Here is a 57,671-nt window from a genome sequence, read left to right as displayed (position 1 = left end):
TCGGCCATCTCGGCGAGCAGGCCGCCGAGCAGAGCGGCGGTGGGGACGCAGGCGGGGCGCTCGGCGAGACGGCCCCGCAGCTCCTCGGCCGGGTCGGCGGTGGTGAGCGCGGCCCGCAGGTCGGTGACCAGCAGACGCTGGCGCCACAGCTCGGCGAGCAGCCGCTCCACCTGCTCGGCGCTGCCGCCCGTGCGCTCCAGCAGGCGCCGGCGCAGCACCCCGTACGGGAGGGGTGGGCGGGCGGCGCGCAGCGCCTCGCGGACGGCGGCGGTCAGGCGCACCGAGCCGCCGCTCCCGGCACCCGTGCCGTCGGCCGGGGCGATCCGTCCGTGGCGCTCCACGGCGAGGGCGCCGGCCGTCCAGCGGCTGTCGGCGCGGGCGGCGGGGTCCTGCTCCAGGGCGAGGCACAGCTCGGTCAGCCAGCCCATGTCGGGACGGGTGCGGATGCGGTCGGCGTCATTGCGCACGGACAGCGTGGTGCGCTCGCCCCAGCCCGCGAGGGACACGGCGGCGAACGCCCCGTACGGGGTGGGCCGGGTGCTCATCCGGATCAGGTAGCGGGCCAGTTTCAGCTCGGCCCGCGCGGCGTCGCGCGCGCTCGCCCCGGGGCGCTGCAGGGCGTCGAGCAGGTCGGGGCTGGCGACGGCCAGGGCCCGGAGCACGCGCGGGTCGGCGAGGGCGGCGCGCGGGTCGCCCGGGGCGGCGGCGCCCGGCCCGCGGGCCGGCAGCAGGGGGGTGCGGACGATCAGCCACGGCGCCGGTTCGTAGAGCGGACCGCGGCCGCGGCGCCGCGGCGCGGCCGTGTTGCCGGCGGGGTCCGGGGCGGGGGCCGGGGCGGGCGTCATGACAGCGCCACCGCGCGGTCCCACACCGGCTCCCGGTCCGTCGCCGCCGCCAGCAGGACGAGGGCGACCCCGGCCGCCCCGTCGAGGAACCCGGGCTGGTCGACACGGTTGCCCGAAGGCTCCAGCGTCGCGATGCCCATCGGCCGCGCCGGGTCGACGTGCGCCAGGATCTGCTCGGTGAGACCGGCGGCGGCCTCCGTGAACACGGGCAGCCCGGTGTCGTCGGCGAAGCGCAGCGTCACCTGGAGGAGACCTGCCACGCCGTGGCAGAACGTCGGGGAGTCGATGTGGCGCTCGGACACGGGCCGGCGGTAGACCGCCTCCATCGCCCGCACCGCCGTGCCGCACAGCCCGTCGTCGCCGAGCGCGCTGCCCGCCAGCCACAGCGCCCTGGCGATCCCCGGGCTGCCGTAGCACCACGCACTGCGGGTGGCGAAGCCCGCCCGGCCCTCGCGCAGCCCCGGGCCGCCGTCGACCAGCGGGACGACGGCCGGCCAGTTCGGCCCGGCCGCATCGTCCGCCCGGTGCGCCAGCAGCCACCCGGCCAGCCCGCGCACGGCCGCCTCCAGACCCTCGACCTCGACCCCGCTGCGCGCGGCCAGCGCCAGCAGCGCCAGCGGGCCCGGGATGCCGTGCGCCAGACCGCAGTTGAGGTTGCCGAGCGGATAGGCGCGGGCCTGCTCCTCGTCGTGCAGCAGCGCCGCCGGGGTGTACCAGGCGGGCGGGCTCCCGTCGGGGCGGGCGAGGCCGACCAAGGCGCGCAGCACCTGCGCCAGCGCCGGGTGCGCCGGGCGGTCCGGCCCGGCGGGCAGCAGGTGGGTGGCGATGCCGCTCAGGCCCGAGATGAGGTCGAACGTCGACACCGGCACGCCGCTGCGCCCGCGCAGTGCCGCCGCCCCGGACAGGCTCGCCGCCGCGATCGGGGCGTCGAGCACCTGGCGCAGGCGCCGGTAGCCGCGGCCCTCGCCCAGCACCGCCGCGCAGAACGCGAGGCCGCTCAGCCCGCCGGACAGGCTCGGCCCGGCGCCGCCGCGCCGCTCCAGCGCGGTCACCGCGCTCGCGAGGTGCGTGTGCCCGGCGCGGTCCCAGCCCTCGGCGGGAAAGCAGCGGTGCAGCTGGGCGCAGAGGAGCGCCTGGCCGGTGTCCCCCTGTGCCAGCGACACCGGGTCCCAGTGCACCGAGCCGGGGAACGAGGTCTGCCGGGCGGCGAGTTCGATCGCGGCCCGTACCCGTGGCGGGCTGGTGGCCCGGTCGGCGATCAGCCGGGCGGCTTCGAGCGCGCGCGCCCCCGCCGCCGACCCCAGCCGCGGCGCCCAGCTGCCGTTGCCTGTCGCTGTCGCTGTCGCTGTCGCTGTCGCTGTCGCTGTCGCTGTCGCTGTCGCTGCCGGCGCCGGCGTCGTGCGGGGTGTCGTCATCCGTTGCATACGCCGGTCCCGCACACGCTGTGTCCACGGTGGGTGAAGCAGTCGTCGTCGAACTGCTTGTCGACGTGCAGGCGCCGGAACCCGGCGCTGGCGCGGTCGCTGTCGCCGAGCAGGCCGCTGAGCGTCGGCGTCCTGGGCGGCCGTTCGGACGGGTCGGACGGGTTCCTCGCCACGAAGTCGTCCTGTGGGCGGTCGCCGATACCGCTGGGCCCACCGGATCCGGAGCTCTTGTCGGCCATGTCAACCTCGGGGGTGCTGCTGGAGCGGTTCCTGCTCCGTCTCCACGGTGCACCGGGTTGTCGTCATACGCGTCCTCAGGCTCTGCATTGCGGGTTCGGTCCGCAGGTGAATACGTGCGGGTTGCAGGTGGGGCCGTGGCAGGTGTTGCAGGTGGCGTCGTCACAGGTGCGGCAGGTGTCACCGGGGCAGGTCTGGCACGTGTGGGCGAACTCGGTGCGGCAGGGAGCGCCCGTTTCGATCCGGGGCGTGTCGCCGGGGAACTCGGTGAGCGTGGGGAAGGTGCCGCACGCCGGGCCGGTGCAGCGCAGGGTGTCGACGGTGCCGCACGCCGGGCCCGCGGTGCAGCGGACGGTGTCGACGGTGCCGCACACCGCGTCCGCAGTGCACCGGCACGTGGCGTCGAAGGTCACGCACGCCGGGTTCGCGGTGCAGCGGCACGTGGCGTCGAAGGTCACGCACCCCGCGTCCGCGGTGCACTGGCAGGTGTGCGGCTTGCAGCCGGTGTTGAATTCCGTCGGACAGCCGAATTCGGTGCGACAGCCGTCGAAGGTCGGCCCCGGCAGGGTGGCCGGTCCCAGGGGCGAACCCGGTCGGCGCGGCTGCCCGAGTCGCAGGTCGAGGTCGAACTCGTCCACGGGGGCGGCCTGTGCGACCTGGGTGAAGTGCACGGTGGCGTCGCGACGCAGGGTGACCTTCGTCGCGTCGAGTCCGACGAAGGGCGGCTGGTCGCTGTCGACGGTTTCCACCGACAGGACGTCGGCGGAGGCGAACTCGGCGTAGTAGTCGAGCTGCTTGTTGAAGTACAGGCGCCGGAACCCGGCGCGGTCGCTGTCGCCGAGCAGGCCGCTGAGCGTCAGCGTCCTGGGCGGCCGTTCGGACGGGTCGGACAGGTTCCTCGCCACGAAGTCGTCCTGTGGGCGGTCGCCGATACCGCTGGGCCCACCGGATCCGGAGTTCTTGTCGGCCATGTCAACCTCGGGTGCTACTGGAGCGGTTCCTGTCCGCTTTCGCGTCGGCGACGGTCGCGCAGGGTACGCGTTCCCCGGGGTGTGCGTCCCCGGCCCGCCGGAGGGCGTGCCGGACGGCGGCGTCACCGGCCGGAGGCCGCGACCGCGCCGCACCGTCGACCTGTCAAGGCTCCTGCGGCATGCCGGAACTCGCGAGGACACAGGCCACGGGACGGGGAACCGCGTGCCGGTTGTGTTAACTCTGCGTCACTCTCTGTCCTGTTCTCCTCCCATTGTGGGCCGGACCGCTCGTGCCCGCACGGTCCGGGGCAAAGCCCGCCGGCAGCCGCCCGCCGTCAGGCCCGGCCGCCGCCCGTCCAGTCCCAGGCGGCGACGGCGTCGCGCAGCAGGCGGGCGGCGGTGGGCAGGCGCCCGCCCGCGCCCCAGGAGAGGGTGAGGGTGCGCCGGCAGTCGGGGCTGTCGACGGCGACCCAGGTCAGCGGCAGGCGGGTGGCGGTGCGCCGGGCGATGGCGGGCACCAGGCCGATGCCCAGGCCCGCGCTGATGAGTTCGGCGATGGTGCCCGCCTCGTCGCCCTCGCAGACGATCCGCGGCACCAGGCCGCGCCCGGCGAACAGCCGCTCCAGCAGCCGCCGTTGCCAGTGCCCGGGCCGGGCGGCGATGAACGGCTGGTCGGCGAGGTCGTCGATGCCGACCGCTGCGCGGGTGGCCAGCGGGTGCCCGAGGGCGACGGCCAGTCCGACCTCCTCGTCCAGCAGCAGGACGGATTCCAGACCCGCGGCGGCGATCGGCTGGGAGGCCACGGCGAGGTCGATCTCCCGGGCCCGCAGCCGGCGGCCCATCTCCTCGGCGGACAGCTGGTGCAGCTCGATCTCCACCTCGGGGTGGGCCCGCTTGAACGCGGCCAGCGGCCCGCTGAAGGCCAGGAAGGTCTCCGACGCCAGCCGCACCGTGCCCAGGCCCCGCCCCGCGGCCTCGGCCACCGCCCGCCGTCCGGCCTCCAGTTCGCCGAGCGAGCGCTCGACGTGGCCGCGGAACACCCGCCCGGCCTCGTTGAGGCGCAGCCGCCCGCCCCGGTCGAACAGTGGCGCGCCGAGCTCCGCCTCCAGCCGGGCGATGCTGCGGCTCAACGACGGCTGGGCGACGCGCAGTTCCTCGGCGGCGCGGCTCAGGTGCTCCAGCCGCGCCACCGCCAGGAACTGGGTGAGCGTGTTCAGGTCCACCGGTCGCCCCCAGCTGCCATGTCCCCTGCGGCATAACGCCATAGCAATATTGATCTTAGACACGATAACCGGCGGGTCATAGCGTCATGGGCAGGCCGCGCACCGGGAACAGCGCGGCCCGAGCAGAGCGAGGAAGGACGCGCGCCATGGCCATCGCAGCCGACAGGTCCCGTCCGGGCACACCGGCCCGGTCCGACGCGGGGGAGCGGACCGGGCCCGCCGGCTGGACACTGCGGGCCCTGGTCACCGCCCACACCGTCGCCGTCTCCGGCCAGCCCGTGTTCGCCGGGGTCTACCTCAGCGGCGACTTCGACGGCCTGGGCTGGCACGCCGCCGGCGCCGACGCCGTCACCTCGCTCGGCTACCTCCAGCTGATCGCGGCCGTCGTGGTCCGGGTACGGCTGCGCCGCTCCTGGCCGCTGCTCGCCACGCTGGCCGTGGTCGCGGCCGAGACCGTGCAGTACGTCGCCGGGCTGCGCGGCGCGCTGTGGCTGCACCTGCCGCTGGGGGTGGCCACCGTCACCGGGATCGTCGTCCTCGCCGTCGCCCTCTGGCGCACCCCGCTCCCGCCGCGCACCCCACTGCCGCCGCGCACCCCGAAACGCCGGACCGGACCGGAGCAGGCGCAGCAGACCGGACCGGAGCCGGAGGCCGACCGTGCCTGAGGACTTCGCCCCCAGCCCCTCCGGCCCCGACCCCTCCGGCCCCAGCCCCTCCGGCCCCCGCCCGCCCGGCCTGACCCGACGTCAGATCCTCGGCATCGGAGGCGCCTTCGGCCTGCTCACCACCGCCGGACTGGCCTCCGCCGCCGCCCTCGCCCGCCGTCCCGCCGCCACCGGCGCCGAACTGCGCAGCACCGCCGCGCTGCCGCCCCCGTTCCGGACCCCGCTGCCCCTGCCCGCCGTGCTCAAGCCCGTCGCCACCGACGGCACCGCCGACCGCTACGAGATCACCCAGCGCGAGGCGAGTGCCGAGATCCTGCCCGGCCTGCGCACCCGCCTGTGGACGTACGGCGGCACCTTCCCCGGCCCCACGATCGAGTCCCGCCGCGGCCGCCCCGTCACCGTGACGCACCGCAACGAACTGCCGGTGCCCACCGTCGTCCACCTGCACGGCGGACGCACCCCGGCCGCCTCCGACGGCTACCCCACCGACCTCGTGCTGCCCGCCGCCTGGCCCGACCCCGCCGCCGGACCGGATGCGCACGCCATGGCGGGCATGCCCGCCATGGCCCGGGACACCCAGGGCATGGCCGACCCGCGCGCCGTCACCAGCCGCCTCACCCGCGACTACACCTTCCCCAACGACCAGCGCCCCGCCCTGCTCTGGTACCACGACCACCGCATGGACTTCACCGCCCCCGCGATCTGGCGCGGCCTCGCCGGCCTGCACATCGTGCGCGACGACACCGAGGACTCCCTCGGCCTGCCCGCCGGCCCCCGCGAACTGCCCCTGATGATCACCGACCGCGCCTTCACCGCCGACGGCAGCCTCCACTACCCGTCCCTCGACCCCACCCTGCGCGAACGCCCCGGCGTGCGCGAGCCCTACCTCGCCGGCGTCCTCGGCGACGTCATCCTCGTCAACGGCGCCCCCTGGCCCGTCCACGAGACCGACGCCGCCCGCCACCGGCTGCGCCTGCTCAACGCCTCCAACGCCCGCCACTACGCACTGGAGGCGGTCACCGACGACGGACGCCGCCTCGACCTCGTCCAGATCGGCTCCGACCAGGGCCTGCTCGCCACCCCCGTCACCCACCGCACCCTGCCGATGGCCCCCGCCGAACGCCACGACGTCGTCATCGACTTCGCCCCCGTCCCGACCGGCGGCCTGGTCCGCATCGTCAACCGCCTCGGCACCGGGCGCACCCGCGACGTGATGGCCTTCCGTGTCGCCCGCCCCGCCGCCGACGACAGCCGGATCCCGCCCGTCCTCGCCACCGACCTGCCCGACTGGCGCCGCCAGGACGCCGCCCGCGTCCGCGACTTCTCCTTCCGCGCCGGACGTATGAACGGCGGCCACGGCTGGCTCATCGGCGGCAAACCCTTCGACCCCGCCCGCACCGACGTCACCGTCGGCCTCGGCGACACCGAGGTCTGGCGCCTGGTCGCCGACGTCCACCACCCCGTCCACCTGCACCTGACCGGCTTCCGCGTCCTCACCCGCGGCGGCCGCCCCCCACTGCCCCACGACGCCGGCCTCAAGGACACCGTCTCGCTGCGCCCCGGGGAGTCCGCGGAGATCATCACCCGCTTCGACGGCTACCGCGGCCGCTACCTCTTCCACTGCCACAACGCCGAGCACGAGGACATGGGGATGATGGCCAACCTCGAAGTCGTCTGAAGCCCACGGGATCCGACACTCGGTCAGGCACGAGGGTCGCGGGTCAGACGGATCCCCAGACGGCGCGCACCCGGTCGGCTGCTTCGCCGCCCTGGCGCACGCCCTCCCGGTACGCGCCGACCCAGGTGTCCCAGTCCGCCCGCTCGGAGTCCAGCACCACCCGCGCGCCGGCGTCGGGCGCGAGCGCCACGGCCGACGGCCAGGGCGTGAGGTCGGTGGGCGGGTGGCGGTGCGCCAGCGGCTCGACCACGACCAATGCGCGGGCCCCGGCGGCCAGGTCGGCGTTGGCGCCCGCGCGCAGCGCGCCGTCCATGCCGCGGCGGCCCCCGGGCAGGGTGACGGGCACCTCCGTCCCCGGGAAGGCGCTGGAGGCGGCCACCGCCCGCAGCAGTGGCACGCCGTCGCCGGCGCCGAGCACCAGGGGCTCGCCGTCCACCGCGTCGACGGCGGTCACCAGCAGGCGCCGGTCCGGCCAGGCGGGCGTGCCGATCAGGGCCTCGCGGCGGGCCAGCAGGTCGCGTTCGGCCCCGGCGTCGGCGCTCGCCAGCGCGATGGCCCCGACCCGGCGGCGCGCCTCGGCCGGGTCCAGGCCCTGGCCGAGCACGGCGAACACCTCGCCCGTGACGGCCGGACCGGGCCGGCGGGCGGGAACCGCAGGGGCCGCGGCGGCCGGGGGAGTGGCAGGGGCCGCGGCGGCCGGGGCAGTGGCAGGGGCCGGGGCGGCTGCGGGGCGCCGGGCCGGGTCCACCAGGCGCTCCAGGTCCTGCCCTCCGGCCAGCAGCGCGGCCACGATCGCCCCGGCCGAGGTGCCGACCGTCAGGTCCGCCGCGCCCAGGTCCACCCCGGCCCCGCGCAGCCCGGCCGCCAGCCCGGCCGTCCACGCGGCGCCCGGCCGGCCCCCCGGCCCGAGCACCAGAGCCCGCCCGATGCCGTGCCCGCCTCCGTGACTGTCCGTCACAACGCTCTCGTTCCGCATGGCTTCCCCCTCCGTCACGGCGGCCCCGCCGTTCCCGACCATTCTTGAAACAGTCGTACCATAAACCTGTCCGGCAGTCCCACCCGAAACCGACCAGGCATCATCGGGCCCCGCAGAAAGGACCGGCCACCGTGGCACGACCCGCCGACCCCGCCCGCCGCGAACGCACCCTGGCCCGGGCGACCGACCACGTCCTCGCCCACGGCCTGGCCGGACTCAGCCTGCGCCCCCTGGCCGCCGCCCTCGACACCAGCCCGCGCATGCTGCTCTACGACTTCGGCAGCAAACAGGAACTGGTCGCCGCCGTCCTCGCCGAGGCCCGCCGCCGCGGCGCCGCCCGCCTGACCGGCTGCCCGCCACCGGCGACGGGCACGCCCGCGCAACGGCTGCGCGGCATCTGGGCGTGGCTGAGCGCGCCCGAACGCGCCCCGTTCGTCCGGCTGTTCTTCGAGGTCCACGCCGACGGGCTCGCCCACCCCGACCACTACCCGGACCGCGCCCGCGCGATCACCGACTGGTTCGACACCCTCGGCGCCGCCTTCCGCGACGTCGCCGACGGCGAGGACGACACCGCCACCCCCACCCTGGTCATGGCCGTCCTGCGCGGCCTGCTCTTCGACCTCACCACCACCGGCGACCGCGACCGCGCCGACCGGGCCCTGGAACGCTTCGCCCACCTGCTGGGGACTTGACCCTGCGCTACTCCCTCTACAAGAACGACCCCGACCTGCAGGCCGCGCACGCCGCCCACCCCTGGTACGTCACCTGGGACGACCACGAGGTGGAGAACAACTACGCCGCCGGCATCCCCGAGAAGAACCAGGACCCGGCCCCCTTCGTCGCCCGCCGCGCCGCCGCCTACCGCGCCTACTGGGAGAACCAGCCGCTGCGCATGCCCCGGCCGCGCGGCACCGACCTGACCCTCTACCGGCGCGTCCACTTCGGACAACTCGCCCAGTCCGACATCCTCGACACCCGCCAGTACCGCGACGACCAGGCCAACGGCGACGGCTGGCAGTACCCCACCCCCGAATCCGACGCCCCCGCACGCACCCTGATGGGCGCCGCCCAGGAACGCTGGTTCGCCGAAGGCCTGCGCCGCTCCCGGGCCACCTGGAACGTGGTGCCGCAGCAGGTCGTCTTCTCCTGCCGCAAGAACACCACCGCCGGGCCCTCCAAACTCTCCATGGACGCCTGGGACGGCTACCCGGCCGCCCGCGAACGCTTCCTCAAGGCCGTCGACCGGTCCGGCGTCAAGAACCTGGTGCTGCTCACCGGCGACGTCCACGTGGCCTACGCCCTGGACGTCAAGCGCGACTTCGACGACCCCGACTCCCGCACGGTGGGCGTGGAGTTCGTCGGCACCTCGATCAGCAGCGACGGCGACGGCGAGCAGAAGCCGTCCAACTGGACCACCCTCATGGCCGCCAACCCGCACATGAAGTTCCACGACGGCCGCCGCGGCTGCACCGTCGTCACCCTGGACCGCCACCAGGCCCGCGCCGACCACCGCGTCGTCTCCCACATCACCCGCCCCGGCGGCACCCTGTCCACCGCCGCCTCCTTCACCACCGAAGCCGGCAACCCGGGCCTCCGCCCGGCCTGACCGGGCGCCCGCCGGGCCGGCTGCCGGGCTCCGCCGCCTCGTCGGGGACGGCGGGGCCGGTCGGGCGGTGGGGCCGGGGGGTTCAGATACCCCGGACGAGGCGGCCGACGACGGCCGAGGCCGGCTCCGGGTGCTCCTCCAGCCAGGCGGCCAGGCAGCTTTGGACGGCCTCGCCGACACAGGTGTACACGGCGGCGTTGCCCAGCCAGTCGCGCAGGCTGCCCTCGAACTCGGGCCGGTCCAGCTTCACCGACACGACCGCCGTCAGGCCCGCGCGGACCTGCCCGGGAGTGAGGTCGGGGTCCGCCGGGGCGAGCAGATCCCGCTTCCGCGCGTACGCGGTGAGCGCGGCCGCCACCCCGTGGCGGAAGCCCTCCTCGTGCGTGCCGGCGGTGGTGGGCAGGCTGTTGACGAAGCTCCGGATCCGCTCCTCGCCCGATCCGCGCCAGCGGAAGGCCAGCTCCACCGTCCCCGCCATCCGCGGGTCCTCGCCCTCGACGCCGACGATCTCCGTGGCCGCGTCCGTGGTCGGGTCCGTGGCGGCGGGTGCCGGAGCCTCGGCGTCGAGGACGGTGACGAAGTCCCGTACCCCGTCGGGGAAGCGGAACCGCACCGACCGGCGGTCGCCCGGGCGGCGCTCGTCGGTCAGCGAGATCTCCAAGCCCCGGTTCAGCAGCGCCAGTTCCCGGAACCGGTCCGCCAGCGCGTCGAACGAGTACTCGGCGGTCCCGAAGATGTCGGCGTCGCGCCAGAAGGCGAGGACGGTCCCGCTCGCGGTGCCGGCGGCCGTCGGCCCGGCCTCGGCGAGCGGGGTGACGGCCATGCCGCGCGCGTACTCCCGGGTCCAGCGCACCCCCTCGCGCCGGACCTCGGCCGTCATCCGGCTCGACAGGGCGTTGACGACGGACGGCCCGACACCGCCGAATGCCACGTCATGGCGCCCGCCGGGCCCGACCCCGGTCCCGATCCGGGTCAGGAGGGCTTCGAGACCGTGGCCGTCGCCGTCCCCCGCCCCGTGGACGGGAACACCCGGGCCGTCGTCCTCGACACGGACGCCGCCGTCGGCCGTCAGCGTGACGTCGACCCGGCCGGCGCGCCCGGCCAGGACCTCGTTCACCGCCCGGGCGGCGACCTCGAACACCATGTGTTGCAGGCCGCGTTCACCGGTCGAGCCGATGTACATCCCGGGCCGCCTGCGAACGGCCTCCCACCCCTCCAGCACCTCGATGCGGCACGCGTCGTACGCACTGCTCTCCTGGCTCACCATGTCCCCTCCGAAGGTCGCCGAAAGACCTCCACAGCCTAGGCGAAATTCGGAATAACACCAGGTCAGGGCCGGTATGGCGAAGGCCTGGACGGGCTCCGGAACCGCCCGTCCGAAGGCGCCCGCCCCGGAAGTCGCGACCCGCCCCCGCACCCCGGCCACGACCCCGCCGAGGCCGCGCACGAGCCCGTTCCGGGCGCCCCCGAGGCCCCTTCTTCCGGCCTTTTTCGCGCGCGGCGCCCGCCGGCGTCACCGGCCCGGTGGCGTCCCGGTCTCAGGCGGCGGCCAGACCGCCGAGGGCCGGGCCGGGCGCCGTCCCGGCCCGCAGCGCCGCCCTGGCGCGGGCCGCACCGGAACGGGCGGCCGCGCCGCCCCCGCCGACGCCCACCGGCCGGGGCGCGAGGCCCGCGCACGGGCCGCAGACACCCGGTTCGGGCACCGGATCGTGGCAGGCGGCGCACTCGGCGTACCGGGGCACCACGGGCTGCGCGGCGGCCCGGACGGGCGGCGGCAGCTTGCGCTCCAGGCGGTGGCGGAGCACCGCGACCGCCGAGTGCATCGGAACGGGCAGGCCCGGCAGCAGGGCCCGGGCGAGGTCGGCGGCGCCGCTGCCGCACTCCAGCCACTGCGCGACCAGGGGAGCGAGTTCCCGCGCCTCGGCCTCGCCCAGGCGCAGGCGCGGCTCGGGGCGGATCACCCGGAACAGCGTGGCCACCGCCTCGCACAGCTGCCCGTCGGTTTCCTCCCCGGGAGGTGCGGGCGGCGGTCGTTCGGACTGCCGCGCGGGGAGGGAGGGTGGTTCTTTCCACTGGTTCTTTGAAAGGGCGTCAGCACCGCCGGTGGCCGCTCCACCGGGCACCGGACGGGTGGCACCCGGCGGCGCGAGCTGCGGGGTGTCGTACACGTGGGTCTCGGTGACGATGGTGCCGTCGGGCAGACGGACCTTCTCGACCCGGTAGAAACCGGCGGCGGTCAGCTCCTTCAGGGCCTTGCGGACCGCGCCGCGCCCCTGAGGGCTGGTGTCGGCCATCTGCCGGCCGTCCTCGCGCCGGCCGTCGGGGCGGGAGAGCAGGTCCGCGAGCAGGCCACGGGCGGTGTAGGACAGCCGCCGGTCCTGCAGCATGCCGTTGGGCAGCACGGTGAAGTCGCGCACGTGGGCGCTACGATGGACACGCATGGGGAGTGTCAGCTCCTGGTGCCGGACCCCGGGGTGTTGGTAGCACCGCCGGGGTCGCCTGTTTTCAGTTTGCCCACGGAACGTACCACGGTGATTACACGCACAACGGGCCTTTACGACAACTGCCCTGACACCGTGCCGGATCCGGCGCCGCCCCAGGCCCGCCGCGCGCAGGAAGTCGGACCCGCCGACTTCCTGCGCAGCTTCCGTCCGGCGGCCTCCACGGGCGGTTTTGCCCGGTGGGTGGGGGAGTTCAGTGGGTCGGGCGGATCACGGCGGTCAGTCGGGGTGAGTGCGGTGAGGGCTGCCGGGTGGTGAACGCCCGGTAGCCCCAGGCCTCGTAGAGGCGCTGGACCTTGCCGTCCCCGGCGGGCGGGTCGACCGGCAGCGTGACACGGTCTTCGGCGCGCTCGGCCGGCAGTGCGTCGTGGATGCGGCGGGCGGTGCCGGTGCCGCGCCAGGGGTGCGGACGCCGATCTCCTCGACGGCCAGGGCCGGTCAGCGGCTGTCGGCGATGACCTGCGCGATCCGGCACAACCCCACCACCGGGCGACCCGTCCAGTCACCCGCTCGCTGACCGCCCACGACCACTGACCGGCCTCGGAACCACCTTGGCTGGCGTATGTGTGGCAGGTATCCCTCCGGAGCGCCAGTCGGCCGGCCGCCTGCGGATGCTCGCCGGCACCGGCACCGGCAGCCCGTCCGTCTCGGCCGGGATGAACCACACCACCCCCTGGGACTCCTCGGACACCCGCAACTCCCCGCCGACCGGGCGCCCGAGGAGGCAGACGGAGAACTCCCGGCGGACCTCCCCGTCGACGTGGGCGAAGACCTGGCGGGGGCCGGTGCAGGTGCCGACGATCCCGGAGACCTCGACGTCGATGCCGGCCACCTCGCGCGTCTCGCGGACACCGCACCCGGCGAGCGACTCGCCGATGTCCGTCCTGCCGCCGGGCAGCGGGAAGCTCCCGCGCCCGACGACCCCGGGCAGGACGGCCGCGAACCTGCCGGCGCCGGGCCTGCCCGTCCCGGACTCCGGCTCGGTCGACGCCGTCCCCAGGATCCTCGCCGAGGTCCGCGCCCCGGCGGCCGTCGAGACGGCGGTGAGCGCGGGCCCGTCCGGGGCGATCCGCACCCGCCTCGCCCGGGCGGCCGCACGCCCGGCGCGGCCGTCACCCGGGCGCCCGGCATTCGGTGTACGTCGTCGAGCGGGGTGCGGTGGTGCGTGCCTAGCGTGGCGTCCTGGGGGCGATCCGAACTTCCACGGGCCGGGACGATCCAGTCCGGGCCCGTCCTCCAGGAGGCATTGCACATGAGACTTCGGGCATGTCCGAGCGCGCTGGCGGCCGTCGCGCTGACCGTCGGCCTGACCGCCGGCGCCACCCCGGCCGGCGCCACCCCGGGCGCCGCGACCCCGGCTGGCGCCGCCGAGCCGCGGCCCTTCCTCGACCGGCTGAACACCGTGTCCCTCGTCGGGTCCACCGTCCCCGCCAACGGCGACGTGAACCCGTACGGCACGTTCACGATCCGCGAGAACGCCGGCAGCCTGCGCCGGGGCAACGTCCTGATCAGCAACTTCAACGACTCGGCGAACCTTCAGGGCACCGGCACCACCCTGGTCCAGGTCGCCCCGGACGGCACCCTGAGCACCTTCGCCACGATCGACCCGGGCGCCCTGCCCGGCCCCTGCCCCGGCGGGGTCGGCCTCACCACGGCACTGACGGTCCTGCCCGGCGGCTGGGTCGTGGTCGGCAGCCTCCCCACCTCGGACGGCACGTCCGCCACCGCCCAGGCAGGCTGCCTGCTCGTCCTCGACAAGCACGGGACGGTCCGCGAGACGATCGCGAACGATGCCATCAACGGGCCGTGGGACATGACCGCCGTCAGCTCCGGCAAGCGCAGTGAGCTGTTCGTGACGAACGTGCTCAACGGGACGGTCGCGGGCGGCGGCGCGGAGGTCGACCGGGGCACGGTCCTGCGGATCACCCTGTGCGCCGAGGGCGACGAGCCGCCGGTCCCGGTGGCCTTCACCGAGATCGGCTCCGGCTTCCCCGAGCGGACGGACCCGGCGGCCCTCGTCGTCGGCCCGACCGGGGTCGGCCTGCACGACGGCACGCTCTACGTCGCCGACACCGTACGGAGCCGGATCACCGCCATCCCGGACGCGATCACCCGCAAGGGCAGCGCCGGCACCGGACGGGTCGTCACCTCCGGCGGCAACCTCAACGCCCCGCTGGGCATGGCCATCACGCCCAGGGGCGACATCCTCACGGTCAACGGCGGGGACGGCAACATCGTCGAGACCACCAGGACCGGACGTCAGGTGGCGACCAAGACGATCAACAGCGAGGGCACCCCGCCCGGCGCGGGCGCCCTCTTCGGCCTCGCACTGGACCTCGACCACGACGCGGTCTACTTCGTCAACGACGCCGACAACGTCCTCGACGTCCTGCACTAGGCACATCGGACAACGTTCGCCCTGCTGTCGTGACGCGCCGTCCGAGCACCGCCTCGGTCGGCGCGTCGCACCGTGCTGCGCGCCCAGGGCAGCACGACCCGCCGCTGCGCCATCCGGCCGGAACAGGCACACCGTGACACCACTTTCGGCAAGGCCGGCAAGGAGCAGGCCGACCCCCACCCGCCGCGCGCAGGAAGTCGGACCCGCCGACTTCCTGCGCAGCCTCCGTCCGGCGGCCTCCACGGGCGCTTCTGCCCGGTGGGTGGGGGAGTTCAGTGGGTCGGGCGGATCATGGCGGTCAGTCGGGGTGAGTGCGGTGAGGGCTGCCGGGTGGTGAACGCCCGGTAGCCCCAGGCCTCGTAGAGGCGCTGGACCTTGCCGTCCAGGGCGGTGCGGTGGCGGAGTTCGACGGTCACGCGGTGGTTCTCCAGGTGTCGTGGGTCTACGCGGTCCAGATCCGGTCCGGGGCGCTGCCGGGCGTGGCCCTCGCCGTCCGCGCCGACCTCGGGGGCCGCTACCTCCGCCACTCCTGGCCGGAGGATCCGGCAACGGCGGAACCCACCCGCCGCACCAATGCCAGGAAGCAGCAGTCGAAGATCCCACGAGCCGCAGACGGGTCGTGGGGTCTTCGGCTGTTCGCAGAGGCCGTCACACGTCGCCGAACTCACCGGAGCGGACGGCGGTCACGAACGACTGCCATGCGTCCGCTGGGAAGGCGAGCACGGGGCCGTGAGGGTCCTTCGAGTCGCGAACGGGGACGGTGCCAGGCGCGCTGTCGGATACCTCGACGCACTGCCCGCCATTGCTGCTGTAGCTGGACTTGAACCAGTCGAGGGTCATAGTTGCCTCCGAAGCTCGCGGATCATCGCCACCGAGTCCGCCTGTGAAAGGGCATGCGTCTGCAGCTGATAGTAGGCCGCCAACTCGGCCGCGACGGCGCTGGCATCCCGTTCCAATCGGCCTTGATGTGCGCTCTCTGCATAGGAGATCAGCGATCGGTCCGGCAATGTCAGAATGGACACCGGAAGATCAAATGCCCTGTCCTCCCCGAGCTGGTACGGGGCAAGCTGGAGCCTCACGGTGGGCTCGTCGGCAAACTCGACCAGACGGTCAAGCTGAGCCACCATCACAGCACTTCCACCCACGGCCCGACGGATGCAGCTCTCATCCATGACCACGTGGACCAAAGGCGGTGGTTCCCGCCGCATGCCCGCCTGACGGCTTATGAGGACGCGCACCCGTTCGTCCGCCTGGTCCTGAGTGATGCTTCTTCGGCGCACGGCGCCCGCCGCAATGGCCGTTGCGTACTCCTTCGTCTGCAGCAAGCCCGGCACGATGCCGAGCTCAAAGAGCCGCAACTCAACGGCCCGATGTTCTTGAGTGACGAACTCTGCGAAGCCTTCCAGCAGTGCGCTGTACTTGACATCGCTCGCCTTGTGCTTGAACGTGCCCGCCTGCGATGTGCCAAACGCGCTGTCAAGTGCTGCCGAGATCTGTCGAGTTGGTTTCCTTCGACCATTTTCAAGAGCCGAGATGTGGGACGAAGTGCAGCCGACCAACCCCGCAAGGTGCTCCTGAGTCCAGCCCCGCTGCTCGCGTGACTGGCGGAGGAACGCCCCGAACTCGGCAGCAGGGGAGGACTGAGGGTCAAGTTCCCGCTTGTTCACGGCGATTCACCCAACCAATCAAACGGCACGGATACGTTGAACAGCTCTGAAGTCTAGGCGAAAGTGGACGCGCTGAGTAGCCGTATCGCTACACATCGAAGCGACTCCGTGACGTCCCTCCGCCCTACCCCTCCGAGGTACCCCCATGCTCGTTTCCTGCCGCTCCCGCACGTTCGCGGCCCGGCTCGACTCCCGCACCGCCTCCACGCCGTTGGCCCGTCTCTTCCTCCGGGCCTACCTCGCCGGCGTGCCCTCCGGCGAGCGCTACTCCGACACCGCCGAACTCCTCCTCGGCGAACTCTTCGCCAATGCCGTCCGGCACTCCGACGCGCCCACCGACCGGCTGGTCGAGGTCCGCTTCGCCGTCGTCGGCGACCGCCTGCGCATCGAGGTGCACGACGCCGGATCCGGGCGTCCCGTCGTCCGGTCCGCCCTTCCGGAGGAGGAGTGCGGGCGGGGGCTGTTCCTCGTCAACGCGCTGGCCGAGCGCTGGGGTTGCTGTCCCCGCTCCGGTGGAGTCGGCAAGTTCGTCTGGGCCCTCGTCGCGCCCGCCCTCCCCGTCGTCGTCACCGCCTGAAAGCGCTCACTCGATGCCTTCGCCCTCCCTGACCACGCTCGCCCGGCACGCGCTCTCCCGGGGCGTCACCCCGGCCGCCGCCTACGCCCTCCTCGCCCGCCGCACCCGTCAACCGCTGCCGTCCGCCCGGGCGGTGTGCCTCGCCCTCGGCATCGCCGCCGCCGAGGCGAGTCGCCGTCTCGACGACTGCCACGCCGCCCTGCTCGCCCACCCCCGCCCCGGCTCCGAGGCCGACACCGGCGAACTCCTCGAAGCCCTCGGCGTCTTCGATGTCCCCGCCGTCCTCACCGACACCGACCGCGCCGTCATCGACCTCTTCCTGGTCGCCATCGACGCCATGGGCGGCATCCGAGCCGGCCACCGCCACGGCCTCGACCGCTGGTTCACCACCGGCAACCTCACCACCGCCTACCTCTCCCTCGCCGCCGCCCACCCCATGCCCCGCACCGGCGACCCGGCCCGCTACTGGACCACCCTCGTCACCGCCGGCGAACTCCTCGCCGCAGCGCCCACCCCCGACACCCGCATCAAACTCGCCCTCGCCCACTGCCGCACCCGAGCCGCCGCCCACGTCTGAACCCGACGCGCAGGAAGTCGGACCCGCCGACTTCCCACGCAGCGCGCCCGTCGGGGCCGGCCGGACCAGGTGGGCCACGGGATCTCCCGTCAGGCGCGGGCCGCAGCCACCGCGTCCGTGTACAGCTCGGTCGTCAGGTCGTCCTCGCCGATCCCGAGGTCGGCCAGCACCGCCCGCACGGCGTCGAGCGCCGCCCCGAGGCCGTCCCGGTCGGCCGCAGCGGTCTCGACCTCGATGAAGGTCGCGTCGAGTTCCGGGACGCGGACGAGCGTGGCGAGGAACTGCCGGCCGTCGCGCTCGAAGGCGTGGTTGCGGCACCGCTTCTCGAACCGGATGCGCGGGGTGAAGCCCAGGCAGCGGATGATCTGGTGAGCCGCCTCGGCGTCCTCCACCCGCGTCTCCGCCTCCCACTTCGACCCTGACGCCTCGTCCACCCGGGCGCCCTTGTACGTGAGCACGGTGCGGGTGCCGTCGGGCCCATGGACGGTGCGGATCCGGAGTTCGCGGTCGCCGTCCGTCAGGCTGCCGTCCGGCGCGTCGTAGTAGGTGTCGTGGTAGACCTCGGCGCGGCCGGATCCGTACTGCTCCGACTGCTCCTCCAGCCGCGCGAGGACGCGTCCGGGATCGCGTACGACGGCCTTGAGTTCCGCCTCGATCGCCATGCCGGTTCCTCCTCCGGATTCGGCCTCAGGGCTCGGCCCGTTCAACCGGTACCTCCCGGCCCCGGCTGCTGGGCGGAGCCACCGTGTGGAGCGGGCGGCCCGGGTTCCTGGGGGAGCGGCGGCAGGCTCTACTTGAGGCCGGCGGCGGCGCAGGCGGCGGCGTAGTCGGCGGTGCAGATGTCGGCGGCCTTGTAGAGGCCGTCGGCGATGACGGTGGCGGCGATGTTGTCCTTGGTGACGACCTTGGCGTCCAGCAGCTTCGCCGGGATGCCCTTGGCGGTGGCGCTGTCGACGCTCGCGGTGGCGACGGACGTGACGTCCTTGCCCTGCAGGAGGTCGACGGCCAGCTCGGCAGCGGTCTCGGCGAGCGGCTTGTACGCCTTGTAGATGGTGTACGCCTGGTCGCCGGTGACGATCCGCTGGATGGCGTCGAGGCCGGAGTCCTGGCCGCCGACGGGGACCTTGACGCCGGCGCCCTTGAGCTGGGTGATGATGGCGCCCGCCATGCCGTCGTTGGCGGAGTAGACGGCCTGGAAGCCGTTCTTGCCGAGCTGGGTGACGGCGGCGGAGATCTTCTGCCCGGCGACGGTCGGGTTCCACTCGCCGGACTGCTCGTAGACGACCTTCTTGATCCTGCCGTCGAGGACCTTGTGCGCGCCGGACTTGAACTGGGCGGCGTTGGGGTCGGCCTCGTCGCCGTCGATCATGACGATGTTCGCGTCGGCGGCCTGCGCGCCGAGCGCGTCGAGCAGGGCCTGGCCCTGGAGTTCGCCGACCTTCTCGTTGTCGAAGGAGGTGTAGGCGGCGACCGGGCCTGAGGCGAGCCGGTCGTAGGCGATGACCTTGACGCCCTTGGCGGCGGCCTCCTTGACCCAGCCCTCGGTGGACTTGGCGTCGAACGCGTCCAGGACGATGACCTTGACACCCTGGGCGATCAGGGTGTCGAACTGCTGCTTCTGCTTGGCGGCGCTGCCCTCGGCGTTGTTGTAGAGCACCTTGCAGTCCGCGCACAGGGTCTTGACCTTGGCCTCGATGAACGGGCGGTCGAAGGACTCGTAGCGGGTCGAGGACGCGTTCTCGGGCAGCAGCAGGCCGATGGACTTGGTGTCGCCGGCGCCGGCGGAGTCCTTCTTGTCGCTGCCGGCCTTCCCGCAGGCGGCGGTCATGGACAGGGCCAGCGCGAGGCCGGTGGTGGAGACGAGGACGCGACGCAGTACGGCGTTCAATTTCGGTGCCTCTCCCTGCGGTCGCCGCGGCTTCACGGCGGGGTGGGGGGAGTCAACCCCGGGCGTGGACATGGCGTCAATAAGTAAAACCAGTCTGCGGGCAATCCGCGTCCACTCGTTGTGTTCGTGAAGATCCCGCCGGTGGCGGCGGCACGAAGAACGGGGGTGCCCGCCGCTCCCCCCGGGCGGCGGACACCCCCGGATCACGGTGGCGGATCGTCAGGGACGATCCAGGGTGATCGAGTTGATCGGGCCCAGGTCGTAGTAGACGCCGTTCTGGGCCGGGATGTCGTAGACGCAGTCGCCGCCGCCCGAGCCGCGGCACAGGTGCGCGTGCGCGCCGCCGGTCTGGTTGTTGAGCACCCAGTGGTTGCCGTACTGGTTGCTCAGGTTGTGGGCGCCGTAGCTGTAGTAGATGTCGGTGGGGGAGACGGCGGGGTTCTGGTTCTGCGGGTAGATGCAGACCGCGCCGGACGGGCAGCCCGCCCAGGAGCCGTCGGCGGCGCCGGCGCTGCCGGTGCCCAGGGCGGTCAGGGCGGCGGTGGCGAGGCCGAGGGCGGCCAGGGCGTGGGTGATCCTGCGCATGGGGTGGTACTCCCTTGGCTGGTGCGGGGCCCGGCGATCGGCCGGACCGGTGCCCGTCAGCCTAGGAACGCGCGGGCGGCGGCGGTCCCTGACATCTGACAGGGGCGCGCCGCCTTGCCCCGGGCCGGCCCGCGCCCTCGGCCCGCGTCCCCCCGGCGCCTCACCCGGTGGCGACCCCCGGCGTCAGGCCCAGCCGCTCCGGACGGGCCGGCGGGCGCAGCTGATCGGGCGCCAGCAGCTCGCGGCGGGCCTGCCAGGCGAGCAGCCGGACCCGGGCCTGCTGGTTGCGTTCCGCCGCGGCCCCGTCCGCGGCGGCAACGGCGTCCGCTTCGCGCATCAACACCCGGGCCGGACGCTCCTCGGCACCGGGCAGGACGTCCAGGACGAGGAAACGCGAGCCCGGCGGGAAGACCACCTCCGGGTCCCCGTCCTCGGCGATCACGGACGTCCGGCGGCCGGTGGCCGACCACACCAGGAACTCCGCCGACGTCCCCGGAACGAGATCGGCCTCCGGAGTCCCGACCAGCGGTGCGGGCTCCGTCAGCAGCGCGTCCCGCACGTAGTGCCGCAGCACCTCCTCGTCCACGTCGGCGCCCAGCAGCACGGGGCCCCGGTGATTGGGCAGCCGGCGCAACCCGGAACCCAGACACGCCAGGTACGGGTCCAGCGCCCCGGGGCCGCCGGGCCGGCGGGCCGCCGCCACCAACTCGGCCCGGGACGCGGGGAGTCCGGTGTCCGCGTGGTGCAGGTAGACCGCTGCGAGATCGTCCTTCAGGTCGTCGCGGGCCTGCGAACGCAGCGCCGGCAACCGCAGGGCGACCTGCTCGGCGCGGCTGGCGTAGCGGTGGAAGTGCGGGCCCAGCAGGGCCCGGAACGCCGCCCGTTCCGCGGCGGTGGACGGACGGCCGACGGCGAACGCGCCGTCCGGCGCGATGAGCCGGGACACGGCGGGGACCTCGGCCGGGCTGTCACCGGCGCTGGCGCTGGCGTTGTCGGTGTCGGTGTCGCCGTCCGGCCCGGCCGTGGGGTCCACGGTGACGGCGACGGGTTCGGTGACGGCGGGTTCCACGGCCGTGGGTCGGGGGCCCGGATCGACGGGTGCCGTCGCCGGCTCGGTCACGGGCCCCGCTGCCGGTTCGGGGGCCGGTTCGGGCTCGGTGTCCGGTGCGTCGGGGAGCGGTGTGCGGGCGGGGGTGGGTTCCTGTGTGCCGGTTGTGGTGTCGGGGCCGGCGGAGGTGGCTGCCCAGGTGGGCGGGTCGGGGAAGCCGGGGTCGCTGGTGGGGTCGGCGTCCTGTCCGGGGGCGTCGGTGTCGTCCGGGGCCGGTCCGACGGGCGGCGTCGGCTCGGGGGTGGGTTCCTGCGTGCCCGTTGCGCCGGTTGTGGTGTCGGGGCCGGCGGAGGTGGCTGCCCAGGTGGGCGGGTCGGGGAAGCCGGGGTCGCTGGTGGGGTCGGCGTCCTGTCCGGGGGCGTCGGTGTCGTCCGGGTCCGGTCCGACGGGCGGCGCCGTCGGCTCGGGGGTGGGTTCCTGTGTGCCGGTTGTGGTGTCGGGGCCGGCGGAGGTGGCTGCCCAGGTGGGTGGGTCGGGGAAGCCGGGGTCGGTGTCCGGTGCGTCGGGGAGCGGCGCTCGGCCGGGCTCGGCCGGGCGGGCGGTCTCCAGTGCGGGGCCCGCGTTCAGGAGCAGCCCCGGTACCGCCGCGCCCGGGACGGTGAGCGCCGTCAGCAGGCCGTCCAGGGCGGCCAGCACCTCCGCCGGCACCGTACGGTCGGCCACGCCCGCGATGAGCACCGGACGGGCCGGGTCGGGGTCGAGCAGCCGCGGGCCGTGGTCCAGCGGCGGGTCCTCCGGGCGCAGCCACAGGCCGGCCGGGACCGCCTCCAGACGCCAGCCCACCACCGGCGCGCGGTAGAGCGCGGGGCCGCAGGACGTGGTGCCGTCGGGCAGGGGACGCCAGGCCGAGGCGACGACGCGGCCGCGGCCGGGGGAAGCGGTCAGCTCGGTCAGCCACGGCTCCCAGCCGGGGATGCCGTCGGCAGCCAGGACCCGGGCGGAGCAGCCGTCCCCGGTGCGCATCGGCAGCCCGACGGCGGCCCGCACGTCGCGGCCCAGCTCGGCCGCGAGGGCGGCGGCCAGGGCGACGAGGGCCGTGGTGGGCGCCCAGGGCGCGCTGACCAGCAGTTCGTCCGGGGCCGGGCGGACACGGCGCAGCCGCTCGGCGATGCCGGCGGCCGCAGGCAGCGGCGCACCGGGGTGACCGACCACCAGGACCAGGGTGCCCGGCGTCGCCGTGGCGCGGGCCAGCAGGCCGGGCCGGACGTCGGGGGCGGGCTCGTCGCGGAACCAGTAGCCGCGCGGCAGCACGGTCACCAGCGGGTCCCCGTCGAACGGGTCGCGGTCACCGCCCGCCACGGGGGAGGGGGTGGGTGCCACGGGGGAGGGGGTGGGTGGTGGCGTCCGAGGGATCACGGGGCCGGTCGCGACCGGCACGGCCGTGCCTGCGGTCGGGGCGGGCAGGGACATCGGGGCGGGCAGGGCCGTCGGTGCGGGGGAGGGGACAGCGGCGGGCACCGGGCCCGTCGCGACCGGCACGGCCGTGCCCGCCACCGGCGCGGGTAGGGCCGTCGGTGCAGGTGCGGGCACCGGGCCGGTCGCGACCGGTACCGCCGTGCCTGCGGCCGGGGCGGGCAAGGCCGTCGGCGCGGGCAGGGCCGTCGGTGCGGGCAAGGCCGTCGGTGCAGGTGTGGGAACCGGTGCGGGGGAGGGGACGGCGGCGGGCACCGGGCCCGTCGCGAACGGCACTGCCGTGCCCGCCGGGTCCACCGCCCGAGCCCGGGTCGCAGCCGCGGCCGCCGCCGTCTCCGGCAGCGGCCACACCGGCCCGAGCCGGCGGGTGCGCCCGGCCGGGGTGCACAGCCACCAGGAGGACGGTTCGCCGTCCTCGGCGCCGCCGGTCAGCAGGGTCCCGTCGGGCCGCAGGGTGACGACGCCGTCGGGGGCGACGATGCTGGTGGCGGCGAGTTCGGCGATCCGCTGGGCGGGGCGCCGCCCGTCCGCCTGGCCGGCGGCCAGCCCGGAGGCGGCGAGGACCAGGGTGGCGGCCCGGCGGGCGGCCGCGGTGCGTGCCAGTTCGTCCAGGCCGGCGAGCAGGACGGGCTGCGCGTCGGCGGCCGCCGCCAGCACCGTCACGGTGCCGACCACGGCCGGCAGCAGGGCCAGCGCGTCGGCGAGTTCGGCGGGCAGCACCGCCGCCCCCTCCGGCGCACCCTCCGCCGGCCCGGGCGCGATGACGAAGTGCGGGCCCGCCTGGTGCAGCACCGCCGGGGCGGCGGCCGGGACGTCGCGGTGACGGGTCAGCCAGCGCCGCACCGGCGCGGTCCCGGCGCTCACTGCTGCGCCCCTTCGGTGTCGTCGACGACCGCGGTCTGCACCTGGACGGTGCGCCGCCGGGTGATGTGCAGGGCCCGTCCGGGCGGGAACGCCCGGGGCTTGGTGTTGCCGAACAGGAAGCCTTCGCTCGGCGGGCAGGACAGCAGCACCGCCGGGGTGTTGACCTCCTCCAGCTTGCGCAGCAGCTGGTCCGAGGAGGCCCGCCCGATGCCGTTGGCGCTGCGCGCCACGATCAGGTGCAGGCCCAGTTCGGCGCCCTGCGCCAGGTAGTCCAGCAGCGGCGCGAACGGGTGGGCGCTCATCCCGCCGGGGGAGCCGGCGACCAGCTCGTAGTCGTCGACCAGGATGAACAGTTCGGGGCCCTCCCACCAGTCCCGCAGCCGCAGCCGCTCGGGCGGGATGTCCGCGCCGGGCAGCCGGTTGGCCATCGCCCGCGCCGCGCCGTCGACGATCTGGCGCAGCACGTCCACGGCGACCGCGTGCCCGAGCCGGTACTCCTGCGGCACCGCGCCCTGCAGTACCCGGCGGTAGTCGACCAGCATGATGCGCGCCTCGTCGGGCCGGTAGGCGCCGGTGATGCCGGCCGCGACCAGCTTCAGCAGGTTCGTCTTGCCCGACTCGCTGTCACCGACCACCACCAGGTGCGGCGTCTCCTCGAAGTCGTGCCACAGCGTGTCCATCGACACGTCCTGCAGGCCCAGCGGGACGCGCAGCCGGCCCTCGGGCGCGGGCAGCGCGGCGGCGGGCAGCTGCAGCGGCAGCATCCGGACCTCGGGCGCGCGCGGCCCCGTCCAGTGCTCGGCGACGGCGTCGACCAGGTCCGCGACCCCGTCGCCGAGGTCGTCGGTGCTGCCGTTGCCGTCCATCCGGGGCAGCGCGGTGAGGAAGTGCAGTTCGTCCACGGTCAGGCCGCGGCCGGGGATCTTGGGCACCGTCCCCGCGACGCGCATGCCGATCGCGGAGTCGACCGGGTCGCCCAGGCGCAGCTCGAAGCGGGTGCCCAGCAGGTCGCGCAGCGCGCCGGTGACCTCGCCCCAGCGGGTGGTGCCCACGATCAGGTGGATGCCGTAGTTGAGGCCGCGCTGGGCGATCAGGGTCAGCGCCGGCGCGAGGTCGGCGAACTCCTGGCGCACGGTGTTCCAGCCGTCGACGACCAGGAAGACGTCGCCGTGCGCCTCCTGCGGCAGCTCACCGGCCGCCAGCATCCGCCGGAACGCCGACACCGAGTCGATGCCGAGCTCGGCGAAGCGCTGCTCGCGCCGCGCGAGGATCGCGTTGACCTCCGCGACCGTGCGCACCACCCGCTCCGGGTCGTGCCGCCCGGTGACCCCGCCCACGTGCGGCAGCCCGCGCAGCGAGGACAGGGTCCCGCCGCCGAAGTCCAGGCAGTAGAACTGCACTTCGCGCGGGGTGTGGGTGAGCGCGAGCGCCGTCATCAGGGCGCGCAGCAGGGTGGACTTGCCGCTCTGCGGACCACCCGCGATCCCCACGTGGCCGTCCGCTCCCGACAGGTCGGCGGTGAGCAGGTCGCGCACCTGCTGGAAGGGCCGGTCGACGACACCGACCGGAACGCTCAGCGTGCCGCGGCCCGCCGCGCCCTCCGTGGTCAGCCCGTGCTCCGGGTGCGGCGCCAGCGGCGGCAGCAACTGGTCCAGGGTGGGCGGCACCCCCAGCGGCGGCAGCCACACCTGGTGCGCCGGCGGACCCGCGTCCAGCAGCATCCCGGCCGCGATGCCGAGCAGGCTGCCGCTCTCCTGCTCCTCCTCCACCTCCGGCTCCTCCAGGACCAGGACGGGCTGACGCGGCGCCACGTACCCGGTGCCGTACGCGGCGACCTGCCCGGCAGCGGCCTGCCGGCGCACGGCCGCGGGCCGCGGCGCCCGGTAGGGGCCGGAGACGTACGCGGCCTTGAACCGGGTCAGCGTGGCGATGTCGCTGCGCAGGAACCCGTTGCCGGGCTGCGACGGCAGGTGGTACGCGTCCGGCACCCCCAGCACGCCCCGGCTCTCCATCGCCGAGAACGTCCGCAACCCCACCCGGTACGACAGGTGCGACTCCAGCGCGTGCATCCGGCCCTCGTCCAGCCGCTGCGAGGCCAGCAGCAGGTGCACGCCCAGCGACCGGCCCAGCCGGCCGATCATGATGAACAGCTCCATGAAGTCCCGGTGCGCGGCCAGCAGTTCGGAGAACTCGTCGACCACCACGAACAGCGTCGGCAGCGGCTCCAGATCGGCCCCGCCCGCCCGCGCGGTCTCGTAGTCCAGCAGCGAACTGTAGTTGCCCGCCGCCCGCAGCAGCTCCTGACGGCGCACCAGCTCACCGTGCAGCGCGTCCCGCATCCGGTCCACCAGCGCCGCCTCGTCGGCCAGGTTGGTGATCACCGCCGAGGTGTGCGGCAGCCGGTCCAGCCCCAGGAACGTCGCACCGCCCTTGAAGTCGACCAGGACGAAGTTCAGCACCTCCGAGGAGTGCGTCAGCGCCAGCGCCAGCACCAGCGTGCGCAGCAGCTCCGACTTGCCCGACCCGGTCGCCCCGATCAGCATCCCGTGCGGACCCATGCCGCCCTGCGCCGACTCCTTGATGTCCAGTTCCACCGGCGTGCCGTCCGCCGCGATCCCCAGCGGCACCCGCAGCCGGTCCGCGATCCCGCGCTGCGCCCAGCTCTGCGCCACGTCGTGCCGGTGCAGGTCCCGGATGCCCAGCAACGACGCCAGGTCGAAATCGCCCGCCAGCGGCTCCCCGGCCTCCACCCGGTCCCCGAGCCGGTACGGCGCCATCAGCGAGGCCAGCCGCCGCGCCGCCGGCAGCGACAACGCGTCCGGCCGCCCCAGCTCCGTCACCTCGTCACGGTGGTTGCGGTCCGCGCCGACCATCGCCAGCCGGCCCTCCTCGATCCGCAGCCGCAGCCGGTGCCGCAACGGCTTCCACTCCAACGCGTCACCCAGGTCCAGCAGCACCGCGTTGCGCCACCCCGCCAGCGCCGCCCGGCTGCCCGCACCGGCCTGCGGACCGTCCAGCACGATCACCGTGAACGGCTCGTCCCGGCCCGGCTGCGCCTCCGGCTCCCACGGCCCGCGCCCCGCGAACTCCGCCCCCAGCAGCTGCTCCAGCTCCGCCGTCGACCCCGCCACCAGCCGCACCGGCCCCAGCGCGTCGGTGTCCACCGGGTGCAGCGCGTGCGGCAGCCACTTCGCCCACTCCCACTGCTCCCGGTGCTCCGCGTCCGTCACCACCGCGATCCGCAGCTCGTCCGGCGCGTGGAACAGCGCCAGCTGCGCCAGCATCGCCCGCGTCAGCGCCCGCGCCGCCTCCCGGTCGTCACCGCGCACCAGCACCTGGGCGTACCCGCGCACGTACACCGCGATCGGCTGGTCCGCGACCGTGCCGTAGGCGTGGATGAACCGCCGCAGCGCGTGCGCGCACAACGGCTCCAGGTCCTCCACCGGCTTCGTCGACAGCGGCGCCAGCCGCACCGCCAGCCGCTGGTGCCCCACCCCGATCCGCACGTCACCGAAGTCCGGGTGCGCGGCGCGCCGCTCCCACAGCCGCGACGTCCGCACCAGCGACGCCGTCGCCCCCGGCGCCGGGTGCCGCCAGGCCAGCGCCTCCTGCTGGCGCACGATGTGCCCGCGCACCTGACGGCGCATCTGCGACAGGTACCGCAGGTAGTCCCGCCGCTCGGCCCGCAACTCCCGCTTGCGGTCACTGGAACCGCGGATCAGCGACGTCACCAGCATGCCCACCGCCGACAGGCCCATCATGCCCATCGCCACGTAGCCGAGCATCCCGCCACCGTCACCGGGACGCAGGAACATGAACACCATCGACAGCGAGCTCAGCGCCATCGGCGCCATCGAGATCATGCTCGACATGCCGCTCTGCGCCTCCGGCAGCACCGGCGGCTCCTGCAACTGGATCTCGCCGTCGGGCATCGCCGGACCGGGGCGCCGGGGCGGACGGTCGACCAGCACCACACTCAACGAACGGCTCCTCGCACCAGGGGGGACGGCCGCGAAGCCCCCGCGGTCCGGGGCGCCGTCCGCCCAGGACCACGGACGGCGCCCCGCCCCGGGTTCACCCGCCGTACGGAATCCGCCACCCGCCGGTGAACCCCGCAGCCCCCGCGGCCCGTGGCCCAGGGTGAGGGAGACCGCCCCGCCGGGCGGGACGGCCCAGGCCGTACGGACGTGAGGAGAGCCTTGAACGGGAGCGCCAACGGGACCGCAGTCGCCGGACTGTGCCGACTGAGGTTCCACGCACCCGACGCGGTGTTCGACCTCGCGGTCCCCGCCGACGTGCCACTGGCCGACCTGCTGCCGGCCGTCCTCGCCCACGCCGGCGACGACCTCGACGAACAGGGCGCCGAACACGACGGCTGGATCCTCCAACGCCTCGGCGAACCACCCCTGGACGAAGAACTCGGCGCCGACGCCCTCGGCCTGCACGACGGCGAGGACCTCCACCTGCGCCCGCGCCGCGACCCCCTGCCCGAAGTCCACTACGACGACCTCGCCGACGGCGTCGCCACCGGCATGCGCGAACGCCCCGACACCTGGCGCCCCGCCCTCACCCACCACGTCGCCCTCGCCCTGGCCGTCACCGCCCTCGCCGGCGGCCTCGCCCTCCTCCTCCTGCCCGGCCCGCCCCACCTGCGCGCCGGCGCCGCCGCCACCACCGGCCTGTTCCTGCTCCTCGGCGCCCTCAGCGCCTCCCGCGCCGTCGGCGACGCCGGCGCCGGCACCGCCCTCGGCACCACCGCCGTGCCCTACCTCGCCCTCGCCGGCGCCCTCCTCACCACCGACACCGGACCCTCCGCCACCGGAGCCCGCCTCCTCGCCGGCGGCTGCGCCGGCGCCGGAGCCGCCGTCCTCGCCATGGCCGCCGTCGGCTGCTCCGCCCCGCTCTTCCTCGGCCTGGTCCTGCTCGCCCTGCAGGTCACCACCGCCGGCGCCCTGCTCCTCGCCGGCCTCACCGCACCCGCCACCGCCGCCGTCCTCGCCGTCCTGCCCGTCGCCACCGCGTCCTTCCTGCCCGGCCTGAGCTTCCGCCTGTCCGGCATGCGCCTGCCCGCCCTGCCCCGCAACGCCGAGGAACTCCAGGAAGGCATCGAAGCCGTCCCCGCCGCCTCCGTGCGCTCCCGCAGCGCCGTCGCCGACGACTTCCTGACGGCCTTCCACCTCACCCTCGCCCCCGTCCTCGCCCTCGCCCTGGTCACCCTCACCGGCCAGGACGGCTGGGCCCCCACCGCCCTGACCTGCGCCCTCGCCCTCCTGCTCCTGCTGCACTCCCGCGGCATCGGCAGCATCCCCCAGCGCCTGGCCGTCCTCGTCCCCGGCGCCCTGGGCCCCGCCCTGCTCACCGCCCACCTCGCCGCCGGCCAGTCCACCGCCGCCCGCCTGGGCCTGCTCGCCGCCCTGCTCGCCGCCGCCGCCGTCCTGGCCGCCGTCTCCTGGACCGTCCCCGGCCGGCGCCTGCTGCCCTACTGGGGCCGCGCCGCCGACCTCCTGCACACCCTCGCCGCCGTCACGGTCCTCCCGCTCGCCCTCGCCGCCGCCGGCACCTACCACGGGCTGCGCGCCATCGCCGGCTGAACCCCGCCGCCACCCGACCGCGCCCCGCCGGCCCCACGCCCCGCCCCGCCCCCGAGGAGAACCACGCCATGCAGTCGAAGCGCGACCAGGTGCAGGCCCACCTGTTCGTGATGGGCCGCCTCGCCACCGGCATGCTCCGCGGCGAACCCGACGCCCCCGACGCCCCCACCGGACGCACCTCCCGCGGCATCGTCACCGGCACCGTCCTCGCCGTCCTCGCCTGCCTGGGCGCCGCCGTCTACGGCGTCCTCGTCCCCGGCGGCGCCACCGGCTGGAAGAAACCCGGCACCCTCGTCCTGGTCAAGGAGAGCGGCGCCCGCTACCTCTACCTCGACGGCACCCTCCACCCCCTGCTCAACGAGACCACCGCCCGCCTCATCGCCGGCGACCAGCTCACCGTCGACCAGGTCAGCACCCACTCCCTCGCCGACACCCCCCGCGGCGCCCCCCTCGGCCTCCTCGGCGCCCCCGACGGCCTGCCCGAACCCGGCCGGCTCACCACCGCCCCCTGGCTCACCTGCGCCGCCCTGCGCCCCAGCCCCTCCGGCGACCGCCGCCCGCACCTGGCCCTCGCCGTCGACCCCGCCACCCGCGGCACCGCCCTCACCGACAACCAGGCCCTCCTGGTCACCGCCCCCGACGGCACCACCCACCTCCTGTGGCACGGCCGCCGCCTGCGCCTGGACACCCGCAACGGCGCCCGCCAGGCCCTCGGCCAGAGCGCCGCCACCGCCCAGCCCGTCCCCCAGGCCTTCCTCAACGCCCTGCCCGCCGGCCCCGACCTCGCCGCCCCCGACCTCGACCAGCGCGGCACCCCCGGCCCCGACCTCGCCACCCGCCCCACCCGCATCGGACAGCTCTTCACCGGCCCCAACGGCGACCGTTACCTCCTCACCCCCGCCGGACTCACCCCGCTCACCCCGATGGCCTTCGAACTGCTGCGCAACGACCTGCGCACCCAGCAGAGCGCCTACCAGAACGCCGCCGTCACCCCCGCCGACGTGGGCGCCGCCGACCTCGCCGCCCACAGCGCACCCCCCGCACCCCCCGCCACCGCCGCCACCGCCCTGCCCACCACCGTGCCCGAACTCCTGACCGCCCCCCAGGGCCGCGACGTCTGCGCCGAACTGCGCCCCGGCGACCCCGGGCCCACCACCGCCGTCACCCTCGTCGACGACACCGCCCTGCAGGGCTCCGCCCCCACCGCCCAGCCCGGCGTCGAGGCGCCCTGCGCCACCGCCGACACCATTGCGGTGCGCCCCGGCGGTGGCGCCCTGGTCCGCGCCCTGTCCACCGCCGGCACCGGCGCGACCCTCTACCTGGTCACCGACAACGGGGTGAAGTACCCGCTGCCCTCACCCGCCGTCGCCAAGCAGCTCGGCTACGGCGACGCCGCCCCGCCGGGCATCCCCGAGGCACTGCTGACCCTGCTGCCCACCGGCCCCAGCCTCGACCCGGCCGCCCTCACCGGCACCCCCGCCGCCCCCGCGCCCGCCGCCCCCGCACCCGCCTGCCCGCGGTGAACCCGCCGCCGACACGGCGCCGTTGACCTGAAATGAACCCGGCATCCTCAAGCCCGGGCCGACGAAAGGAACCACCCGATGGCCCCCAACCTGCAGACAGACGACGCGGTCGTCCGCGGCATCCTGGCGACCCTGGAGAGCCACATGGACGCGATGACGCGCGCCGGCACGGAGGTCGAGAACGTCAACAGCGAGATCCAGCAGCACTTCAAGGCCGCCTGCAGCACCCAGTACCAGGGGAAGATCGAGGACTGGCAGCACCGCTACCAGCAGCTAAAGAGCGCCTACCAGACCTTCCACGGCAGCTTCGGCGCCGGGCACCAGCAGGTCAACACCGCCCACGACGAGGCCGCGGGCGTCGGCGCCAACTGGGGCGGCGCCTCCGCCGACATCTACAACGGCCTCAACCCCTGACCCCGCCCCCCGCCACGCCCGCCCCACCCGACGACCCCACCGAGAGGACCCCCGATGGCCAACATCATGCTCAACCACGCCAACATCGACGAGGCCGCCGACGCCCTGACCCAGGCCGGCCAGGGCATGCACACCGCCATGGACAACTGCATGGCGGCCATCAAGACCGCCGAGGCCCAGCTGAGCGGTGACCTCGCCACCGCCGCCAACGCCTTCTACCAGGTGCTCGCCACCCAGAACGGCACCATGAACGACGACATCGTCAAGGGCGCCGAGGTCCTGCGCACCATGCACGGCCTGCTGCGCGACGCCGACAAGCGCGCCGCGGCCGGCATCGGCTGATGGGCACCCCCACGGAGCCCAACTACGAGCACACGCTCAGCGTCAACAAGGACGACCTCCAGTACTTCGCGAACACGGAGATCGGCGCCCTCCTGGACGACCTGAACAAGAACTCCGGTTACAACGTGATGCAGCGCTACGCGGGGATGCTGGACGACACGGGCAACTCGCTGCTGGTGGGCAACAGGCTGTTCTTCGCGGACTCGGTCGTCCTCGACTTCAAGAACCTGGCCACCGGCCTGGCCACCGACCTCGGCACCCTCAAGGCCCAGATGCGCCAGGCCCAGGTGAAGATCCAGCTGACGCTGACCATCATGGACGAGGCCCACGAGGAAGCCATGACGGCGGCCGAGATGATGGAGGTCCTCACCAAGGTGTCGGGCGCCGCTCCGCCCAAGTCGGGTAAGTAACACAGTAGTTGACCGTACCGAGTATGTGGGGGCACTGATGGCCGGGACCTGGGAGCAGGTGCTCGCGTTCTTCGCGGGCCCGGACCAGAAGATCGTCGACAGGAGCAAGGTCGCGGAGCTGCCCGCCGGGGCCAAGTCCTGGATCAGGCCGGACCAGGTCCAGAAGGGCACGTCCGGCGCCAACTTCTACTACGGCACAACGACCGACACCGGGCGTGCGGACATGGCCACGACGGGCGAGAGCAAGCCCGACGTGTGGTGGGCGTGGAACTACACCTTCAACAATGTCAGGCACTATGTCCTGATCGGGATCCCGGTCAACTACACGGACTGGGGCAACGACACGGACAAGCCGCTGTCCCAGTTCATCCACCAGCACGAGGGGATCCTCGGGCCGCTGGCGGGCGGCGGCGGCAACGGCACGGTCGACCCCCGGAGCCTGCGGGTCGCCGCGCAGGGCCTGAGGGACGTGGGCACGTGGCTGGACACCTGGTACCCGCGGACGAAGAAGTGGGCCGACCTGATCGACGGCCCGGACAGCAACTGGCAGGGCGACGCGGCCGGCGAGTTCAAGATGCTGCTCAAGCGGTACGCGCTGGAGATGGAGACCATGCGACTCCAGCTGGACACGGTGAAGCACCCGGCGGACCTGGAGGCGGCAGCCGACCAGATCCCGAAGACGGTCAACGGCCTCTACACCGTCCACAAGGGGTGGTGGGACTCCGGGGATCTGTGGCCCAGCCACGCCATCTACTGGGCGCTGGCGGAGGAGATGGACGGCCAGAAGCCGGTGTTCAACGCCAACGGCCAAGTGACGTCCATCCCCTCCAAGACGCTCGGCGACGCCACCCAGGACGCCTTCTACGTCGCCCTGGAGAAGAAGGCGAAGGAAATCTGGCTGGCCAACGTCGTCATGCACCTCGACGCGCGGAAGGGCATGTACGGCACCGGGACGGATCCGACGGACGCCCTGGCCACCTCCTACTCCACGCTGGTCGCGGACTTCGGCCGCGGCTACGTCAACATCAGCCTGGACCTGCCCACCCAGGCGCCCCCCGGCCCGGGCGCGGGCGACGGCACCGGTGGTGACGGCAAGGGCGGTGCCGGAGGCGGCGGTGACGGCAAGGGCGGCGACCTCGGCCTGGGTGACGGCGCCGGCGGCGGTGGCGGCGGTGGCGGCAGCAAGTTCGACCTGTCGGGCGGCGCCGGCGGCGGCAAGGGCGGCGACGGCAAGGGCGGCAGCTCCAAGACCCACCTGCCGCCGCCGCCCCCGGTCATCGGGGCCGGCGGTGGCGGTGGCGGCGGCGCCGGCATCGGGGGCGACGGCGCGGGCACGCCGATCCTCGACAAGGACCACAAGCCCGTCCTCGACGCCAACAAGAAGCCGGTGCTGCTGCCCCCCGGCGGCTACATCGGCAAGGACGGCCAGGTCTACGACGCCAACGGCCAGAAGGTGCTCGACAAGAACCACAAGCCGGTGATCGTCCCGCCGGGCTCGGACGTCCCGCCCGGCACGGGCGGCGGCATCTACGGGCAGAACGCCAAGGTGCCCAAGGGCTCGAAGATCCGCGACGACGGGACGGTGGTCGGCCCCGACGACAAGGACGTGCTGGACCGCGACGGCAACCCCGTGGTGGTGCCCAAGGGCGGCTCCATCGCCGGGGACGGCACGTTGCTCGACTCCACCGGCCGTCCGATCTCCGACATCTCCCAGCGCTACACCGACCGGCAGCACGCCATCGACGCGATGGTGGGCAGCGGCGGCAGTGGCGGCGGCGGTGGTGGGACCGGCGGGGGCGGCGGCATCCGGCCGCCGTCCACCGGGTCCGACTGGAACCTGGACCTCGGCTCCTCCTTCGGCGACTACGGATCCGGCTCGACGTCGGGCGCAGGCTCGGCCTCCGGCAGCGGCGGCCTGGGTTCCTACGCCGGCCTCTTCGGCTCCGGCGGGGGAGCGGGCGGCTCCGGGGGCATCCCGTCCGGCGGCGGCTCGATGCCCAAGCTGGTCGGCTCCGGAGGCGGGCTGAGCCCGCAGGCCATCGAGAACAGCGGCGGGCTGGCCCCGGGCGGCAAGACGGCGGCCGCCGCGGCCGCCGAGTCGGCGGCCGCGGAGAAGGCCGCGCTGCAGAAGGCCTCCGCGCTGGCCGCCGAGGAGCAGGCCGCGATGCGCGGCCGGTCGATGTCCACCAGCGGCGGCGGCATGCCGATGATGCCGCCGATGGGCGGCGGCATGGGCGGTGGCATGGGCGGCCAGGGCGAGAAGGACCGTCAGCGCACCACCTGGCTGGCCGAGGACGAAGAGGTCTGGGGCACCGAGACCGGTGCGGTCAACGGCGTGATCGGCCGCTGAGCGGCACACGGCCCACCAGCAGCCCACCAGCAGGGGGGCGGCGTCCCAGGAGAGGGACGCCGCCCCGGGAATGAACGGAAAAGGCATGTCGTACTCGTTCGAGGACCAACTGAACCAGGCCATGGCCTCGTTGGAGGAGCAGAAGGAGAGGCTGGCCGAGTCGACGCGCAAGATGCAGGCGATGACCGCCGAGGCCAGGAGCAAGGACCGGATGGTCACCGCGAAGGTCGGCCCCCAGGGCGAACTGCTCGCGCTGACCTTCCACACCACCGCCTACCAGTCCATGGCCCCGGCCGAGCTGAGCACCGTGCTGAAGGACGTGCTCAACGAGGCCAAGGCCCGGATGGGCGACCGGATCACCGCCGAGATGCGCACCTTCGAGGGCGTCGGCGAGAGCCTGCGGCTGGGCTTCACCGGCGATCGCGGCGACGAGGACCTGTTCGGAGCCGGCGGCGGACTGGACCTGGACGCGCTGCTCGCCCCGCTCACCGCGATGCGCCCCGGCGCCGACCGGACGGCCAAGTCCCGCAAGCAGGAGGAGTTCAATGGCTAACACGCTGCGCAAGGACGAGGGCCTCAAGGCGGCGTTCACCAACTTCGACGACGTGGCCGCCCTCGTCGAGAAGATCAACACGGAGATCGTGGACATCAACACCAAGAACGTCAAGGCCGGCGGCGGCGACGACATCGGCAAGCAGTACCACGAGAAGATCGACAAGCCCACCGCTGACCTGACCGGGCTGACCACGCAGATCCGCAACAAGCTGAAGGCGATGTCCGCGCACGGCCAGGGCACGGCCGACCTCTTCGACGCCGCCGACGAGCACAACCTCGGCCTGGTCTGAACCGCCCTCGCCAGGGCCTGACTCCGGGCCTGCCCGCCCGCCCCCGCACCCCCGTACCACCAGCCCCGCCCCCGGAGGCCCTGCCGCCATGTCCCACTCGTCCATCCACGTCTCCCCGGGCGTGGCGCAGTTCTTCCACATCATCTCCGGCATGCCCTGGCCGGAGTCCGACGAGGGACTGCTGCGGGACGTCCGGGACGACTACCTCGCGCTGGCGGAGGACCTGCCGAAGCTGAGCGAGTACATCCTCGACGCGGTGCAGACCTGCGACAAGAGGATGGAGGGCGAGGCCGCCAAGGCCTTCAGGAAGGAGTGGGGCCAGTTCGTCAACACGGACCAGACCCAGGACCCCCTGCGCAAGGCCGCTGAACTCTGCACCCAGCTGTCCGAACTGGCCGGCAAGGTCGCCAACACCGTCGAGTACACCAAGTGGATGGCGATCGGTCAGCTCGTCCAGCTGATCATCGAGATCGCCTTCGCCATCGCCTGGTCCGTGTTCACCGGCGGCTTCTCCCTGGTGCAGCTGGAGTGGCAGAAGATCCTGACGCGGCAGTTCCTCATCCAGCTGCTGAAGAAGCTCGCCCAGCTGATCGCCATGCACACCTTCGGCGGCATCGTCGGCGGCCTGATCCTGGACGCCATCATCCAGGGCATCCAGTTCAACCACGGCGACCGGCACGAGTGGGACAAGGACCTCACCAAGCAGGCGGCGATCTTCGGCGCGATCAGCGGCGCCATCGGCGGGCCGCTCAGCCTGATCGGCGAGGGCCTGGGCAAGCTGATCGGCCCCCGCCTGGCCAAGCTGTTCGTGGAGAGCGCGCTCAACGACGTCATCAAGGGGCTGACCGGGATAGGCCTCAAGGAGGCGGGCAAGGAGCTCGGGGAGGGCGCCGCGGCCGGCGCCCTGAAGGGGACGGCCAAGGACCTGGCCGAGAGCGTGGCGGGCGGAGCCCTCAAGGGGGCGGGCAAGGACCTCGGGGAAGGCACCGCGGCCGGCGCCCTCAAGGGCGCGGGCAAGGGGTCGGGCAAGGAGGCCGGCGAGGGCCTCGGCCACCTGCTCGGCGACGAGGCGGCCGAGAACTTCGCGCGAGGCATCTCCAACCTCCTGAAGGAGAACGCCCAGTACCTGGCCAAGGGCTTCAAGGCCGGGCGCAAGGTGGGCGCCGCGACCGGCGAGAAGTTCGTGCGCCAGCTCGGCGAGCTCTTCGAGAAGGAGCTCGGCGAGGAGATCGGCCACAAGTTCGCCCGGGAGATGGGCGAGCACCTCGGCAGGCAGTTCGCCGAGCACTCGCTCAAGACGGTGATGAAGGAGAGCAGCAAGGAAGCGATCAAGGAGACCCTGGAGAACCTCGCCAAGGACGGCGGCCGGGTCGCGCTCACACCCGAACTCAAGCTGCTGGTCGAGAAGATGCCCGAACTCGCGGGCGGCATCAACAAGATGAACAAGATGTTCCACCTCGGGCACGTGCTGGGCAGCCAGTTCGAGTCGGGCATCAACCAGTACCTCACCGAGGGCATCTACAACACGATCTACAACGGCGAGTGGCAAGCCAGCGGGATGAGCTTCCTCGGCGGCTTCATGATGGGCGGGATGCGCCACATGATCATGGGGCTCGCCTCGCCGCTGACCCTGCGGTACGCGGACTTCGTCCGCGGCCTGGAGAGCTCCCGGATCACCGAGGAGTCCGGCCCCAACTACCCCTTGACCCACCCGCTGACCTTCCTCTCGGTGATCAGCAACATGGGCGGCCACTCGGCGCCGTACCCGGTGCCCCGGCCCGGGCACATCGACCAGATCAACGCGCCGCGGCTGTCCGGCGGCGACGGCGCCCCGCTCAGGTCGGACGGCGCCTCACTGTCCGGCTCGTCAGTCCTCGCCGGGAACCACCACCGGGAGGAGAACGGCGACGGCGTCCTCGCCGACCCCAAGGGCAAGACCAGCCACGACTCCTCCGTCGACGGCGGGTCGGGCCCGAAGGCCCCCGCGTCGAAGGTCGCGACGGAATCCGGCGCCAAGTCGCCCGCGACCGGCCCGACCGCCGAGACGCCGAAGCCCACCGGCAAGCGGGACACCGACCCCGGGCCCACCCCCAGGACCCGCACGGAGACCGACACCCCCCAGAAGGCCGAGAACCCCCCGAAGGCCGGCACCCCGCAGAAGACGGGGGGCCGCGGCGGTGAGACCGCGACCACGACCGCGGACAGCCAGGGCGGTGCCACCAAGGCGCAGCACCAGTCCCCGCCCGGCCAGGACCGCCGCACCACGGTCCGCGACGAGCACGACGAGCCGGTCGCGCACGAGCGCACGACCGGGCACGAGCGCACGACCGCCACGGACGGCGGGCCGGCCGGCCCGCCCGGGCGGCAGACGACGGGCAACGGGTCCGTCGCCCCCCACTCCGACAACGGACCGCAGCCGCACAGGGACGTCCCCGGCGCCGGCCCGGCGGCCCCGCCGGTCCGCACCAGCAGCGACGACGCCGGCGGCGTCCGCAACGACGGCAACGCCCCCGGCAACGGCAGTGGCAACGCCCACGGCAACGGCGACAGCCCCGCGCCCGGCCGCCCCGACCCGAAGAACCCCGACCCGCAGCGCCCCGACCCGCAGGGCCCGGTGCCGCCCGCCACCCCGCCGCGCGACCCCAGGCCCGACGGGCCCACCGACCCGAAGGGCCCCCACGACCCGTCCACCCCGGGCCCCGGCCCCTCCGCCCCCACCACCTCCCACACCCCCTCCGGCCACACCTACCACCGGGTCGACGCCCCCGAACACGCCAAGGTGCCCGCCGGCGACGAACGCCGCACCACCTGGCACGACAAGCAGCAGGAGATCGCCGAGCGGCACGACGCCGTGCTCGCCGAGGCCGAGGCGAAGGAAGCCCTGCACGGCGCCATCGAGGAACACCTGATCGAGGGCCACGCCGACCTGCCCCGGGACCTGCGCGCCCTGACCGGCCCCGGCACCGAAGCGTGGCGCCGCACCGCCACCGACCTGCAGACCGACATCGAGGCCCGCCCGCACGAGCGGGAGGAGATCCTCGCCGGCGCCGCCGACCGCCTCGAACTGGCCGGCGCCCGCGAACTCGCCCTCCGGGTCGCCGTCAGCCGCTTCGACCACCTGCTGACCGAACGCGGCCTCGACCCGGCCGCCACCGGCGGCGACCACCCGCACGCGGAGATCCGCCGCGAAGCCTCCGAACGCTTCCGCTCCGACGCCGAACGCGACATCGCCCAGGTGTACGCCACCCGCGCCGACGTCACCCCCGAACGCAACGCCCTGGCCGCCCGGGCGCTGGAGAACCGGCTGCGCCGGGCCGCCGGGGACCTGGACGTCCGTCAGGCACGCGCCACGCAGACCGAACGGATCGAACGGGCGGTGGACGACGCCCACGCCGACTGGAAGCGGGAGAACCTCACCGAGACGGACCGTGCGCTGCTGGACGCCGCCGGCGTGCCGAAGGACGCCCGGGTGTCGGAGGAGGCCCGCGACCAGGTCGCCGAGGCCATGCGGGAGCGGCTCGCCGAGTTCCACGGCCGCTACCAGGACCGGACGGCCCTGCACGTCGACGACGCCGAGCCGGGAGCCGGCCGCCGGGACGAGGACACGTTCCTGGCGATCCGGGACGAGAACGGCGACGACCTCGCCGCCGTCGACCCCACCCCCCGCGGGAAGGACCGGCTCGAAGCCGACTTCCGGGACGTCTTCGAGAGCCACAAGGGCGGCCTGTCCCACGACTTCACCGTCCAGGCGGTCCGCGAGACCGTGCTGCAGCGCTCCATCGACGCGGTGAAGGACGCGGCCGCCGCGTGGAAGACCAGCGCCCCCGAGCAGTTCGGCCCCGAGGCGCTGCGGGAACTCGACCTGGCCGACAGCCCGTCCTCGCGCACGGAAGCCGCCGCCCGCGCCGACCTCGCCCGCCGCACCGACCGCCTGGTCACCGAGCACACCGCCGCCGACCGCGACCCGGCCCGACTCAAGGAGGAACTGGACCGGTTGACCTCCCCGGCCGAGGTCAACCGCCTGCTGGCCCTGCACGGCGCCCGCGAGAAGGCGCTGCGCGCCGCCGAGGAGACCGCCCGCACCAAGGTCCCGCACGACCTGGGCGGCCCCGACGCCACCGACCACCGCACCGACCCGGCGGCCACCGTCGAGACGGCCCTGGGACGGCCGGCGCGCGGCAGCCGCACCGACGCCCCCGAACCGCCGGCCTCCGCCGCGGCCCGGCGCGTGCGCGAGGGCTACACCGAGCGGGTCCGCGCCGCGTTCGAGGAGAACTTCCGCTCCCTGCTGCGCGACCCGGACGCCGACCACAAGGCAGGCCTGAGCGGGCAGTTGGAGCAGTGGCACCGCGAGCGCGAGCGGCTGACCGAGGGCCTGGAACAACACGTGGCCTTCGAACGTGCCGTGCTGCCCGCCCGCGAACACGCCGCCGCCGGCTACGACCGCCTCGCCGAGGGCCGCCGGGTGTCGGAGGAAGCGGTCCAGGAGCTCAAGACCCGCTACGGCGGCGAGTTCTTCGACGCCTACAAGGACCACTGGGGGCCCGAGGACCTGGACGGCGAACGCTGGCGCGGCCACGAGGCGGCCAACGAGAACGTCTTCGGCCGCCGCCCCACCGAGGAGCAGGCCAAGGCCGAGACCGAGCACAAGCCCGAGACCGAGACCGAGCCCGAGCCGACCCCCGAGCACAGGCCCGAGACCGAGCCCGAGCCGACCTCCGAGCACAGGCCCGAGACCGAGCCCGAGCCGACCCCCGAGCACAGGCCCGAGCACAGGTCCGAGCACAGGCCCGAGCACAGGCCCGAGACCGAGCCTGTGCCGACCCCCGAGCACAAGCCCGAGACCGAGCACAGGCCCGAGGCCGAGCCGACCCCCGTACCCGGGCCCCTCACCCCGTCCGGCCCGCTGGTCCGCCCCCGGGACACCGTCCGGGAGCAGCCTTCGGGCACGAAGCCGGGCGGGGACCGCCCGGAAGGCCACGAACTCGTCGAGCAGGGCGACCGCCGCCCGGACACCCCCGCACCCGAGGACGGCCGGCCCGCGACGGCCGGACCGCTGCAGGAGCAGTCACGCCGGACGCTCCTGACGACCCGGCAGGACCACGAGGGCACCGGGCCCCGCCGTGATGAGCAGGGGCCGGCACACCAGGAGGTGACCCGGAAGGAGCGCCAGGCCGCCCAGGAGACCGTCTACCCGGTGGCGCAGCGCACGCCCGCGAAGTCCCCGCACTCGGACTCGGACGACGACTGGAGCACCGGCGGAACGGACGACGAATCGCCCGCCCCCACGAATGCGGCGGCCCAGATCACCCAGGCCACCCAGGCGGTCCACATCACCGAGACCGAGCCGGAGACCGAGCCGGAGGCCCAGCCGGAGATCGAGCAGGGCTCGGTGCTGGACCTCCCCGTCGAGCCCCTGCCGGCGGGCTCGTTCGAGGCCGCTCAGCTGTGGCGCACCCGCGACCGGCTTCCGGAGTTCCACATTCAGGACCACACGCTGATCACGTGGCCCCGCGAGGGCGACACGTCCGACCTCCCGCAGGCCCCGGACGATCTCTTCCGGCACGCGGTCGGCCTGATCGAAACCCGGCTGCAGTCCATCCTCGCCCGGGCCGAGGACGTCATCCATGACCCCCAGGCCCAAGACCACGAGCGCGACGCCGCCCAGGTGCTGCTCGACACCCACGCCGTGCTGGCGGACGACGGCTGGTCGCCCGCCTACATCAGCGAGTTCCTCCACCTGCAGATGCGGCTGCGCGCCAGTGCGGTGCCCGACCTGTTCCCGGAGCGACTGTTCGAACAGAACCCGCAGCTCCTGGAGGGAGGCGGGCAGTCGGGATTCCGCCTGTTGACCGCCTACGAATTCCCGGACGGCCCGATACCGAGGGAGCACGACGGCGGCTCGCTGCGCGGCAGCAACGGCGCCGCCGACGCGTTCTACACGTGGCTGGAGGACGAAGCAGGCGGGAACCCGGGCTACATCTCGGAATGGGAGGGAACCCAGGGCGGCGGATCCTGGGAGGGGTCTCCCCTGAGCGCGAAACTGATGTTCGCCCACTTCCGCCCCGGTGACGGGGTGGAAGCGGAGTACCTCTGGCGCAAACTCGGCTCCGAACACGACATCGTGTACAGGCAGGACTACGTCCGCAGCATGGTGGCCCAGCACGTCTTCACCCACGAGTTCCTGAAGAAGACGGAGCTGCCGAACGTGGACCGCGCCACCGGGCAGGTCACCCTGTTCCGGCTGGAAAGCCAGCGGCACATCGACAACATCACCGGCAGCGAAGACCGGCAGCAGGGCCGGCCGATGCCGCTCCTGCGGGGGCCGGCCGAGTCGTTCAGCCTGCTGTCGCCCTTCAAGGAACCGCACAGCACCAGCGACAGCGGCCCGTTCTACGTCACGGTCCAGACCGTCCCGATCCACCGGGTGTTCGGGACACACCTGCAGGGCCGGCACGACGATCTCACCTCTCCGATCTTCGGCGGTGAGGACGAGTTCGTCGTCATGTCGGCGGGCAGGGACATCATCTTCAACGGCATGACCGTGCCCCTCACGCCGCGCCAGCGGGCCGAGGAGCAGCAGGCCGCCCAGAACGCCCAGAACGCCCAGCCCGTCCAGCCCGCCCAGGCGCCGGCGGCGCCCGCCGTCGTGACTCCGCCGGCGCAGGTGCCGGGTCCGGCCGTGCCGCCCGTTGCCCCGGGCGCGGTGCTGCCCGCCTCGGCCTGGGCCGACATCCGGACGTCCGCGTCGCCCGCGCGGATGGAGACGGTGCGCTTCGATCCTCTCGTGCGCGGGCAGGCCGGCCCGGGCGACATCGCCGGCCCCGGCGTGCGCGACCAGTACGAGGCCCGGCAGCCGAGCCTGGGCGGGCTGCACGGTGCCGACACCGCGATCAGCTACGACGTGCGGCGCTTCGAGGCCCAACCGGGGCACTGGGTCACCGAGTTCACGCTGAACCTGCACCTGCAGGGGCCGGACGGCCGCCCGCTGCCCACGCACGAGGCCACGCGGATGCTCGACCGGGTCCGGGCGGTGGTCGACGAGCGCTTCAACGAACGCTTCCGCCTGCCCGGCGGGGACCAGGTGCACCTGCGGGTGGACGGCACGCAGAACGAGGCGGGCGCGCACCGCGCGATCACCGTGGTTCCCGGTCGCGACCGCAGTGACCAGCTCACCTGGTACGACGAGAGCCCGCCCGGGGTGCTGCTGCACGAGGTGCTGCACTTCCTGGGCCTGCCGGACGAGTACGTCGAACGGGCGGCGACGCCGGGTGACGCGTTCGCGCTGCGCCGGCGCGACCGGTGGGCGGGTGAGGACGGGGTGATGGGCACCTCGGCCCACCGGGACGACTTCACGGTGCTGCCCCGGCACCTGGAGCGGATCGAGGAGGTCCTGCGTTCCGGCCCGGTCGTGCGTGATCTGACGTTCGCCCAGTACCGGTCCGGCTCGACGGCCCCGACGGCCCCGGCGCCGCACGCCCCGGGCACCGGCGCCGTCGCCCCGGCGCCGCCCCACACCCCGGCCGCCGCGCCCGGGCCTCCGCCGCCGCCCCCGCCGCCGCCGGGCGGTCCGCTGGCACCGCCCGCGCCGGGCGGTCCGCTGGCACCCGCCGGACAGGGCGGACCTCCGCCGCCCCCGCCGCCGCCGGGCGGCCCGTTGGCACCCCCGCCGCCGGGCGGTCCGCCGCCCCCGCCTGCGCCGGGTGGTCCGCCGCCCCCGCCGCCGCCGGGCGGTCCGTTGGCACCCCCGCCGCCGGGTGGTGCGGCACATCCCGTCGCCGTGCCGTTCGTGCCGGTGCCCTCCCACGGGCCGGCCCAGGAGATCAGGGAGCAGCACCGCGCCGAGGACGAACAGCACCTCGCCGCACTGCCGCCGCACACCGGCGCGACGCCGACCGTGTCCCCGGCCGACGCCGCCCTCGGGCAGCAGCTGCGCCAGCGCTACCCGCGGATCAGCCTGGTCGACCCGGGTTCGCCCGGCAGCGGCCACCAGGTCGCCTTCCTGCGGGTGCTGGAGGGCCTGGCCGCGATGGGCTACCAGGGCGAGGTCCACCTGACCTTCGCGCGCGGCAAGGCGCCGTTCTACGCCGAACGGCTCGGCCGCTCCGCTGACGTCGGGCACCCCCGGCACTCCTACGACCTGTTCCACGGCCCGTGGACGGGCGTCCACCAGGGGATGCGGGTGACCGCGCACCCGGCGGGAGCACCGCTGGACGTCGCCTACAAGGTGCCCGAGCGGCGGATCGCCGCCGACCTGGAGACGTACTGGAAGTACTTCGCCTGGCACGGGGCGGACCCCGACGAGGCGTGGCTGGTCTCCGCCGGGGCCAACCCGAACGTGCGCGGCCGCTACCGGGGCGACCAGCCGCAGATCCAGACCGACTTCCCGAACTCCGTCACGAAGGAGGACAACCGCGACCGGACGATCAACCCCGCCCAGCACCTGACCCCCGACGTCCTGACGGCCGGAGCCCAGTCCTCCGGGCAGGGCCGGACGCTGACCGTCTTCGCCGCCCTGGACGCCCCGCACGGCGAGGACACGGCCGCCTACTTCGAGCAGAACCTGGCGCCGTCCCTCCGGGAGATGACCGGGGAGCAGGATCCGGACGCCCTGATCCTGCAGCCCTTCCTCTGGGACAGCCACCCCCGGCAGATCCGCCGCGGGGACGACGTCCTGGCGGAGCTGTGGCACGACCAGGGCGCCACCGTCACCTATCCCTTCCGTCCGCAGCCCGTCCCGGAGGACCTCGCGGGCCACGTCCGTGACCACTGGCCGGAGGCCACCGGCCCCGACGACCCGGTTCCGGACCTGGTCGCCGACCTCCTGCGCCGCGCCCAGGCCGGCGAGATCCGGCTGGTCACCGCCTACTACGGACAGATCGGCGACGGCACGGTCCGCCACCGCGACATGGCCACCCGGATGGAAACCGCGCTGCGAGAGATCCCGGAGCCGCGCCGGCCGTCGGCCGTGGTCCTGCTCGGGGCCGAGCCGAACGATCGTCAGAGCCACGCCGACCTGCTGGACGGCCTCCGGGGCGTCGTCCAGGCCCCGGCCGACGACGGGGGCGTCCACCGCCTGCGGCTGGGACGCGTCCAGCCGGCGGTGATGGAACTGTTCGAGCAGCACTCGACCCTGGTCGTCACCGAGGGCGCCAACACGTGGCAGGAGATCCTCACCCTCGCCACCCCCGGCATCTCGGCCCGCCCGGGCGGCGAGACCCGCCCGTGGACGCTGGCCCCGAACGGCACCCCGTCACAGGGCGGGCAGCGGATCGGCGAGGCCTCGGCGGCCCTGGGCACCGGGCACACGCCGACCCTCACCACGTTCCTGCACGGCCTGGACGACCGGACCGGCGAGGTGCGCCAGTACCTGGACGTCTGGCGCGACTCCCTGAGCACCGGCGCCAACGACCAGTTCCGCAGCGCGGTCGAACAGCTCCTCGGCCAGCCCGAACCCCCGGCCGGGGAGAACACCGGGGCGGCGACGGCGGTGCACCAGCCCGCCCAGGCACCGGCACCGCCCGCCGCCGTGACCCCGCCCGCGCAGGTCCCGCCCCCGGTCGAGCCGCCCGCCGCCCCGCACGCGGTGCTGCCCGCCTCCGCCTGGGCCGACATCCGCACCCTCGCGCCGCCCGCCCGGATGGAGACGGTGCGCTTCGACCCCCGCGTGCGCGGCCAGGCCGGCCCGGGCGACATCGCCGGCCCCGGCGTGCGCGACCAGTACGAGAACCGGCAGCCGAGCCTGGGCGGACTGCACGGCGCCGACACCACGATCAGCTACGACGCGCGGCGCTTCGAGGTCCGGCCCGGCCACTGGGTCACCGAGTTCACCCTGCGCCTGCACCTGCAGGGGCCGGACGGCCGCCCGCTGCCCGCACACGAGGCCGCCCGGACGCTCGACCGGGCCCGGGACGTGGTCGGCGACCGGTTCAACGAACGCTTCCACCTGCCCGGCGGAGACCAGGTGCACCTGCGGGTCGAGGGCGCGAAGACCGCGCCCGACGCCCACCGCACCGTCACCGTGGTGCCCGGCGGCGAACGCAGCGACCAGTTCCACTGGTACGACCAGAGCCCGCCCGGGGTGCTGCTGCACGAGGTGCTGCACTTCCTCGGCCTCCCCGACGAGTACGTCGAACCGGTGACCAAGCCGGGCGACGCCTTCGCGCTGCGCCGCCGCGACCTGTGGGCCGGCGAGAACGGGGTGATGGGCACCTCGGCCCACCGGGACGACTTCACGGTGCTGCCCCGCCACCTGCAGCGCATCGAGGAGGTCCTGCACTCGGGCCCGGTCCTGCGCGACCTGAGCTACGGGCAGCACCGCCCCGGCCAGGAGACGGCGCACGCCCCGCTGACGCAGCAGCACGGGCAGACCGAGGGCCCGGGCGCCCCGGCCCCGCTGAACGGTGCGACCCACACCGACGTGACCCACACCGACGTGACCCACACCGACGTGACCCACACCGACGTGACCCACACCGACGTGACCCCTGCCGTCGGGACCCCCGCCAGCAAGGCGCCGAACGCTCCGGCCCCGGTGCACGAGTCGCGCGTGAACGTGCTGGACGGCGGCCGGCTCTACCACGTCGTCAGCGTGCCGGGCGACGGCGACTGCCTGCTGCACGCCGTCCTCGCCGGAGCCCGCGGGCTGGACGGCTGGCAGCACGGCGAACTCACCGTCCACGGGCTGCGCGAGCTGGCGTCGCAGTGGTTCCGCAGCGACGCCGGCGCCGCGATGCGGCACAACGCCGACGCCACCGGCCAGCGGCCCGGGGACCGTCTGGAGCCGCACGAGCGCAACCAGACATGGCAGGTGCATCTCAACTCGGGGGACGAGCAGCCGTCGACGCTGTCCGGCAGCGACCTCGGGAACCTGCGCATGAGCGACCTGTACGACATGGGGCTGCGCAACCGGTCCCTGTGGAACACCTCGTTCTACGACCAGGCGCCGGCCATCGTCGCCCACGCCCTCGACCTCCACCTCGTGGTCCACGCGGGCAACGGCCGTACCGAGTTCAACCCCGGCGCGCACGGCGGCGAGGTGCACGTCTACCGCGACCCCGGCAGGGGACTGGCAGCGCACTACTCCGAACTGCGCCCCGACACGCGGGGGCCGGTGGCGGTGGAGACCGGCGCCACCGTCGACCCGAAGGTGGCGAAGGAACTGGCCGGGCGGGTCCAGCCGGACATGGTCGTCGTCGCCATGGAGCCCGGGCAGCCGGTCTTCCGGGTGACCGACGCGTGGACGCTGCGGGGGTACCTGCTCCAGGGCAAGATCGGCGCGGTCAAGAACAAGGAGGGCTGGTCCCAGCTGGGCCCGGGGCTCTACACGGGCCACGACTTCGACCACGCGGCCACCTACAGCGACTCCCTCTCCGGCCTGCCGGTGGTCATGGAGTTCCTCCTCTCCCGCAAGGCGACGGGTCTGAAGGTGAAGAACATCACCGAGGACTGGACGGCCAAGGAGGTCCCGGAGACGCTGAAGAAGTACGACTTCCTCACCGACGGGACGCAGTTCAAGTTCCACCCCGGCTTCTACGAGGGCCTCATTCGGGAAGGAGCGCAGTCCGCGGACAAGTCCAGCGGTCTGCGGATCGCCGGCCTGAAGGTCAAGGAGGGCGCATCGGTCTGGAACCACTACCGGACCGAGGACTTCGTCCCGGAGTTCGAGGGCTACCTGATCAAGGCGCACCAGGACAAGGCCCGGCAACTCCCGCACGGCGACGACGCGTCAGGCCCCGCCCGCGAACCGGATCCGGTCCCGAGGAGCGAGGCCCTGGACTCCGCCCCGCCCGCCGAGCCCGGGGACCTCAGGCGCATCCGCTACCGCGAGCAGGCCGAGGCCTACGAGCGGCGGCTCGCCGCCCACCTGCTCGAACGCGCCGACGTCCAGCGCGAGGTCAAGAAGGTCGTGGACCTGGCCTGGGCCATGACCACCAACGACAAGGACAGGACCCAGTTCGGCTCCAGGAGCACGGGCACGACCGGCATGGTCGGCACCGACCGGCACATGCTGCAGGAGGTCGTCGACCGCGGAAACCTCCGGGAACGCATGGCCCTGCTCTACAACGGCTACACCTCCAACCACTTCGCCAAGCTCGTCCGGCAGCGGCAGCTGCCGCGACCGGAGCAGCTGACGCAGGAACGGGTGGACCGCCACGACATCGGCGCGGAGGTCGTCAACCCGCTGACCGCCGAGGTCAAGAAGGTCTACGGGGAACTGCTGAAGCCGCCCGCCGAGCGCCGGCACCAGGAGCCCTTCGCATCGTTCCGCACCGACGAGCGGTACGGACCCGTCATCGAGGGGATCCGGGACGCCTACACCGAGATCCAGGGCAGGCAGATCGCCGAGTGGGAACGCAAGCGGGTGGTGGAGGCCGCGCAGAAGGCCGCGGAGCGCCAGGCCAAGACCATCCTCGAAACCGACCGCAACCCCTTCGAGGTGAACCCGCCACTGGGCCGGGGCGAGTGGTACAGCGCCGTGGAGAAGGACGGCCGGCTCGGCTGGCAGCCGGGCGCCAAGTCCTTCCACTACAAGCTCGGTTCCGAGTTCCAGCAGGCCGCCCACGACAGCGGGGGGCTGGTCGTCAGCGGTACCTCCGGCACGGCCTTCGGCATGCTCCAGGCCGTCAAGGAACTCGTCAAGACGGACACGGGGAAGGCCAAGCTCGCCGAACTGGGTTCCGAATCGGTCGACTTCGAGCAGTTGAGGATGGCCCTGCTCGGCTGGATGCTGGAGTCGGAGGACCACACCTTCCACGAGATCATGAGCGGCTCCCGCCTGTTCTCCGAGAGCCTCACCCCCGAGGAACGCAAGAACCCGAACCTCGTCAACACCGACCTCACCTACAGCGACACCCACCACCGCTACCGCTTCCTCCCGCCGCTGACCGAGCAGCAACTGCGCAGTGAGGTGGCGCCGGAAGGACTCTTCCCGGACGAACACCTGGTGGGCGAATGGTCCGCCCACGACCTGGAGTTCGCCGACCTCTCCATCGACACCCCGCCCGGCGGCGAACAGCCCGCCCAGGACGGCGGCTCCCCCCGGCAGCCGGCCTCCGCGCCGCCGCTGCCCGACACGCCCCCCGTCCACGAGACCGCCCCGACCGTCCACGACAACGGCGACGAGATCACCCCCGTGGAGCACGACGCCACGGTGCAGGCCGCAGGGCACACCGACGGCGGCAACCGGCCGCCGGACGGCGCGCCGATGCGCGTGGCCGACCACCCGCTCGACGTCCCGAGGCGCATGCCCGGCCCGGACGCCGAGGACCCCTTCCCGGCCGGGTGGGGGCAGCTGGCCGACCTGCGCGGACGGCTCGACGCCCTGCCCGCGGACAGCCCCGAACACGCGCCGCTGCAGCGCCAGGTCGACCGTGCCCAGGCGAAGCTGCGGTCGGACTTCACGACCTTCCTCGACCACGACGGCAGCGACCTCGCCACCGCCTCCCGGGCCCGCGAGCAGCGGATCACCGAGCTGCGCACGCAGACCCCGCCCCCGGGCACCCGGGAGGAGGCCCACCACCAGCGGCTCCTGGACACGCTGGAGCTGGAGGTACGCGAACTCCAGGCCGAACTCGACCGCCACGCCCTGGACGCCCAGTCCAAGCAGCGAATGGTCCCCGCCGCGCGGGACCTCGAAGTGGTGAAGTACCTGCAGGACCCGCAGGCGCACCCGCTGGACACGGAGGAGCACTCGCAGCCGCTCCTGGACCGCCTCAACCGCGCCGGTGTCGACTGGAACTCCCTGGACCCGGTCCAGGCGGCCGCCCTGGTCATGGTCGAACGCAAGGCGATGGACTTCGAACAGCGCGACCGCGCCCTGCTCACGGAGAAGCTGACCGCCGCCACCGGCGAGTGGGCGTGGGCGGCGAAGTACCCCCGCGACACCCCCGGGGCGGTCGACGAGCTGATCGACCGGGTCCAGCAGCACATGCGCACCGGCATGTTCATCGCCACCAACTTCCACTTCGACCAGCCGCTCAACGCCAACCGCCAGACCGCCTTCGGCAAGGCCGGCGGGATGTTCGGCACCTGGGGACCCAAGCCGAAGACCCTCCTCGACAAGCTGATGGCCGACAAGCAGGGTCTGTTCCGCAACGCCTGGGAGACCGGCGCCTCCCAGGCTGCGGTCGTCCCCTCACGCCGCGGTGGCGTGGAGGAGCACATGGGCTACGGGCCCGCCCTGCGCCGCAGCCACGACACCCGCGCCCTCTTCCAGGACACCGGCACCGAGGACAGCCACTTCGCGCCGAAGAAGCGCGACCGCGGCCTGATGCCGAAGTACGGGGCACTGGTCTCCGAACTGCAGCCCTTCGGCGTGGCACAGCGCTACGGCGCGTTCGCGCTGCACTGGTCCGACGACATCCGCGGCCGCGTCACCCACACCCCCAACGACTCCTGGACGGCACGGGAGAAGGGCGCCCTGTCGGTCACCTCCGACTCCCACCTGCTGCCGCTGCTGCTGTGGGGCGAACGGGACATGGTCGAACGGGTCTTCGGCGAGGCGACCGGCTTCCGGCACGACCCGGCCTTCGGCGAGCGGATGCTCACCAGGGGCATGGACACCAACAGCTACTTCGAGACGCAGATCCACGGCCCGCTGTCCTGGGCCGACCTGCAGCACGTCGTCATCAGCCACCGGGAGAACGGCGACACGCCCCCCTCCCGGCGCGACGCGCACCTGCCCACCCGGGAACGGGCCGAGGAGATCGCCGGCAAGCTCCGCGCGTTCGCGACGAAGAACGGCCACCCCTTCACGGTGGAACTGCGCCGCTCCGACGCGCCCCCGGTGCTCAACCGCCTGGCCGACGCCCTCGCCCCCACCCCGCAGCAGCCCCCGCAGCCCCAGCCCCAGCCGCAGCCGCACGGCGTCGACATCGGCGACGCCCCGGCGCCCGTGCACCCGGAGTCCGGGCTGACGCCGCTGCCCGACGCCGGGCACTTCGGACCGGACGCCGAGCACACACCGCCCGCCGCCCCACCGGTCACCGACCGGCGCGGCGAGCTGCGCGCCTCACTGGTCCACCACGAAGCCTCGGGCGCCCACCGCCTCGACGACCCGGGCGTCGACGCGCAGGCCCGGCAGCGGATGGCCGGGACACTGGACCGCTTCCCCGCCGACGAACGCTTCCTCACCGTGGCGATGCACACCGGCACCGACGGCGTGCCGCGCTGGAAGGGCACCCGGGTCACCGAGGGCGAAGTCGCCGACCTGCTCGCCTCGCTGTACGAGAAGCGGGCCTGGGACGGGAACAAGCCGGTGCAGCTGGTGGCCTGCTCGTCGGCCCGCGAGGGCGAGACGTCGTTCGCCGCCGGCGTGCTGCGGGAGCTGCGCCTGCGGCTGCCCGGCCTCGACCTGGAGGTCTACGCCCCCAGCGGCCTGGCCTGGTTCATGCCCCCGGTCTCCGCACCCTTCCGCACCGACCCCCACGGCCCCGGCGTCCTGGTGGTCGGGCGGCAGCCCGGCTTCGACAGCTCCGGCCGTCCCGTCCTGGTGGAGGGCGGCGGCTGGGTGAGCCTGACGGCCCCCCGGGACGCGTCCCCCGACGCCCCGCCCGTGGTGCGCACCCTCGGCGCCCACCTGCCGGCGGACGGAACCCTCCCGCCGCGCTCGACGTCGGCACCCGAGGGCTACACCGTGATCCCGGCCCAATCCAAGCCGCACGAAAGGGAGTTGGCGTCGCACGACGACGCGGTGGCGTTCTCCGGACGCCGACGCAAGGGCGGGATCGCGGACTCGGAATCGGACTCGGGTTCGGACCCGGGCGAGGGCCCGAGCTCGGGCAAGCGCATCCGGCCGAACGAGTCGTCCGAATCGGACGAGGACATGGGGTCCGACGACGACACCGGAAGTGGGCACTCCGAATCGGACGAGGACATGGGGTCCGACGACGACACCGGAAGCGAGCACGTCGATCCGGTGGAGGAGTACCGCACCTTCCTGCAGACCGTGAACGCCCGGTCCGACCGGCTCGCGGAATTGTGGGGCGAGGGGGAGGGGCGCGACGCCCCCGAGATCTACTTCACGCGGATCACCGCCGAACGGAACGTCCTGACAGCCATTCAGAACATCGGCCCGATCCACTCGGTGCGGGCGGCCGACGCGCTGCTGGGGCTGCTGAACGACCGGACGGCCAACCGGCGCGCAGCTCTGACCGACCGCCGCGACGACCTGGCCCGCCAGGCCGTCCCGCTGCCCACCGCCGACCGGTTCCAGGCGCTCCACACCGAGGTGATGAGCCACTACGACCCCGAGGGCGGCAACCTCGTCCACGACTGCGAACTCCGGGCCCACGCACTGTCCGAGCTCATCACCGCGGCGAACCCCGGGATCGGCAGCCGGCACCTCGCCAAGGTCTGGGCCCGTCCCGCGGCCGGACACGAGCGCCTCCACCCGGACTACCAGTGGAACCACCACGTCGCCGTGCTGGTCGAGACGGCGGAGGGGAGCCGGGTGATCGATCCGCTCCTCTTCCCCGACCGCGCGGTCACCCTGGCGCAGTGGCACGACACGCTCTCCGTGCCCGGACAGGGGACACCCGTGGTGCACCGGGCGCCGTGGGAGTTCTTCGGCGCCCCGAACCGCGAGGGCCGGTCGGACGCCGAGTCCGCCGCCCTGATCGACGGGACGACCAGGGCGCAGATCGACGCGTGGAAGCGCGACGCTCTGACGCCGATGCCGCACACGCAGCCCTTCGGGGAGACCGACCCCAAGAGCACCGGCCCCAAGACCACCGACGTCAAGGCCACCGACACCAAGGCCACCGACACCAGGAGCACCGACACCCTCACGTCCGACCTGGTCGCCATGGAGCTGTCGGGCAAGCAGACGTCGGACGACGCGCAGGCAGAGGGGAAGCCGCAGGAGACGACGGAGGCGAAGGGCAAGGAGAGGGCCGAGAAGGACGTCGATGACACCGCCGCGAAGCCGGACCCCGATTCCGTGAAGGCGGCGACGCTGGTACTGGACGACTCCCTCCTCGCCTCGCTCTTCGCCGGCACCGACAAGACCGTGACCTATGCCGTCATCGGCCTGGAGTTGAAGGGCGACAAGAGCTGGCAGACGACCGAGGCCGTCGTCAACGGCAAGGACGAGTCAATCAACGACAGCCGGTCGCTCCAGGCCGCCACCCGCTGGGCGAATGAGAACGGCCTGCGGACGCAGCGCTACGACGCCGAGGTGAAGGGGCTCGCGAAGGCCTTCCAGCAGATGAAGGACTGGCGCTTCGCGCCGGTGCCCCATTCCTCGGAGAAGCCGCCGGAGAAGGCCTCCCTGCGGCCCGGTGCCGCACTGCCTCCCCAGCCCGAGGGCGTGCTCACCGTGCTCTCCTCCCGAGGCACGTGCGCGAGCTGCAAGGACGTCGTCAAGGACTTCCAGGCGGCGTTCCCGCGGGTCAGCGCCTACGTGGGGTACACGATCGCCGCCAAGCAGAAGTCGACGTTGTCGATTCAGGAGCGGACGTACACGAAGAACGGCAAGGAGGTGGCGGGCACCATCGAGTACGGCTGGGCGGAGACGACCAGGCTCAACTCCACCAGCAAGCAGGTGCCCGAGGGGAAGGACATCGCCTTCAAGTACTTCCCCTCGAAGGACGGCGAGTCCGCCTGGAACCAGCGCCTCGCGGACCGGGCGGCCGAGGAGGCCGCCGCGGCACAGCGGGCAGCCGAGGAAGCGGCCCGGGCGGCCGAGGCCGAGTCCGTGAACGTGATCAACCGCGCGGTCAAACCGAGGTCGGCGGAGCGGGTCATGGAGTTCGTCAAGGCCTACAAGGGCGCGGAGAAGGACTTCGTCACGCAACTGAACAAGCACATGAAGCAGGGCATCCTGGCGTGGGGCCCCCTCACCCCCGAACTGCAGGCCGCCCTCCTGCTCTGGTTCAAGCAGGACCCGCGGCCGGCCATCACGGGCTCCTGAGGCGGTCCCCGGGCCACCCGGTGAACGCCGGGGGGCCCGGGCGCCGTTCACCGGGTGGAAGCGAGCGGGGAGCAGGACATGGAGCAGCAGCAGGGCCGCGCCGACGCGCAGGAGTTCCGTCTGGCGGCGGTCTTCGACATGGTCGACCCGGTGACCGGGCCGGGGTTCTCGTGGGACCGCCCGGTGGTGGAGGACGCGACGGAACGGGCCGCGCTGGCCGCGTACCTGCGGGCCGGCACGGCGGTGCTGATGACACCGATGCTCATGGACGACGTCTTCGACACCTCCCGCCGAGGCGCCGTCCCGCTGAACTACCGCACCGACGGCGAGTGGATCTGGACCGACACCGTCACCTACTACCTGGAGGAGTACGACATCGCCCCCGAGCCCGGGCTGCTCGCGCACCTGCGCGAGCAGGGCGACGCCCGCCCCCAGCCGGACGCGGCGACCCTGGAACGGGCGGCCGACTTCGTCCTCCACCCGCCGCAGCCGGCCGAGCCGGCCTGGCGCCCGGACACCGGCTGAACCCGCCGGGCCGCGCCGTCCGTGGCTTAGGGGAGGGGCCGCTGCGCCGCGACCGGTGAGGTCGGTGCGGGCCGCCCCTGTCGGGTGTCGTCGTCGAGGGCCAGGAGGCCTGGGTGGGCAAGGTGCGCAGCGGACGGGAGAGTCAGCCGTCGGGTGGGGGTATCCAACTGCCCGCCGTGGCCTGGGCCGTGCCCGAGCCGGCCGAGGAGTCCGGGAAGCCGGGGGAGGGCGCGGCCCGCGCCGAGGAGCAGGCGCCCGCGGCGGTGGGCGCCGCCGGGCCGGTGCCCGCGATCGGGACCGCGGCCGCCCGGGCCGCGACGGCGGGGCGCGCCCGCGCCGGGGTGAGCGCCGCGCCCGCACCGGCGGGGGCGGCCGAGGAGGAGGGCGGCCAGCGCCGCATCCCCAAGCCGATGGTGGCCGCCGCGGTGATCGCCGGCCTGGTACTGGTCGGTGTGCCGCTGGGGGTCTCCGGGTTCGGCGGGAACGGCCCCGGCACGCCGGGCGCCGACGGCCCGCCGCCCGGCGGGTACTCCCAGCCGGACGGCGGCGACGGCTACGTGCCGGGTGCCGACACGCCCGGCAACCCGCCCGGTGACCAGCCCCTGCAGCCGGGCCAGGCCGGCCAGCCGGCCGGCGGACCGGCGCCCGGGGAGGGCATCGTGCCCGTCGCCGCCGGGGCCGCCGCTGCCGCCCTGCCCTTCGCCGCCCAGGCCCCCGACCCGGGCCAGGGCGCACCGCCGGCCGGCCGCCCCGCCACCGGCGGCGCCCCGGCCCAGGCGGGCGCGCCCGCACCCGCCCAGGGCACCGGGCAGAACACCGGGCAGGGCACCGGCCAGGGCGCCGGCGCACCGAAGACCCAGCCCCAGCAGCCGCCCGCCGCCCAACAGCCCCCGCCCGCCCAGCAACCCGCCCCGCCCCCGGCCAAGACCACCCAGCCGGCCCCGCCCCCGCCCCCGCCGCCCACCTACAACGCCGTCGCGGGCCCCGGCTGCGGCGGCTCCACCTCCATGCAGCTCAACGGCTGGTACGACAAGGGCCAGGAGGGCTGGCGGAAGAACTCCGGCGGCTACACCGGCGACGGCTGCGGCGGCGGCTTCACCTCCGTCCCGATGTCCGGCGACGCGAACGACGACAAGAGCAACACGGTGGTGTGGACCTTCACCACCGGCTCGCTCACCACCGGCACCTGCAACCTGTCGGTGTACGTGCCCAACGGCGACCTCAAGGCGGTCGGCGGCGCCCCGACCTACTACACCGTGCAGAACCGGACCTTCCAGGTGAACCAGGTCGCCAGCCGCGGCCAGTGGGTCCCCGCGGGCACCTTCCCGCTCAGCGGCGGAAAGATCGCCGTGGTGCTGCACAGCCGCGGCGAGGACTGGAAGGGCGGCACCGTGACCTACGCCCACCACGCCGCCTCCGCCGTCAAGGCCAACTGCACCGGCTGACCCGGCCCCCACCCCGCCCCGCCCCGGCACCCCGTACCGCAGCACCACCGGCACCACAGCCCCACGAACGACGGAGGAGAACGCCCCATGACCCGCCACGTGCTGACGGTCTGTGCGGAGCCGAGCGACGGCGGCTACCGCACGATCGGCGCCGCCCTGGAGGCGGCCCGCAGCGGAGCGGTCATCAGCGTCCGCCCCGGCCGCTACGAGGAGAACCTGGTGATCACCAAGATGGTGACCATCACCGCCGAGGAAGCCCGCGGCAGCGTCCGCGTCTCCCCGCGGCGCGGCGCCGTCGTCCAGGTCGTCGCCGAGGCCGTCCAGCTCACCGGCCTGGTCCTCCAGGGCCAGGACGAGGAACTGCCCACCGTCGACGTCCCCCGCGGCCAGGCCGCCCTCCAGGACTGCGAAGTCGCCGGCAACTCCTGGACCGCCGTCCTCACCCGCCAGCAGGGCTCCCTCGCCATGCGCGGCTGCCGCGTCGTCAACCCCGCCGGCGCCGGCATCGTCGAGACCTCCACCGGCACCAGCGTCATCGAGGACTGCGTCATCGAACACCTCGGCAGCTCCGCCGTCGTCATCGGCGAACGCGCCAACCCCGTCGTCCGCGGCTGCGTCATGCGCGACGCCCGCGGCAACGGCGTGTGCGCCAACGGCGAGGGCCGCGGCTCCATCGAGGACTGCGAGATCTCCGCCACCGACAAACCCGGCATCGCCCTGGAGGAGAACAGCACCACCCGCGTGCTGCGCACCACCGTCCGCGACGCCTCCATCGGCGTCTACGTCTCCTCCGCCGCCCAGGTCGTCCTGGAGGACTGCACCGTCAGCGCCACCCGCGGCCACGGCCTGGTCCTGGCCGGCGGCACCGACCCGCTGGTACGCCGCTGCCGCACCGTGCGCACCCGCGGCCACGGCATCCACGTCACCGGCCGCTCCCGGGGCCGCTTCGAGGAATGCGAGGTGTCCGCCGCCGAGACCACCGGCATCCTGGTCGACGAATCCTCCAGCCCCGCCCTGACCCGCACCGCCGTCGCCGACAGCGCCGGCGCGGGCGTGGAACTCACCGGCGAGAGCGCCGCCGAGTTCGACCGCCTGGAGGTGCGCGGCGCCGCCGGACCGGGCGTCAGCGTCCGCGACGGCGCCAACCCGCTGCTGCGCCGCCTGGACGTCGCCGAGGTGCGCGGCCACGGCGTCGAGGTCCTGCGGGAAGGACGCGGACGGCTGGAGTCCTGCGTGCTGTCCGCCACCGGACAGGCCGCGCTGCGCGTCGCCGACGGCGGCAACACCCAGGTCGGCGGCACCACCCTGCGCGGCGGCGCCCCCGCCGCCGGCCCCGGCAAGGCCGCCGCGGTCACCGGCGTCGAGGTCGGCCCCGGCGGCGTCGCCTCGCTGCGCGACTGCGACGTCGCCGAATGGACCGGCGAGGGCGTCCTGGTCGAGGACGGCGGCGAACTCACCATGGCCCGCGGCCGGGTGCACGGCAACCGCCGCCACGGCGTCCTGCTGGGCCCGGGCAGCCGGGCCGCCCTGACCGGCTGCGAACTCACCGACAACGCCGGCGACGGCCTGCGCGTGGACTCCGAGGAACCCGTGCGGATCACCGGCTGCACCGTCGCCGGCAACCGCGGCTCGGGGCTGCGCCAGACCAGGGCCGGCGGCCGGCTGGCCGTGCAGGACCTCACCAGCCGGGACAACGGCCGCGCCGACAGCCACGGCACCGCCGGCGCCGGCGCCGAGGACGGCCCCGCCGCGGTCCGCCCGGCCGGCGCCCCCGGCGACCCCGGCCACGGCGCCGCCGACCACGACGGCGCCGCCGACCCGTCGCCGGACCCGGCCGCCGCCCCGCCGCCCGAGCCGGAAGGACCGCAGGCGGCCCTGCAGGCCCTGGTCGGCCTGGAGGGCGTCAAGGACCAGGTCGCCACCCTGGTCAACCTCAACAAGCTGGCCCGGCGCCGCGAACAGGCCGGAATGCCCGCCCTGCCGATGGGCCGCCACCTGATCTTCGCCGGGCCCCCCGGCACCGGCAAGACCACCGTCGCCCGCCTCTACGGCGCCATCCTCGCCGAGCTCGGCGTGCTGCGCGAGGGCCACCTCGTCGAGGTCGCCCGCGCCGACCTGGTCGCCTCGATCGTCGGCGGCACCGCGATCAAGACCACCGAGGTCTTCCAGTCCGCGCTCGGCGGCGTCCTGTTCGTCGACGAGGCGTACGCGCTGTCCGCCGGGTCCGGTGGCACCGGGCCGGACTTCGGCCGCGAGGCCATCGACACCCTGGTCAAGCTGATGGAGGACCACCGCGACGACGTGGTGGTGATCGTCGCCGGGTACTCGGACGAGATGCGCGAGTTCCTCGCCTCCAACCCCGGCCTGGCCTCCCGCTTCAGCCGCACCGTCGAGTTCCGCAACTACGCGCCCGAGGAACTCGTCACCATCGTCGAACGGGCCGCCGCCGCCCACGGCTACGAACTCGACCCCGCCGCCGTCGACGCGCTCGGGACGCACTTCACCCGCATGCCCAAGGGCGCCGACTTCGGCAACGGCCGCGCCGCCCGCAAGGTCTTCGAGGAGATGGTCGACCGGCAGGCCTCCCGGCTCGCCGGACTCGCCGAGGTCACCGACGCCGACCTGCCGCTGCTGCTGCCCGAGGACCTCGGCGCCGAGGCCGCCGCCGCGGCCCGCGCCGACGCCGGCACGGCGGGCGACGGCGGCGGGAGCACCGCACTGCTGGAACAGCTGCGCTCGATGGTCGGCCTCACCGCCGCCAAGGAACAGGTCGAGAACCTGGTCAACCTGATCACCCAGGTGCGCCGCCGGGAACAGGCCGGACTGCCCACCGCGACGATCAGCCACCACCTGGTCTTCGCCGGGCCCCCCGGCACCGGCAAGACCACCGTCGCCCGGCTCTACGGCGAACTCCTCGCCGAACTCGGCGTGCTGCCCGGCGGCCGGCTCGTCGAGACCGCCCGCGCGGACCTGGTCGGCCGTTACATCGGCCACACCGCCCAGCTCACCCGCGACGCCTTCGAACGCGCCCGCGGCGGCGTGCTGTTCATCGACGAGGCCTACACCCTCACCCCGCGCGGCGGCGGCTCCGGCGGCGACTTCGGCCAGG

Annotated in this window: 36 protein-coding genes and 1 pseudogene (1 of these 37 running past the window's edge); 19 read left to right on the top strand and 18 right to left on the bottom strand. The window is 74.2% G+C overall.

What is annotated here, in order from left to right; all coding sequences use genetic code 11:
• The 5 genes from AB0D10_RS35465 to AB0D10_RS35445 all read right to left on the bottom strand — a co-directional run.
• A protein-coding gene (locus AB0D10_RS35465) for a lantibiotic dehydratase (protein WP_360263648.1) crosses the window boundary here: on the bottom strand, window positions 1-845 show its 5' portion. It extends 2,374 nt beyond the left edge of the window; only the first 845 of its 3,219 coding nucleotides appear in the window; the start codon lies at window positions 843-845; its stop codon lies beyond the left edge, outside the window.
• Window positions 842-2,260, bottom strand: a complete 1,419-nt coding sequence (locus tag AB0D10_RS35460; protein ID WP_360263645.1) for a lanthionine synthetase C family protein — start codon at window positions 2,258-2,260, stop codon at window positions 842-844. Before AB0D10_RS35460 ends, AB0D10_RS35465 begins: the two co-directional genes overlap by 4 nt.
• A complete protein-coding gene (locus AB0D10_RS35455; protein WP_360263642.1) occupies window positions 2,257-2,508 on the bottom strand; it encodes a hypothetical protein in 252 nt (83 codons plus the stop codon). The genes AB0D10_RS35460 and AB0D10_RS35455 overlap by 4 nt, the downstream gene beginning before the upstream one ends.
• A gap of 75 nt (window positions 2,509-2,583) precedes the next feature.
• Window positions 2,584-3,477: a hypothetical protein gene (locus AB0D10_RS35450; RefSeq protein ID WP_360263640.1), complete on the bottom strand. Its 894-nt coding sequence runs from the start codon at window positions 3,475-3,477 to the stop codon at window positions 2,584-2,586.
• Between the two features lie 335 nt (window positions 3,478-3,812).
• A complete protein-coding gene (locus tag AB0D10_RS35445; RefSeq protein ID WP_360263637.1) occupies window positions 3,813-4,700 on the bottom strand; it encodes a LysR substrate-binding domain-containing protein in 888 nt (295 codons plus the stop codon).
• A 146-nt stretch (window positions 4,701-4,846) separates the two neighbouring features.
• On the opposite strand from AB0D10_RS35445, the gene AB0D10_RS35440 reads away from it, so the two are divergent.
• Together AB0D10_RS35440 and AB0D10_RS35435 are read left to right on the top strand one after the other, a co-directional pair.
• On the top strand, window positions 4,847-5,365 hold the full coding sequence (locus AB0D10_RS35440; RefSeq protein WP_360263634.1) for a hypothetical protein: 519 nt from the start codon (window positions 4,847-4,849) through the stop codon (window positions 5,363-5,365).
• Window positions 5,358-7,043, top strand: a complete 1,686-nt coding sequence (locus tag AB0D10_RS35435; protein WP_360263631.1) for a multicopper oxidase domain-containing protein — start codon at window positions 5,358-5,360, stop codon at window positions 7,041-7,043. Before AB0D10_RS35440 ends, AB0D10_RS35435 begins: the two co-directional genes overlap by 8 nt.
• A gap of 43 nt (window positions 7,044-7,086) precedes the next feature.
• Here the strand turns inward: AB0D10_RS35435 and AB0D10_RS35430 are convergent, their stop codons facing one another.
• Window positions 7,087-8,001 (bottom strand): patatin-like phospholipase family protein, encoded by a 915-nt coding sequence (locus AB0D10_RS35430; protein ID WP_360263628.1) that lies wholly within the window; start codon window positions 7,999-8,001, stop codon window positions 7,087-7,089.
• Window positions 8,002-8,150: 149 nt separating this feature from the next.
• Between AB0D10_RS35430 and AB0D10_RS35425 the strand changes: the two genes are divergently transcribed.
• The gene (locus tag AB0D10_RS35425; RefSeq protein ID WP_360263626.1) at window positions 8,151-8,711 is read left to right on the top strand and encodes a TetR/AcrR family transcriptional regulator; all 561 of its coding nucleotides are present in this window, start codon (window positions 8,151-8,153) and stop codon (window positions 8,709-8,711) included.
• 2 nt (window positions 8,712-8,713) lie between these two features.
• A pseudogene (locus AB0D10_RS35420) lies at window positions 8,714-9,625 on the top strand (alkaline phosphatase D family protein); the annotation flags it as partial.
• An 82-nt stretch (window positions 9,626-9,707) separates the two neighbouring features.
• Here AB0D10_RS35420 and AB0D10_RS35415 read toward each other — a convergent pair.
• The 4 genes from AB0D10_RS35415 to AB0D10_RS35400 all read right to left on the bottom strand — a co-directional run bounded on the left by AB0D10_RS35415 (window position 9,708) and on the right by AB0D10_RS35400 (window position 13,201).
• Window positions 9,708-10,892 (bottom strand): DNA gyrase subunit B, encoded by a 1,185-nt coding sequence (locus tag AB0D10_RS35415; protein WP_360263623.1) that lies wholly within the window; start codon window positions 10,890-10,892, stop codon window positions 9,708-9,710.
• Between the two features lie 271 nt (window positions 10,893-11,163).
• The gene (locus AB0D10_RS35410) at window positions 11,164-12,066 is read right to left on the bottom strand and encodes a hypothetical protein (RefSeq protein WP_360263620.1); all 903 of its coding nucleotides are present in this window, start codon (window positions 12,064-12,066) and stop codon (window positions 11,164-11,166) included.
• Between the two features lie 253 nt (window positions 12,067-12,319).
• Window positions 12,320-12,601, bottom strand: coding sequence for a hypothetical protein (locus tag AB0D10_RS35405; RefSeq protein ID WP_360263618.1), 282 nt, complete (start codon window positions 12,599-12,601; stop codon window positions 12,320-12,322).
• Window positions 12,602-12,628: 27 nt separating this feature from the next.
• Window positions 12,629-13,201 carry an NUDIX domain-containing protein gene (locus AB0D10_RS35400; RefSeq protein WP_360263615.1) on the bottom strand — a complete coding sequence of 191 codons (573 nt, stop codon included), beginning with the start codon at window positions 13,199-13,201 and terminating at the stop codon, window positions 12,629-12,631.
• A gap of 177 nt (window positions 13,202-13,378) precedes the next feature.
• On the opposite strand from AB0D10_RS35400, the gene AB0D10_RS35395 reads away from it, so the two are divergent.
• Window positions 13,379-14,524, top strand: coding sequence for a hypothetical protein (locus AB0D10_RS35395; protein WP_360263612.1), 1,146 nt, complete (start codon window positions 13,379-13,381; stop codon window positions 14,522-14,524).
• Window positions 14,525-14,796: 272 nt separating this feature from the next.
• Here the strand turns inward: AB0D10_RS35395 and AB0D10_RS35390 are convergent, their stop codons facing one another.
• From AB0D10_RS35390 to AB0D10_RS35380, 3 genes are all read right to left on the bottom strand, one after another.
• The gene (locus tag AB0D10_RS35390) at window positions 14,797-15,051 is read right to left on the bottom strand and encodes a hypothetical protein (protein WP_360263610.1); all 255 of its coding nucleotides are present in this window, start codon (window positions 15,049-15,051) and stop codon (window positions 14,797-14,799) included.
• Window positions 15,052-15,172: 121 nt separating this feature from the next.
• Window positions 15,173-15,364, bottom strand: coding sequence for a DUF397 domain-containing protein (locus tag AB0D10_RS35385; protein ID WP_360263607.1), 192 nt, complete (start codon window positions 15,362-15,364; stop codon window positions 15,173-15,175).
• A complete protein-coding gene (locus AB0D10_RS35380; protein ID WP_360263604.1) occupies window positions 15,361-16,191 on the bottom strand; it encodes a helix-turn-helix transcriptional regulator in 831 nt (276 codons plus the stop codon). The genes AB0D10_RS35385 and AB0D10_RS35380 overlap by 4 nt, the downstream gene beginning before the upstream one ends.
• A gap of 145 nt (window positions 16,192-16,336) precedes the next feature.
• Between AB0D10_RS35380 and AB0D10_RS35375 the strand changes: the two genes are divergently transcribed.
• Window positions 16,337-16,768, top strand: coding sequence for an ATP-binding protein (locus AB0D10_RS35375; RefSeq protein ID WP_360263601.1), 432 nt, complete (start codon window positions 16,337-16,339; stop codon window positions 16,766-16,768).
• A 13-nt stretch (window positions 16,769-16,781) separates the two neighbouring features.
• Window positions 16,782-17,345, top strand: coding sequence for a hypothetical protein (locus AB0D10_RS35370; protein WP_360263599.1), 564 nt, complete (start codon window positions 16,782-16,784; stop codon window positions 17,343-17,345).
• 89 nt (window positions 17,346-17,434) lie between these two features.
• Here the strand turns inward: AB0D10_RS35370 and cyaB are convergent, their stop codons facing one another.
• The 5 genes from cyaB to eccCa form a co-directional block, all read right to left on the bottom strand.
• A complete protein-coding gene (gene cyaB, locus AB0D10_RS35365) occupies window positions 17,435-18,007 on the bottom strand; it encodes a class IV adenylate cyclase (RefSeq protein ID WP_360263596.1) in 573 nt (190 codons plus the stop codon).
• 128 nt (window positions 18,008-18,135) lie between these two features.
• Entirely contained in the window at window positions 18,136-19,233 is a 1,098-nt protein-coding gene (locus AB0D10_RS35360) for a substrate-binding domain-containing protein (protein ID WP_360263593.1), read from the bottom strand.
• A 219-nt stretch (window positions 19,234-19,452) separates the two neighbouring features.
• The gene (locus AB0D10_RS35355) at window positions 19,453-19,818 is read right to left on the bottom strand and encodes a hypothetical protein (protein WP_360263590.1); all 366 of its coding nucleotides are present in this window, start codon (window positions 19,816-19,818) and stop codon (window positions 19,453-19,455) included.
• A gap of 160 nt (window positions 19,819-19,978) precedes the next feature.
• Window positions 19,979-23,203 (bottom strand): hypothetical protein, encoded by a 3,225-nt coding sequence (locus tag AB0D10_RS35350; protein ID WP_360263588.1) that lies wholly within the window; start codon window positions 23,201-23,203, stop codon window positions 19,979-19,981.
• Window positions 23,200-27,135 (bottom strand): type VII secretion protein EccCa, encoded by a 3,936-nt coding sequence (eccCa, locus tag AB0D10_RS35345; RefSeq protein ID WP_360263685.1) that lies wholly within the window; start codon window positions 27,133-27,135, stop codon window positions 23,200-23,202. The genes AB0D10_RS35350 and eccCa overlap by 4 nt, the downstream gene beginning before the upstream one ends.
• Window positions 27,136-27,402: 267 nt before the next feature.
• Here eccCa and eccD point away from each other — a divergent pair, with 267 nt between their 5' ends.
• The 12 genes from eccD to AB0D10_RS35285 all read left to right on the top strand — a co-directional run.
• Complete coding sequence (gene eccD / locus AB0D10_RS35340) at window positions 27,403-28,794, top strand: type VII secretion integral membrane protein EccD (protein ID WP_360263585.1); 1,392 nt, start codon at window positions 27,403-27,405, stop codon at window positions 28,792-28,794.
• A 68-nt stretch (window positions 28,795-28,862) separates the two neighbouring features.
• Window positions 28,863-30,317: a type VII secretion protein EccB gene (eccB, locus tag AB0D10_RS35335; RefSeq protein ID WP_360263583.1), complete on the top strand. Its 1,455-nt coding sequence runs from the start codon at window positions 28,863-28,865 to the stop codon at window positions 30,315-30,317.
• Between the two features lie 78 nt (window positions 30,318-30,395).
• Complete coding sequence (locus AB0D10_RS35330; RefSeq protein WP_360263580.1) at window positions 30,396-30,731, top strand: hypothetical protein; 336 nt, start codon at window positions 30,396-30,398, stop codon at window positions 30,729-30,731.
• Window positions 30,732-30,785: 54 nt separating this feature from the next.
• Entirely contained in the window at window positions 30,786-31,073 is a 288-nt protein-coding gene (locus tag AB0D10_RS35325) for a hypothetical protein (RefSeq protein WP_360263577.1), read from the top strand.
• On the top strand, window positions 31,073-31,483 hold the full coding sequence (locus tag AB0D10_RS35320; RefSeq protein ID WP_360263575.1) for a hypothetical protein: 411 nt from the start codon (window positions 31,073-31,075) through the stop codon (window positions 31,481-31,483). Before AB0D10_RS35325 ends, AB0D10_RS35320 begins: the two co-directional genes overlap by 1 nt.
• Window positions 31,484-31,520: 37 nt before the next feature.
• Complete coding sequence (locus tag AB0D10_RS35315) at window positions 31,521-33,833, top strand: hypothetical protein (RefSeq protein ID WP_360263573.1); 2,313 nt, start codon at window positions 31,521-31,523, stop codon at window positions 33,831-33,833.
• Window positions 33,834-33,918: 85 nt separating this feature from the next.
• Window positions 33,919-34,386, top strand: a complete 468-nt coding sequence (locus AB0D10_RS35310) for a YbaB/EbfC family nucleoid-associated protein (protein WP_360263570.1) — start codon at window positions 33,919-33,921, stop codon at window positions 34,384-34,386.
• Entirely contained in the window at window positions 34,379-34,678 is a 300-nt protein-coding gene (locus AB0D10_RS35305; protein WP_360263567.1) for a hypothetical protein, read from the top strand. The genes AB0D10_RS35310 and AB0D10_RS35305 overlap by 8 nt, the downstream gene beginning before the upstream one ends.
• A gap of 88 nt (window positions 34,679-34,766) precedes the next feature.
• Window positions 34,767-52,592, top strand: a complete 17,826-nt coding sequence (locus tag AB0D10_RS35300; RefSeq protein WP_360263564.1) for a protein-glutamine glutaminase family protein — start codon at window positions 34,767-34,769, stop codon at window positions 52,590-52,592.
• Window positions 52,593-52,670: 78 nt separating this feature from the next.
• Window positions 52,671-53,117: a hypothetical protein gene (locus AB0D10_RS35295; RefSeq protein WP_360263562.1), complete on the top strand. Its 447-nt coding sequence runs from the start codon at window positions 52,671-52,673 to the stop codon at window positions 53,115-53,117.
• Between the two features lie 113 nt (window positions 53,118-53,230).
• Window positions 53,231-54,562 carry a hypothetical protein gene (locus AB0D10_RS35290; RefSeq protein ID WP_360263559.1) on the top strand — a complete coding sequence of 444 codons (1,332 nt, stop codon included), beginning with the start codon at window positions 53,231-53,233 and terminating at the stop codon, window positions 54,560-54,562.
• A gap of 87 nt (window positions 54,563-54,649) precedes the next feature.
• The coding region (locus AB0D10_RS35285; protein ID WP_360263556.1) for a right-handed parallel beta-helix repeat-containing protein at window positions 54,650-57,671 on the top strand (3,022 nt) is incomplete at its 3' end.

Origin of the sequence: Kitasatospora sp. NPDC048545 (assembly GCF_040651155.1) — a bacterium.
Taxonomy (GTDB): Bacteria; Actinomycetota; Actinomycetes; order Streptomycetales; family Streptomycetaceae; genus Kitasatospora.
Note: the sequence above shows the minus strand (reverse complement) of the source record. Positions and strands in the feature narration are given on the sequence as shown.

Excerpts from the sequence above, each read along its gene's own strand:
- AB0D10_RS35460 (WP_360263645.1), bottom strand. The coding sequence starts at position 2,260 with ATGACGACACCCCGCACGACGCCGGCGCCGGCAGCGACAGCGACAGCG.
- AB0D10_RS35455 (WP_360263642.1), bottom strand. The coding sequence starts at position 2,508 with ATGGCCGACAAGAGCTCCGGATCCGGTGGGCCCAGCGGTATCGGCGAC.
- AB0D10_RS35450 (WP_360263640.1), bottom strand. The coding sequence starts at position 3,477 with ATGGCCGACAAGAACTCCGGATCCGGTGGGCCCAGCGGTATCGGCGAC.
- AB0D10_RS35440 (WP_360263634.1), top strand. The coding sequence starts at position 4,847 with ATGGCCATCGCAGCCGACAGGTCCCGTCCGGGCACACCGGCCCGGTCC.
- AB0D10_RS35415 (WP_360263623.1), bottom strand. The coding sequence starts at position 10,892 with ATGGTGAGCCAGGAGAGCAGTGCGTACGACGCGTGCCGCATCGAGGTG.
- AB0D10_RS35410 (WP_360263620.1), bottom strand. The coding sequence starts at position 12,066 with ATGCGTGTCCATCGTAGCGCCCACGTGCGCGACTTCACCGTGCTGCCC.
- AB0D10_RS35395 (WP_360263612.1), top strand. The coding sequence starts at position 13,379 with ATGAGACTTCGGGCATGTCCGAGCGCGCTGGCGGCCGTCGCGCTGACC.
- AB0D10_RS35385 (WP_360263607.1), bottom strand. The coding sequence starts at position 15,364 with ATGACCCTCGACTGGTTCAAGTCCAGCTACAGCAGCAATGGCGGGCAG.
- AB0D10_RS35375 (WP_360263601.1), top strand. The coding sequence starts at position 16,337 with ATGCTCGTTTCCTGCCGCTCCCGCACGTTCGCGGCCCGGCTCGACTCC.
- AB0D10_RS35370 (WP_360263599.1), top strand. The coding sequence starts at position 16,782 with ATGCCTTCGCCCTCCCTGACCACGCTCGCCCGGCACGCGCTCTCCCGG.
- cyaB (WP_360263596.1), bottom strand. The coding sequence starts at position 18,007 with ATGGCGATCGAGGCGGAACTCAAGGCCGTCGTACGCGATCCCGGACGC.
- AB0D10_RS35355 (WP_360263590.1), bottom strand. The coding sequence starts at position 19,818 with ATGCGCAGGATCACCCACGCCCTGGCCGCCCTCGGCCTCGCCACCGCC.
- eccCa (WP_360263685.1), bottom strand. The coding sequence starts at position 27,135 with ATGCCCGACGGCGAGATCCAGTTGCAGGAGCCGCCGGTGCTGCCGGAG.
- eccB (WP_360263583.1), top strand. The coding sequence starts at position 28,863 with ATGCAGTCGAAGCGCGACCAGGTGCAGGCCCACCTGTTCGTGATGGGC.
- AB0D10_RS35330 (WP_360263580.1), top strand. The coding sequence starts at position 30,396 with ATGGCCCCCAACCTGCAGACAGACGACGCGGTCGTCCGCGGCATCCTG.
- AB0D10_RS35325 (WP_360263577.1), top strand. The coding sequence starts at position 30,786 with ATGGCCAACATCATGCTCAACCACGCCAACATCGACGAGGCCGCCGAC.
- AB0D10_RS35320 (WP_360263575.1), top strand. The coding sequence starts at position 31,073 with ATGGGCACCCCCACGGAGCCCAACTACGAGCACACGCTCAGCGTCAAC.
- AB0D10_RS35315 (WP_360263573.1), top strand. The coding sequence starts at position 31,521 with ATGGCCGGGACCTGGGAGCAGGTGCTCGCGTTCTTCGCGGGCCCGGAC.
- AB0D10_RS35310 (WP_360263570.1), top strand. The coding sequence starts at position 33,919 with ATGTCGTACTCGTTCGAGGACCAACTGAACCAGGCCATGGCCTCGTTG.
- AB0D10_RS35305 (WP_360263567.1), top strand. The coding sequence starts at position 34,379 with ATGGCTAACACGCTGCGCAAGGACGAGGGCCTCAAGGCGGCGTTCACC.
- AB0D10_RS35300 (WP_360263564.1), top strand. The coding sequence starts at position 34,767 with ATGTCCCACTCGTCCATCCACGTCTCCCCGGGCGTGGCGCAGTTCTTC.
- AB0D10_RS35295 (WP_360263562.1), top strand. The coding sequence starts at position 52,671 with ATGGAGCAGCAGCAGGGCCGCGCCGACGCGCAGGAGTTCCGTCTGGCG.